Genomic DNA, 51,804 nt, shown 5'->3' with positions numbered 1-51,804 from the left:
CGCGCAACAACATTCGTCATTCATCTCTAGAATTTCTTACATAAGTGCGCTAGCACTTGTGTTCATTAATAATCAACGTAAGAGTCTCGCCAAAACACTTTGTATTTATATGTAATTTTACATTGAAACACTTTAAAAAAATAAGGCACTTTCGTATAATTTAATAAATACCACTAAACTAAATTAACGAGGTGCCTTATGTATAAAGATTATAACATGACTCAACTTACTCTACCAATGGAAACTTCAGTTCTTATCCCCACAAACAAAAATGAAGTTGAAAGTAATTCTATATGCCTACACACAATCTGTGTTTTCAGGGCGTAAGATAGAAAAATTACTTAATGATAGTATCCGAATGATGTGGCTATCACAAAATCAAAAGCCTTCTTATAAAACGATTAATCGATTTAGAGTAAATCCAAAAGTAGATGCTTTATTAGAATCACTATTTATTCAATTTCATAGTCAATGTTTGAAACAAAATCTTATAGATGAACAGACCATTTTTATTGATAATACGAAAGTTGGGGCGAATGCCTATCGCCATGATAAATATGGTTTTAAACGAGACTTTAAATTATATGAATGTGATGATTGTTCAGATTGTTCTCTGAAACACCAATGTATGAACTTCAATTCAAAAACAAACAAAAAAATAATGAAGAATTATAACTGGGAATATTTTAAATCTCAAATTAACAAAAAGCTTTCAGAACCAGAAACAAAAAAACATCTACAGTCAAAGAAAAATTGATGTGGAGCCTGTTTTTGGATTTATGAAGGCTATTTTAGGTTTCACTCGAATGTCTGTTCGAGGACTTAATAAAGTCAAAAGAGAACTTGGTTTTGTATTAATGGCACTTAATATAAGAAAAGTAGTAGCTCAACGAGCTGCAGATAATCAAAAAATTTATAAAAAAGACAATTTTTATATTATTTCAATAGAAATTGTCTTTTATTATTCACTTATCCAAGAACTTTATATCCCGGACTCTTTTTTAATGAGCAATGTATGAAAATAAAATGTATATAATAAAACTACTCTATAGTTAAGATGAAATTATGCAGGTTGATTATTTGTTAATTCAGGATTTGTTAATAAATGATGGTAGATATGATATCGCTTGGCATGACGATATTCTTCTTTGTTAATCACACCTTCAACGAGCATGCGCTTTAACACATAATGTTGACGATCGACACTAATTTTAACCGCTTTATATGGCTTTAATTCACCATTTTCTTCATATGGCGTATAAACATAAGGACTCTGTAATAAACCAATAAGATAAGCAGATTGGGCAATGTTTAAGTCTTTCGGGGGTATACCAAATAAGCTGTATGACGCTGATGCGATACCTGTGATATTATTGCCTTCATAATCTCTACCAAAAGGTACAATATTTAAATATGTATAAATAATCTCATTTTTTGATAATAATTTTTCTAAACGCATTGCCAATATAAGTTCGTTTGCTTTACGACTATATGTTTTTTTACTTGATAATACCTGATTTTTAACTAGTTGTTGAGTTATTGTACTACCACCAGAACTTTGATCAAGATCAAATACATCTTGAATCATCGCACGTACAAGCGCTTTCGGCAAAATACCATTATGTTTGAAGAACATCGTATCTTCTGAGGAGGTTAGTGCTTTGATAACATTTGGATTAATGTGTGTTGGACCGACGATAAGAGAATTTTCGGATTTGTCATATTCCTCTAACACATTAGAATTATTATGATTAATTAAATCATCACCGGCAAAGTGAAGTACTTTTTGTTGTAATTCACTATCACTTATTTGAGATGATTCATGTGTTAAGTGATTAAAGTAGATCACTGTTCCTATAAATCCAATCATACTCACCAATAAACCAACACTAAATAAGCCTACAATGACATGTTTTACTTTTTTGTAGGATTTTTCAAATGTATTAAACTTTGAGTCTCTATTTGTGTTGGTTGACATCCTTTTCATCTTAAACCTCCTAAAATTTAAGTATAGTATATCATATTCGCTTATTTGACTTTTATATTTTTTATACTTATAATTAATTACAATTCAATATCTATTGGATATGAGGACAAGTAATATATTTGTGATTTTCAGAGAGTTAGTGGTTGCTGTGAACTAATAATTACGCTTATATGAATACACCTTATTATGAATTATCCAACGTTTTATTAATGAACGTATCATTGATAAAGTGAATAGCTATTCGCTATTTAAGTATGGTGGTAACGTGCTCAAGCGCCCTTACATGTTGTATGTGTAAGGGTGCTTTTTATTTTACCTTAAATAGAGTATCAATCATCAATGATTAAAAAAACAATATATATAGGAGGAATACATTATGACTAATGCATTAATTGAAGAACTACAATGGAGGGGCTTAATTTATCAACAAACTGATGAAAAAGCGATTGAAGAACTGCTAAATAAAGAACAAATTTCATTATATTGTGGTGCTGATCCAACAGCCGATAGTTTACATATCGGCCATTTATTACCATTTATGACTTTACGTCGTTTCCAAGAACATGGTCATAAACCAATTGTATTAATTGGTGGTGGAACAGGTATGATAGGTGACCCATCTGGGAAATCTGAAGAGCGTGTATTACAAACTGAAGACCAAGTAGAAGCTAATGTTAAAGGTATTAGTGATCAAATGCATAAATTATTTGAATTTGGTTCTGACAAAGGTGCGGTACTCGTTAATAATAAAGATTGGTTAAATCAAATTTCATTAATCGATTTCTTAAGAGATTATGGTAAGCACGTTGGTGTGAACTATATGTTAGGTAAAGATTCAATACAATCTCGTCTTGAAAATGGTATTTCATATACTGAGTTCACATATACAATACTACAAGCAATTGATTTCGGACATTTAAATCGTGAATTAAATTGTAAACTGCAAGTAGGTGGTTCTGACCAATGGGGAAATATCACAAGTGGTATTGAATTAATGCGTCGTATGTATGGTCAAACTGAAGCTTATGGCTTAACTATTCCATTAGTGACGAAATCGGATGGTAAGAAATTTGGTAAGTCAGAATCAGGTGCAGTTTGGTTAGATGCTGATAAAACAAGTCCATACGAATTTTATCAATTTTGGATTAATCAATCAGATGATGATGTCATTAAGTTCCTAAAATACTTTACATTCCTAGATAAAGATGAAATTAATCGTTTAGAACAATCTAAAAATGAACAACCTCATTTAAGAGAAGCACAAAAAGCATTAGCAGAAAGCGTGACAGAATTTATCCACGGTAAAGAAGCGTTAAATGATGCTATTCGTATTTCTCAAGCGTTATTTAGCGGTGATTTAAAATCATTATCAGGTAAAGAATTAAAAGAAGGTTTCAAAGATGTACCACAAGTTGAATTATCAACTGAAACTACAAACATCATTGACGCTTTAATTGAAACAGGAATTGCATCATCTAAACGTCAAGCACGTGAAGATGTTAATAACGGTGCGATTTATATTAATGGTGAGAGACAACAAAACGTGGACTTTGAATTAAGTGATGATGATAAAATTGATAATGAATTCACAATTATTCGTCGTGGTAAGAAAAAATATTTCATGCTTAATTATAAATAAGCATTTTAAGTGAATGGGCAATGTAGCACAGTATTTACAATGATGCTACTTGCCCTTATTTTATGAAATGTTATTCAAATATAGTTATAATGAATATACTATAAGAACATAAAGAAGTGATGAAATGACTAATAATAAAGAAGAAATATTAATGAATAGCTTTAGAGATTTATTTAACAAAATAGGTTGGTTAAATAAAGATAAAATGGAACAAGCGCTTAAAGGATATAAGCCTTCGGAAGTCCATTGTATTGAAGCAATCAAAGAATATCAGAAACCTAATGTAAGGTATTTAGCGCATAAGTTATTTATGACGAGAGGTGCTATTAGTAAATTAACTAAGCGATTGCAACAAAAAGGATTAATTGAAAGTTTTAAAAGTGAAGATAATAAAAAGGAAATTTATTTTAAGTTGACCCATGAAGGTGAGAAAGTCTATCACATTCACGCCGAACTACATGAAACATTCCAAGATAGAGATCAAACGGTTTTTGATAGTATGACTGAAGATGAATTTAAAAATATGATGACGTTTATACAAAGATATAATGAACATTTAGACCAACTTATAGAACAGCAACAACGTACGCTTTAATTGTTAGAGTGGAATAATGAATTCGTAACGAATTTTATTCCGCTCTTTTTTGTGTTTTGTTGACAAGGAAACAAAAGAGGTGTATATTTTGTTGACATGGAAACAATATACAGGAGGATTCTAATGTCGAAAGTTAATGAACGTCAAGTTTCAAGAGAAATAATGATTGCTGCTTGGGCAATTGCATTAGGGGCTATTGCACCTATGTTAGATTCAACAATGATTAATATAGCAATTAAACAGTTAAATCATACATTTGGTACAACGATCGATATCGTACAGTGGGGAATAACAGGTTATGTTCTTGCACTAGCGTTAGTTATTCCAATAGCAGGGTGGTTGGTCAATCAATATAATGGAAAGTACGTATTTATTTCTGCTTCGATACTATTTGGTATGACATCAGTTTTAGCTGGTATCAGTTGGAATGTAGAGAGCTTTATTATATTTAGAATTATTCAAGGTATGTCTGCAGGCGTTATTACAACGTTAATGTTTACATTATTGATTAAGACAACAGGTCAAGATCATATTGGAAAAGTAATGGCAATTGTAAGTACACCTATGATTTTTGGACCTATTTTGGGACCAGTAATCGGTGGTGTTATCATTCATTTTGTGTCTTGGCGTTGGATGTTTTTTATTAATGTTGTCGTAGTCATCGTTGCGATTCTTTTACAAATGAAATATTTACCTAACTTTAAGCCTTTAAATAAAGAGAAGTCTATTGATATAATTGGTGTTATTTTATTAGGATTAATCAGTATTTCTATGATTTATGGTTTGACGAAAGCGAGCGACTATCATAGTTTTTACAATACGACGACAATGGTTCTCTTAGTTATAAGTTGTGTGTTCATTCTGTTGTATTGTGTTTATAACAAAATGAAGAGTGATAATACAATATTACCTATTTCTCTATTCAAAAGAAGAAATTACACTGCATCATTCATAGGTCTCTTTCTTTCTAACATCGGTATCATGGGGCCAATGGTCATTATTCCATTATACTTTCAGACTTTTAAGCAGTTTTCGCCAATTGAAGCTGCGCTAGCACTGATACCACAAGGTCTGGGTATGCTTATTACAAGACCCTATATTGCTAAAGTTATTGATCAATTTGGTGCTAAATGGGTTGTTATTATCAGTGTTATTATATCAATGTTTGGTTCAGTACCTTTATTATTTATAACTGAACATACAAGCATAGTTGTTCTATCATTGATACTCTTCTTAAGAGGTTGTAGTGTTGGTGGTATTAATTTAGGTCTCACTACGGATGCCTATATGGGGATGGATGAGCATAAATTAGCTGAAGCTGGTGTTGGTATTAATATGATTGAAAATGTTGGTTCAAGTTTTGGAACTGCCTTTATAGCAACAGTGCTCTCACTTGTAGTAAATCAATTAGGTTCTTCAATGGCGAATAATATCATTGCTTATCACGCTGGATTTTTAGTATCAGTTATTACTTTAATTCTTCTTGTTATTCCAGCGTTATTTTTAACTCAAAAATCGAAAGCGACGGTATAAATATTGTGATAAAAGAAAATAGGGGTGGAACAATAAATTCGTAAAGAATTTTGTTCCACCCCCGCAAGGATGACTAAAGTTGAGAGCCGTTTATTTTATAGCGTTTGCCCAAAATCAGTCAGTAACTATAGATTTGCTAGATAATCACATTATATGATTATCATTATCTTAGTCTGATTTTATAAATTATGTTACTTCTTACTGTATAAACTGACTATTGCCACTAAATTCTGACTCAGAATTTGATGATTGATTTGATGATGTAGCAGCTGATTGACTTTTAAGTTTTACATTGACGTTTAACGATTTACCGTCACGAATCACCGTAAGTTTTGCTGTTTCGCCAGGCTTCTTATTTTGATATAGATATGTTCTTAAATCTGTGTCTTCTTTAACATTTTTGTCATCTATTTTTGTGATAATATCGCCTGTTTTTAATTCGCTTGAACCACTTACTTTTGCAACATAAATTCCATCATCACGATCTGTATTTAATTCTTTTTTATATGAATCAGGTATATCGCTTAAATTTAGTAAACCGATACCGATAGAAGGACGTTCGATTTTACCATGTTTAACAAGTTGTTCAATTGTAACTTTAACTTCATTACTTGGAATAGCAAAACCAATACCTTCTACTTGTTCGGCAGCTATTTTCATAGAATTGATACCGACTAAGTTACCATTAATATCCACTAGTGCACCACCAGAGTTACCAGGGTTGATTGCAGCATCTGTTTGTAAGACGTTAACTTTCGTACCGCCTGAAGTCGTATTAGATTCAATTGTACGTTCATTGGCTGAAATAATACCTGAAGTTACTGAATTTGCAAATTCAAGACCTAATGGATTACCCATTGCAAAGACGCTATCCCCAGTTTGTACTTTAGAAGAATTTGCAAATTTAATCGATTTAATACCTTTTGTATTATCTATTTTTAAAACTGCAATATCTGAAACGCTATCTTTACCGATTAATTTTGCCTCAACTTGCTTACCACTATGAAGTTGTACTTTTATCTCAGAAGCACCACTTATAACATGCGTATTTGTCACAATATAAGCAGAATCGTTATCAATTTGGTAGATTACACCTGAACCTATACCGGCTTCTTCTGATTTAGATGATGATTTACCTTGTAAAAAATCTTCTAAACCATTGGCTTTCTGCATGTTGATGACACCAACAATCGCAGGAGAAACATCTTTTATCATTGCATTGACGGATTTGTATTTATCACTTTTTCCGTCTAGCACATTGCCACCTTTACTATTACTGGCTTCTTGAACTTGTGCGCCACCGTTATCGATTCCGACTAACCCCATTATTTTACTAGCTCCCAAGACAAGTAAAGCACCAATAATACCAGCAACTAATGCCACAATAATGGTTTTAAACCATGGAAATTTTGGCTTTCCAGGTTGAGGTTGCTGATAGGTGCTATGATTTGATTGATTTTCTTGATTAAATTCAGACATTTTTAACCTCCATTATAATATTAACCCTTTATTTAATTATGAAAGTTTTGATGAAATAATGCCAGTAATCCACCATCAGACTTTAGATGTATCTTTTGAAAAGTTGTTCAGAAATAAGGATAATGATAAAATCAATAAAGTATATATTTCAATAAGCAGGTGACATAATGTATCAATTTATCAGTAAACTATTAGATTTGATATTAGTCAAAATGGCTAAATCTTTGTATGTTATCGGTAAGGAGAATATTCCTAAAGATAATAAATTCGTCGTGACATGTACACACGAAAGTTATAATGAAGTAATCATGTTAGGAATGGCTTTAGTACCGAATGAAATTCATTATATGGCTAAGAAAGAATTATTTAAGAATAAATGGTTTGGCCAATTTTTAACTTCATTAAATGCCTTTCCTGTAGATCGCGAAAATCCAGGGCCAAGTACACTAAAAAGACCAGTCAATTTATTAAAAGACAATAAAACAGTAGGTATTTTCCCGACTGGACATCGTACTTCTGTTGAAGGTGCGCCATTAAAACGAGGTGCTTCAACGATTGCAATGTTAGGTAAAGCACCTATTTTACCAGCTGCATATGTTGGACCTACAAAATTACACGGTTTAATTACAGGGCAGGCACTGATTAAATTTGGTGAACCTATATACCCATCTGATATACCTAAAGATTTAAAGAGAAATGAGAAAATAGACTATCTCACTCATGAAATCGAGAGACGTACAGCACAATTACAAAAAGAATTACATTTAATTCAAGATAGTTTAAGTAAATAGAATGATTTCGTTAGATGAAAGTAGAACGATAATAAAGAGTCTGGGACATAATTCCTAGCAAAAATGCCAGTAATTGAGTTTTTTATAAATTCATTTACTGGCTTCTTTATTTTCAATACTTGATAATGTTGGCTCGCTTGCCCAACGTGCTTTGCTTGTAGAAACTGATTAACTCAGTTTCTCTGTGTTGGGGCCCTTCTTAGGGGACCGTTTCAGCCTGTAGTCCTTTAAAGAAATGCTTAGATGAACATTTACTCAATTTGTTGCGACTCTTTCTTGCGGGAAAGGCTCTAAAATAGTTCTTTGATTTTAATCATTAGAACTACTTATTTAAGTGTTTAAACACTTAAGTTCCTCTAAATAAAACCAAATTAAAATTATCAGAAAGAGAAATATTTTGTTTATTTAATAATAATAAATTTTCATAAAATGATTTAAAATTGACACATCAAAACCGCTTACATTTATGGTAAATTAATAAAGGAACTGTATACATAGTATAGTTATCGATAAAATAATTGAATATCGTACGTATTGGGAGTGAACGGAATGTTTAAGTTTTTTCAAAAATTAGGTAGATCCTTAATGTTGCCTGTTGCTGTATTACCTGCAGGCGCAATTATTGTTGGTATCGGTAATTTGCTTAAAGCATTAAATGTATTACCAACAATATCACTATTCTTCACTACTGTAGGGTCAGCTATATTGGGCCAACTTGGTCTTATCTTCGCAATTGGTGTAGCAATAGGCATGGCTAAGAAAAACGATGGTGCAGTAGCATTAGCAGGTGCATTAGGATATGCACTGGTTGTAAAAGTATTATCTCCAGAGTTCATCGCACCATTATTTAACATCAAAGTAAGTGCTGTCAACGATGGATTTAGTAAGATGGATAATTCAAATGTATTTATAGGTATTATTATAGGATTAATTGCAGCATACTGTTATAACAAATTCAGTGATGTTGAATTACCAACAGCATTATCATTCTTTAGTGGTAAGCGTTTAGTTCCAATTATGACTGTTTTTTATTGTACATTTTTAATTGCGATTTTACTTTTTGCTTGGCCATTTATTTACTCTGCTATTGTAGCTTTTGGTAAATGGCTAATTGGATTTGGACCATTTGGGGCATTTTTATACGGCTTCTTCAACCGACTATTAATTCCTACTGGACTTCACCATGCATTAAATGCAGTGTTCTGGTTTGATACAGCAGGCATTAATGATATCGGCAAATTCCAAACTGGACAAGATGCTATTAAAGGTATCACTGGTCGATATCAAGCAGGATTTTTCCCAATTATGATGTTTGGTATGCCTGCCGCAGCTCTAGCAATGTATCATACTGCTGAATCAAGTCAGAAGAAACAAGTGTATGGTTGGTTTGTAGCAAGTGCTATTTCAGCATTTATGGTCGGCGTAACAGAACCGATTGAATTTGCGTTTATGTTTGTTGCACCAGTATTATTTGTGATTCATGCGTTATTAACAGGTTTATCATTATTTGTCGCAGCATTATTCCACTGGACAGCAGGCTTTTCATTTAGTGCAGGCTTAATAGATTATGCATTATCGTTAATTAATCCTGTAGCTAACCACCCGTTAATGATTCTGGTTCAAGGGATTGTATTTTTCGCACTATATTACTTTATCTTTAGATTTGTTATTAAAATATTTAATCTTAATACAATTGGACGTGGCGATAATTTATTAGCGGATCCTACAGCTAATACAACTGAAAATGAAGATACAAAAGCTTCATCAAGTAAAAGTAAGTATTATCAATCTGCAAGTCAAATTCTTGAGGGGTTAGGTGGTAGTGACAATATTACTACGCTAACAAATTGTGCTACAAGATTAAGAATGGAATTAAAAGATAATTCTATAATTGATGAACAAAAAATTAGAAATGCTGGCGCAGTAGGTGTGACAAAAAGTGGTCAACATTCAGCACAAGTCATCATTGGCACACACGTACAACAAGTTGCGGATGAAATAGAAAAACAACTATAAAATGAATAGAATCATTTTAAAATACGTCGACAGACACAATATGTCTTAGTGATTTGATAAGATATAGGCATATTGATAAATATATGTTGTTCAACTAACTGATGAATTTTAGGAGGCACCTATAATTCATCAGTTTTTTTATAATAGTAATATTGACATTAAGTGTGAAGGCGTTAAGATTATAAGTATCAGAATATTCAAAAATAATGGAGCGAAAAAGCTATGAAATCAATACTATTTGATGTAGATGGTGTATTCTTAAGTGAAGAACGTTGCTTTGATACGTCAGCACTAACAATTGAAGCATTACTTAAAAGTGAACAATTTTTAGGTATGGGCAAATCTTTTAAACTAAATGAATTAAATGATCAGCGTATTACTAAAATACGCAACAATATTTTTAAAAATGATATCATTCTAAATCGATTAAAATCGATGGGGTTAAATTCAAATTGGGATATGTTATTTGTCGTTTTTAGTATTCATTTTATACAACTGTTGAAACAACTTTCATTACAAGAACGAGAAGAGATATTAAGCGAAAGTCATATCTCTGCTACAAACATGCGCGAAATTCAACCATTTATCGACAAAGCGTATCAAATTAATTATGAATTGCCTATTGCGTTTATTAATCAAAGTCAAAGTGGTAAAGATAATATTTATGCAGAACTAGAACGCTATGCGATGGAGCAGTTAAGTGTTAAAGATGCGAGTTTCTTCAAGCTTAAAGGACCATTATGGTATCTTACGAGAGACGTATACCAAGAGTTATACTTAGGATCTAACTTGTTTGAACAAGTTGAACAAAAGCAACCGACGCTAAATGGCATAGACGGCTTTATTTATCACGAAACTGTGCTAAGACCTGTTGAAGAAATTCAATCATTACTTAACATGTTACAAGAGAAAGGCTATCATCTTGCTATTGCCACAGGTAGACCTAGAACTGAAACGTTAGTACCATTTGAATCACTTGGAATTAAATCATTCTTTTCAGATCAACATATTGTGACTGCAAGTGACGTAATGCAAGCTGAAAATGACTATCCTGACTTTGTACCACTTGGCAAGCCCAATCCGTTTTGTTATATTGCCACGTTAAATGGAAATAAAAAGGAAAATTATAAACAGTACATTACGGAACAAAATCACATAGTAAATAAAGAAGATGTAGTGATTGTTGGAGATTCATTGGCAGATTTATTTTGTGCTAAGCAAATAGGTGCCACATTTATTGGTACATTAACTGGGTTGAAAGGGCAAGACGCACGTGAGGAATTAGAACATTATGAAGCGGATTATATCGTCGACCATATAGGTTTAATTAAATATATTTTATGCTAAAGTTAAAATTTTAAGTGTTTAAATTGTAAATTATAAATATTAAAAACCCCTTAATGATATAACGAAATCAATCATTAAGGGGTATAATCATGTGGATTCATAAGATGTTTAATCTTAACTTAAGATAAATTATTTAACTGAAAGCGTAGTACCGTAAATTTTATTAAAACCACCTAAGCGGTATAATGCTTCAATGATTTCCTCTGTGGCGGGTTGGTCAATAGATAATACCATCATGGCTTGGCCACCTTGTTCATTTCTTCCTAATGACATTGATGCAATATTTATATGATGTTCACCTAATAATTGGCCAGTCAATCCAACGATGCCAGGTTTATCACCATGATAAGAAACAAGTTGATAAGCATTAGGTTTAAAGTCAACTGAGTAATTATTAATACGTACAATGCGTGCTCCGAAACCAGCAATGACAGTGGCACCAATTTTAACTTCTTCTGAATCACTAATTAAGTGAACTTGAATATAATTGTTGAAAGTACCTTGTGATGCTCGTTTCTCTACGTTTCGTGTAACACCTTGTTCATTTAATAGTGCGAATGCATTAATGATATTGACACGGTCACCTAAATCTTGTTCTAATATTCGCTTAACAATTGAACGTGTAATTAAATCTGTTTCTTGTTTGGCTACATCACCATTGAATGTGACTTTGATTTCTCTTGGTGCACCATCAAGCAATTGAATGGCTAATTCACCAGATAACTCACCAATATCAATCCATTGTTGTGTTATGTCATCTATATCATTGAAACTAATTTTTGGTGCATTGACTGCATGAGTGACGTTTCCTTTTTCCAAAATATCTATTATTTCTTCTGAAACTGAAACTGCAACTTTTTCTTGAGCTTCTACTGTTGATGCGCCTAAATGCGGTGTCACAATAATTTTCTCGTGATCTATTAGCGGTGAATCGGTAGGTGGTTCATGTTCAAAGACATCTAATGCTGCACGCGCAATTTGGTTGTGATTCAGTGCATGCAATAATGCTTCTTCATCAATAATGCCACCTCGAGCAACATTAATAATTTGTAACGTTGGCTTTGCTTTTGAAAAGAATTCCGCATTAACGATACCTTTTGTTTTAGGTGTTAATGGTGTATGAACAGTTACAAAGTCAGCTTGCTTTGCGATTTCGTCAATAGTAGCAAGTTTAACACCGAGTTGTTGCGCTTTATCTTCAGTAAGGTAGGGGTCATAAGCTAATACGTTCATACCGAAACTTTGAAGGCGTTGTGCTACACCGATACCAATTCGCCCAGCCCCAATGACACCTAATGTTTTTTGATACAGTTCTACCCCTTTGAATGCTTTACGATTCCACGCTTTATTTTTTAAAGATGCGTGCGCTTGAGGGATATTACGAGCCATCGCTAAAATCATCGCTACTGAGTGTTCTGTTGCAGAGATGGTATTTCCATCAGGTGCATTAATTACAAGTATACCTTGTAGTGTTGCTGCATCAATATCAATATTGTCCACACCAACACCAGCTCGTGCAATCACTTTCAAGCTACTAGCGTGTTTAATCACTTGTTGGGTAACTTGAGTTTGGCTTCGAACGATTAAGCCCTCATAATCACCTATAATATTAATTAAAGCTTGTTCATCTAAATCCGTCTTAATATCTACGTTAAAATCAGGATGGTTTAATAAACTTTGTAAACCATCAGTTGAAATAGGATCTGAGACTAGAATGTTATGCTTCACTATGAATCACCTCTGAAAATTTTGTTATACCTTGTCCAATATAATTTGTCTGACGATAATCAGTAAGTATGACTTCTAATGCACTCACGACAGCTAGAATATCGAAAGGAGATACTTTACCCATATGTCCAATGCGTAAAATCTTTCCTTTTAATTTTCCTTGACCGCCAGCGATAGTGATATTGAATTTTGTTTTTAACGTTGACTTGATATGAGTCAGTTCGTCTTTATCTATTGGTATAAACGATGTTACCGTAGGGGAAGCAAAATCATCTTCAACTAAAAGTTCCAAATCTAACGCACGTAATGCCGCTCTTAAACCATCTCTAATAATGTAATGACGTTTAATTGTGTTTTCAAAGCCTTCAGCATTAATTAAGTCAGCATAAGCGTTAACGGCTCTAAATAATCCAACATTTGGTGTGAAAGGGGTTGAGTCCTGCTGCAATGAATCAAAGTATTTATTTAAATTTAAGTAAAAGCGTGGTGTCGTTACTTCTTGGAAACGTTGCAATGCACGGTTAGAATAAGCTACGAAGGCTAGTCCGGGCGGTAGCATGATTGCTTTTTGGCTTCCAGAAACTAAAACATCAATGTAATCACGTTTCAAATCAACATCGACTGCACCAATACAACTAACTCCATCTACTATGAAATAGATAGCTTGATTGAATAGTTTCAACGCCTTACCTAATTCGGCTACAGGATGTAAAACAGCAGTTGAAGTTTCACAGAATTGTGTAAATACAGCTGTAATTGTATGTTCTAAATGACTGAGATATGTCATAAAATCATTTACATCAACGGGCTGTCCCCATTCTACGTTATAAATATGGACATTCGTGTAATACGTTTCTGCAATTTGTTTGAAACGATTACCAAATGCACCTGACACAATAACGACGAAATGATCATCAGGATTGACGATATTCAACATGCTTGATTCTAAGACACTTGTCCCACTTGATGTTAAAATCATAACTTCATTATCAGTACCAAAAATGGTCTTCAAGTTGTTGAAGGCTTTTTTGGCGATAATTTCAAAATCTGGAGAGCGATGACCGACCATTGGCAATCCTAATGCATGATTAATTTCATTTGGTACTGGCGTAGGTCCTGGTGTTAATAATAGTGGTTCATAATAATTCATTAAATTTCCTCCCACGGTATAAGATTTTACCATTTTACCAAATATTCTGATAATTTAAAAGTGCAATCACCACCACATTGTTAGGCTAATGGTGATTGATGTTGTTTATTGTATGGTTGCTTGAATTTGAATTTCTACATTATTACGAATCGCATTTGATATCATGCAGTTATGATCTGCGACTTCTAATAGTTTAGGTAGTCGATTTTCAAGTTTTTCCTTTTCTGATGAAGTGACTACAATTTTTGGATAATGTGAAATCGTCGCCATCTTGAATTTGCCATTTTCAAATAGGGCGGTACCTATCGAATCATTTGTAATTTGAATATTGGTAAATTTGGCTCTTTCTAATGTAGCTGCTAAAGAGATGATATAACAAGAAGATGCGGCAGAAACGAGTAATTCGTCAGGATTAGTACCTGTTCCGTTACCGCCGAGTGGTGCAGGTATGGAAATTTGTTCAGTAATCACATCGCCGCTAACAGTTCCAACTTCTTCGCGACCTCCACGCCATTGGGTTTGTACTTTAAAGTCATGCTTAGCCATTTATGTTTGACCTCCAGTTATATTATGGTAACTTTAGTGTAGTTTAAAGTGTGACATAATTAAAGAAAGGTGACTTCAATGAAAATAAATAGACCGAATCAAGCATTTCAAATCGTTGCGCATCGTGGTTTATCTAATCAATTTCCAGAAAATACACTACTTAGTTTTAAGGCTGCATTAATGCAACATGTTGATATGTTAGAAATTGATGTACATTTTAGTAAAGATCATCAGTTAGTCGTTATACATGACGATACTATCGATCGTACTTCTAATGGTAAAGGTAAAGTCAAAGACTACACATTTGAAGAATTATCAACATTTGATTTTGGGATACAACATAATCCTTCTTTTATAAATACAAAAATTTCTAAATTTGAAGACGTATTATCCTTAAGTAAAAACTATTCAAAAACGTTACTTATTGAAATAAAAGTGCCACATCAGTATCCGGGTATTGAAGAAGCTGTTCTAAAAGCGCTTAAAGCTTATAATGTGCCTGAGCATAAAGCGATTATTCAATCGTTTGATGACACATCTGTGAAGCGGTTAAAGTCATTAGGAAGTGTGTATCCATTAGGGTTACTTGTTAGTAGAAAGAAATATTGGTATAAAGCTCCGGATTTTGAAGCAATATCACACTACGCGGATTTTATTAATCCTAATTATAAATTAGTTACTTCTAAATTTATTAAAAATGCACACCGCCATTCATTGAAAGTTATACCGTACACTGTAAATCACTCGAAAGATGCTAAAAAACTAATACGTCTAGGTGTAGATGGCATCATATCTGATTTACCTGAAGCGCTCTTTAAGTTATAGAATTAAGCGAAAGGTTTATAAAAAAACCACCCATTCCATGTGGAAGGGTGGTTGTTCATTGTTATGAACTTATCTTGAGTAGTACTCAACGATTAATTGTTCATTGATTTCAGCTGGTAATTCGCTACGTTCAGGGAAGCGTACGAAAGTACCTTTTAAGCTATCTGCATCAAAGTCTAAGTATTCTGGTACGAAATTGTTAATTTCAACAGATTCTTTGATGATGTCTAAGTTTTGTGATTTTTCACGTACAGTGATAACTTGACCAGGTTTTAATGAGTAAGATGGGATGTCAACACGACGACCATCTACTTCAACGTGACCGTGACCAACTAATTGACGAGCTTGACGACGTGTACGAGCTAAACCTAATGAATATACAACTGCGTCTAAACGACTAGCTAATAAAATCATGAAGTTTTCACCGTGTACACCGTGTTGTTTACCAGCGATGTCAAATGTGTTACGGAATTGTCTTTCAGTCATGCCATATAAGTAACGTAATTTTTGTTTTTCACGTAATTGTAAACCATATTCTGATAATTTTTTACGTTGGTTTGGACCATGTTGTCCTGGTGCGTAAGGACGTTTTTCTAATTCTTTACCAGTACCGCTTAATGAGATACCTAAACGACGAGATTTTTTCCAGTTTGAACCTCTGAATCGAGCCATATTAAGACTCCTCCTTTTTCTTTTTTGTTGTTATGAATAAACAAAAAAGAGTGTTGCATGCCCAATAGGATATGTTGTTTTATGTGTCTTCACCTTATAGCGTCAGTTACGCGACACGTCCGCATTGGGAACAACATAGAGCTTATTGATATACAACTGCTATTTTCGTTAATTCACACAAAATCCATTGTAACAGTATTTATCAATGTGTCAATACTTTTTAATTAATTCGTTAGTTGTTTTTCGAGAACTTGAACAATATTTTCTAAACCTTGCTGATCTTCTATTGTAAATCGGTCTTTAATTGGTGCATCGATATCTAAAACACCTATAATGTCGTTGTTAACGTGGATAGGAATAACAATTTCTGATTTACTATTTGCATCACAAGCAATATGGCCTGGAAAAGCATGAACATCTTTAACTAATTGTGTTTGATTCTCTGCTACTGCAGTACCACAAACACCTTTACCAATTGCAATATGAACACAGGCTGGATGACCTTGGAAAGGGCCAAGGATAAGCTCGTCATTGTCAATAAGATAAAAACCGACCCAATTGATTTGGTCTAAATTATCGTTTAACAGGGCTGATGTGTTACTTAAAATGGCAATAAGATTTTGTTCATCTTCAATTAAACTTTGAAGCTGCTTCATCAATAGATTGTAATTTGTTTCTTTTATTATTGGCATACACATACCTCATTTGTTATTTTTATTAAAATTATAAATGGAAAAATTTATTCTATCAATTCATTCATTTACTATTTTAATGAAAGCGGTAATTGCGTTATAATGATGATAATATAGGAGGAGAATGAGATGGTTTTATACACAATATTAGCAATAATTGTCATTGTTTTAATCATTGTAGGAATCATGTTTTATTTGCGTTCCAATAAACGAAAAGTTGTTGAAGACGCCGAAGAACGTAAATTAAAAGTTCAAAAATTACCTTTTGAAGAAAATTTAAAACAACTTTCTGCATTCAATTTAAAAGGTGAAACTAGAACGAAATATGATGCCTTTAAGCAAGACACCTTAGATTATACAAACAACTACTTAGCACCTGTGGAAGAGAAAATTCACGATGCTGAAATTCAACTTGATAAGTTTCAATTTTCTGGAGCACAAAGTGACATTGATGACGCACATGAGTTAATGGACAAATATGAGGCTGGCTACCAACAACAAGTTGAAGAAGTAAATGAAATCGTAGCTTTACATAAAGAAAACGATCAAGTTTTTGAAAAATGTAAAACGAATTATCGAGAAATGAAACGTGATGTTTTAGCAAACAGACATCAGTTTGGTGATGCTGCATCACCTCTTGAAAAGAGAATAGAATCATTTGAACCAGAACTTGAACAGTATGAATTACTTAAAGCGGATGGTAATTATGTTCAAGCACACAACCACATTATGGGGCTAAATGAATCGATGGAAGAAATTCAAGAATATATGGAAGAAATTCCGGAATTAATTCGAGAAGCGCAAAAAGAACTTCCAGGTCAGTTCCAAGATTTAAAATATGGTTGTCGTGATTTGAAGATGAATGGCTATGATTTAGATCACGTCAAAATTGATGGTACATTACAAAGTTTAAAAACAGAGTTAAATTTTGTGGAGCCAATGATTAGTCGTCTTGAGTTAGATAATGCAAATGATAAATTAGAACAAATCAATGATAAGCTTGATGAAATGTATGATTTAATTGAACATGAAGTCAAAGCAAAAAATGAAGTTGAAGAAACTAAAGAACAAATCACTGATGAATTATTTAAAGCACGTGAAATGAACTATACTTTACGTACTGAGATCGACTATATTCGTGAAAATTACTTCATTAACGAAAGTGATGTTCATAGTATTAGACAGCATGAGAACGAAATTCAAAACTTAGTCGCTGTTTATGATGACATTCTTAAAGAGATGGCAAAATCTGCAGTCCGTTATAGTGAAGTCAAAGACAACTTAGAATATTTAGACGATCATGTTAAAGTCATTAACGAGGACCAAGAAAAATTACAAAATCATCTCATCCAATTGAGAGAGGACGAAGCTGAAGCGGAAGATAACCTCTTACGTATCCAATCTAAAAAAGAAGAAGTTTATCGTCGACTTTTAGCTTCAAACTTAACGAGTGTGCCTGAACGCTTCATTATTATGAAAAATGAAATTGATCATGAAGTACGTGAGACAAATGATCAATTTAGTGAACGCCCAATCCACGTTAAACAACTTAAAGATAAAGTTGCTAAAATTGTTATTCAAATGAATACATTTGAAGATGAAGCAAACGATGTATTGATAAATGCGGTATATGCAGAGCGCTTAATTCAATACGGAAACCGTTATCGTAAGGATCATAATAATGTAGATAAAAGTTTAAATGAGGCAGAACGCTTATTTAAGAATAATCGTTATAAACGCTCAATCGAAATTTCAGAACAAGCACTAGAAAGTGTAGAGCCTGGAATTACAAAATACATTGAAGATGAGGTAGCGAAAGGCTAGTTAAACTTTTAACGTTGTATATAACTTTATCGCGTTACTTTAAAATGAAACCTGTCTAAATAAAAATATATTTAGGCTACATCGCAATGTTGCAGTAGCGAATTGAATTGAGAATGAAGGTTAATGCAACTGTTCTCAAAGCCAGTTATCCTCGTAAGGGGTGGAACAATGAACTCTAATTGAGTTCTGTTCCACTCCTTTTTATATTTATCACTATGCTTCATACCAAAGTGAATTTGATTATAAATTTATCTATATCGAAATTTAAGTATTGCTTTATAGATGAGTTTATTTAAATTTATGTTTGACGTCTTTTAATTTTATTTAAAAATAGTATAATGCTTTAGTATCTATTTTTGTAAAATATGTATATTAGAGTTCAATTTGACATAAATAAAATTAATAATTAAACGGAGAATGAAAGAGAGTGTTATAAGTGATATATTTTGACAATGCTGCCACTACAAAGCCCCATAGAGACGTGCTCGATTCATTTATTAAAGTTAATGAAGCGGTTTATTTTAATCCTAATAGTCCGCATAAGTGGGGGTTGCAAGCGGAAAAAGTGCTGCTACAGTCTAAGGAACGCATTCAAGCCATGCTACCCATTGGACAGAATACAGATGTTATATTCACAAGTGGAGCCACAGAATCTAACAATATAGCTTTAAAAGGGATAGCTTATAGAAAGAAACAGTTTGCTAATGAAATTATAACTTCTGTTCTAGAACATCCATCAGTTTTAGAAGTAATGAGACATTTAGAAGATGATGGTTTTAAATTAAAATATGTAAATATCACTTCAGATGGTCGTATCGATATCAATCATTTAGCGTCGTTAATGAATGATAGAGTCGGGCTTGTTACTTGTATGTATGTCAATAATATTATGGGACAAATACAACCTATAGATGAAATAGTGACATTATTAAAAGATTATCCTAAAGCCCATCTACATGTAGATGCTGTTCAAGCATTGGGTAAAATTCCATTGCACCTTGAAGGGATTAATAGTGTAAGTTTCAGTGGTCATAAATTTAATGGACTTAAAGGTCAGGGATTACTATTAATTGATAATAAAGATAAATTAGAGCCCATTGTACATGGTGGAGGCCAAGAATATGGTATACGAAGTGGAACGGTTAACTTACCTATGAATGTCTCCTTAGTGAAAGCAATTGCTTTAGCACTAGATGATTTAAATGACCGTAACCATCGTATGCGTCATTTTAATAATGAGCTTCGTCAATTTTTCAAAAAATATAAAGGCGTTTATATTAATTCACCTGAAGATGGTGCACCACAAATATTAAATATTGCGTTCCCAGGGGTAAAAGGTGAAGTGTTAGTTAATGCATTTTCAAAATCTGATATTATGGTCTCAACGACAAGTGCTTGCTCATCTAAAAGAGGGAAATTAAATGAAGTATTAATGGCGATGGGAATTGCTGACAATAAAATAGAAGGTAGTATTAGATTATCATTTGGTGATTTGACTACAGAAGATGATATTAATCATTTTAAAGAAAAATTTGAAATAATATATACAGAAATTAAGGAGTTGTTAAAGTAAATGAAGTTCGATCACTTATTAGTTAGATATGGAGAATTAACTTTAAAAGGAACGAATCGTAAAAAGTTTGTTAATGCATTGAAAGATAATGTGATTAAATCATTACAAACGATTGAGGGTACCCATGTAAAGGGGAAAAGAGATAGAATGTATATCTCATTAACTGAAGAAGCGGATGCGCAAGAAGTCATCGATCGATTAACTAAAATTTTTGGTATTAAATCGGTAAGTCCAGTGCATAAAACATCACAAGAATTAGAAGATATTAAAAAATTATGTGTTGATTTAGCTCAGGATTTCAAAGCGGGAGATACATTTAAGATTGATGTTAAACGTGTAGATAAATCATTCCCATTAGATACGTATGCATTACAACGTGAACTTGGAGGCACAATATTACAAGGCACGGAAGATATATCTGTAGATGTAAAACATCCAGATCATAATGTCAGAGTTGAAGTAAGAATGGATGGAGTTTATGTCTTTACACAAGTATTTGAAGGTGCCGGTGGTTTGCCAGTTGGTACAGGTGGTAAAACGCTCTTAATGTTATCAGGTGGCATAGATTCACCTGTAGCTGGAATGGAAATTATGAAACGTGGTGTAAACATAGAGGCGATTCACTTCCATAGCCCACCTTTTACAAGTGAAAAGGCTAAAGACAAAGTGATTGAACTTACACGTATTTTATCAGAGAGAGTGGGACCAATTAAATTGCATATTGTGCCATTTACAGAACTACAGAAACAAATAAATAAAGTAGTTCACCCTAGATATACGATGACATTAACACGTCGCATGATGTTACGTGTAGCTGATATTGTATTAGAGAACGTTGGTGCACATGCGATTGTTAATGGTGAAAATTTAGGACAAGTTGCAAGTCAAACGCTAAAGAGTATGTATGCGATCAATGATGTCACATCTACTCCAATTTTGAGACCACTTGTTTCGTTAGATAAAGAGGATATTATTAAAAAAGCACGTGAAATAGGTACATTTGATGTGTCCATTCAACCTTATGAAGATTGTTGCACAATCTTCACACCAAAAAATCCTGTGACTGAACCAGATTTTGATAAAGTAGTTAAATATGAAAGTGTATTTGACTTTGATGACATGGTACAACGTGCGGCAGATAATATTGAAACCTTAACAATTAATAAAGATTATAAAAGTGAAAAAGACCAAAACACTGATGCATTAATGGATGAGTTATTTTAAAATAGAATAAACATACATTCAAATAAAGGGGAATTGCATCATGGAGATAACGTTAAATGTCATTTTAATCATTATTGCGTTTGGCTTCTTAGCTGCATTTATTGATGCTGTCGTAGGTGGGGGTGGCCTCATATCAATACCAGCACTATTAGCCATTGGAATGCCACCTTCTCTAGCTTTAGGTACGAATAAACTGGCTAGTTCGTTTGGCTCACTTACAAGCGCAATCAAGTTTATACGGTCGGGTAAAGTAGATTTAAACATTGTACTCAAACTTTTTCCATTTGTGTTTATCTTTGCAGCCGGTGGGGCGAGTTTAGCTACATTGTTGCCTGCACAAGTTTTGAAGCCATTAGTGATTATCATATTAACGCTTGTGCTTATTTATACAATATTCAAAAAAGATTGGGGAAATGTGCGCACCTTTTCAAAGCTGACAATTGGTAAAGCCATAATGTTTACATCTTTACTGTTACTAATTGGATTTTATGATGGTTTTTTAGGTGGGGGTACAGGTTCCTTTATGTTATTTGTGTTACTGATGTTTGGCTTTGATTTTTTGAGTGCAGCAGGTAATGCTAAAGTATTAAATTTTGCGTCCAATCTAGGTGCATTGGTTCTTTTTATTATTTTGGGTCAAGTTGATTTTGTATATGGATTAATTATGGCAGCGAGTATGGTGATAGGTTCCTTTGTAGGTGCACAATTTGCCATAAGCAAAGGTGTAGGATACGTCAAAATACTGTTTATCATTGTTACGGCGCTACTCATTTTGAAAAATACGTATGATTATATAATACAATTGTTACAACATTAACATGTATCAGTTCCAATTGATTGATTTCAGTTTTATGACTGTCGTATGATAACAATATAATGAAAATACTATAGGAGGTCATTTCATCATGACACAAATTACTTTTAAAAATAATCCAATTCATTTAACTGGTTCTGAAGTTTCAGAAGGGCAACAAGCGCCTGACTTTAAAGTACTGGATAATGATTTAAATGAAGTTAGTTTAGAAAATTATAAAGGTCAAAAGAAATTAATCAGCGTAGTACCTTCTATTGATACTGGTGTGTGTGATCAACAAACACGTAAATTTAATGAAGAAGCTGCACAAGAAGATGGCGTTGTTCTAACAATTTCTGCCGATTTACCATTTGCTCAAAAGAGATGGTGTGCATCTAATGGTTTAGATAATGTGATTACGTTAAGTGACCATAAAGATTTATCATTCGGACAACAATACGGTGTTGTTATGGAAGAGTTAAGATTATTAGCGCGTTCAGTCTTCGTATTAGATAGTAATGATAAAGTGGTTTATAAAGAATTAGTAAGTGAAGGTACAGACTTCCCTAATTTTGATGCTGCATTAGAAGCATACCGTAACATTTAATATTCAATTTAGATAATAGATATAACGTAAAAGTGTCCATATTTATTTCAATAATGCTATCTAAAGCTAGCGTTGATTATTTTACAGAAATAAACCTGATGGACACTTTTTTATTGGAGAGGATTAGGTATATGAGTGAAGAACAAACAGTGATGGAGAAGCTTTTCAAAACATTAGATGAAAATGCTAAAGCTTTAAATGAGCAAAATGGTCAAAGTTTCATTGAAAATTTAGGACTTGCAATGGAGGATGTATATCGCAATAAACGTGAATTGTTAGAACAAGCAACGTTGCAAGACCGTAGAAAGGCATTTCAATTTGCTTACTTAAGTTTAATGCAAGAGGAATCAATCCAAGCAAATCATCAGATTACGCCTGATTCGATTGGATTAATTCTTGGCTTTTTAGTTCAGAAATTTACTGAGAATAAAAACGAATTACATGTTGTAGATATGGCTAGTGGAGCTGGTCATTTAAGTGCTTCTGTTAATGAGGTGCTTAAAGACACAACAGTGATGCATCATCTAATTGAAGTAGACCCTGTATTATCAAGAGTGAGTGTCCATCTTGCTAATTTCTTGGAGATCCCTTTTGATGTTTACCCTCAAGATGCAATTATGCCATTACCATTAGAAGAAGCGGATATTGTGATTGGTGATTTACCGATTGGCTATTATCCTTTAGATGAGCGAAGCCATGAATTGCAATTAGGCTTTAAAGAGGGGCATAGCTACTCACATTATTTATTAATTGAACAAGCAGTCACTGCCTTAAAACAAACAGGTTTCACATTTTTAGTCGTTCCAAGTAATTTATTTGAAGATGACAATGTAAAACAGTTAGAAAATTTCATTGCAACAGAGACAGAAATGCAAGCATTTTTAAATCTACCTAAGACGTTATTTAAAAATGAAAATGCGCGTAAATCAATATTGATCTTGCAAAAGAAAAAAGTGAATGAAACTAAGCCAGTTGAAGTATTATTAGCAAATATTCCTGATTTTAAAAATCCAAATCAATTCCAAGGATTTATTAGTGAATTGAATTCTTGGATGGAAGAAAATCATCCCAAAAAATAAACTGTGATATTCTTGAATTATGACTGTATTAATGGTTAAATAAATATGGATATTAATTAATAAATTGGAGGACAATATATATGTCTAGTTTAGTTTTAGCGATTAACGCTGGTAGTTCTTCTTTAAAATTCCAACTCATTAGAATGCCTGAAGAAACTATAGTAACAAAAGGTTTAGTAGAACGTATCGGTATTAAAGACTCAATTTTCACAATTGAAGTGAATGGTGAAAAAATTAAAAACGTTAAAGATATCAAAGACCATGAAGAAGCAATCAACATCATGTTAGATAGCTTCAAAGAACACGGTATCATTGATGATATTAACGACATTGCTGGTACTGGACATCGTGTCGTACACGGTGGTGAGTTATTCCCAACTTCTGCATTAGTTACTGACGAAGTTGAAGAAAAAATTGAGTCACTATGTGAATTAGCACCATTGCATAACCCAGCTAACTTAATGGGAATTCGTGCATTCAGAAAATTATTACCAAATATTCCACATGTCGTAGTGTTTGATACTTCATTCCATCAAACAATGCCAGAACAATCATATTTATATAGCTTACCTTACCAATATTATAAAGATTATGGCATTCGTAAATATGGTTTCCACGGCACAAGCCATAAATACGTGTCACAACGTGCAGCCGAAATCATGGATAAACCAATTGAAGAATTACGTATCATCTCTTGCCATATTGGTAATGGTGCTTCAATCGCGGCCATTGATGGCGGCGAATCAATTGATACTTCAATGGGATTCACACCATTAGCAGGTGTAACAATGGGTACACGTTCAGGTAATATTGACCCTGCATTAATTCCATTCATTATGCACAAAACAGGTCAAAGTGCTGAAGAAGTGCTTAATGTATTAAACAAAGAATCAGGTTTATTAGGTATTTCAGGTACTTCAAGTGATTTACGTGACCTTGAAAGTGATGCTGAAGAAGGTAAAGAGCGTGCGCAATTAGCATTAGACGTATTCGCTTCTAGAATCCACAAATACATCGGCTCTTATGCAACAAGAATGCATGGTGTAGATGTAATTGTCTTCACAGCTGGTGTAGGTGAGAACTCTTCAACAGTGCGTGCGAAAGTATTAGAAGGATTAGAGTTCATGGGCATCTATTGGGATCCTAAGAAAAATGAAGCAATTCATGGCGAAGAAGGATTTATTAATTACCCACATTCTCCAGTTAAAGTTATTGTTATTCCAACAAATGAAGAAGTTATGATTGCTAGAGATACAGTTAAATATGGCGAATTATAATCGTTAGGAAGATAAAATCAAAAAGCACAAAATGATTGTTGTTTTAAACATCATTTTTGTGCTTTTTTTATGATTACAAATTCGAATCATTGTTTAAAATGAGTATGAATATGCTCAAGTAATACCATCGACTTCCTACGGTTTAGCTGTATGATATGACAGTAGTAATATTATTTTAGGACTCCAAGAAAATTTTAAGAGGGACTAATGTTGTATTGGTGATAAATAAAAAATGGGATAGAGCATTAAACTCTATCCCATTTTTGATTACATCGATTGTGCTTTAATCTTATGAATATTGTTGTCTAAATTCAGGTGTTGCAACTTCAGGTTGGAAATCTTCAGGAATTTCTTCTGTACGTACAACTAATACATCACATGGTGCATGACGAACGATAGCCTCAGATACAGAACCTACGATGAATCGTTCTACTGCGTTTAAGCCTGAAGTACCACACATAATTAAATCGGCACCTAATTCACTTGCTAATTTCTTAGGGATGATAGCTTTTGGAGAACCAAATTCTAATCGAGTTTCGACATTAGTTACGCCTGCGCGTGTTGCTACTTCTTGGTAACCTTTCAATAATTCTTCAGAGAAACTTTTAGATTTCTCAGTGAATTGTGCATCATATACTTCATAAGAAGAATATGTTCTTGAATCGATAATGTTCACTATAGTTAATTTAGCGTCATTACGTTTAGCTACGTCTACTGCTTTATTGAAAGCCCACTCAGCTTCGTGTGAACCATCAACTGCGATTAAAATGTTTTTGTATGTTAACATCTTAATAACCCCCTTAGCTTTTCTTACTTATATTTTACCACAAATTTCAGAATATTTATTCTTTATATTTTAACAATAATGTGTACTTTTTCTGATTGCGCTTTCATTGGTTTAGCGTTACGATAGTGATGGAGGTGGATGGAATGAAAATTGGTATTCCAAAAGAGATAAAAAATAACGAAAATAGAGTTGGTTTATCACCAAGTGGTGTACATGCATTAGTAGAACAAGGTCATACTGTACTTGTTGAGAAAGATGCTGGATTAGGTTCATTCTTTGAAGATAAAGACTACAAAGATGCAGGTGCTGAAATTGTATCTGAACAATCATCTGTATGGGATGTAGAAATGGTTATCAAAGTTAAAGAACCATTAGAAGAAGAGTATAAATATTTCAAAGAAGACTTAATCTTATTTACATACTTACATCTTGCTAATGAAGAAAAATTAACTCAAGCGTTAGTTGACAACAAAGTCGTAGGTATTGCCTATGAAACGGTTCAATTACCTGACCGTTCATTACCATTATTAACACCAATGAGTGAAGTTGCAGGACGTATGTCTGCACAAGTTGGATCACAATTCCTACAAAAATTTAACGGTGGAATGGGTATTTTACTTGCCGGTGTACCTGGGGTACCAAAAGGTAAAGTAACTATTATCGGTGGCGGTCAAGCTGGTACAAATGCAGCGAAAATCGCATTAGGTTTAGGTGCCAACGTTACTATTTTAGATGTTAATCCTAAACGTTTAGCTGAATTAGATGATTTATTTGATGGCCGTGTGAACACAATCATGTCTAACCCATTAAATATCGAAAATGCTGTTAAAGAAAGTGATTTAGTTATCGGTGCCGTATTAATTCCTGGTGCCAAAGCACCTAACTTGGTAACTGAAGACATGATCAAACAAATGAAAGATGGTTCAGTTATCGTCGACATTGCTATTGACCAAGGTGGTATTTTTGAAACGACTGACAAAATCACAACACATGATGATCCAACATATGTCAAACATGGTGTTGTTCACTATGCTGTTGCTAATATGCCAGGTGCAGTACCACGTACGTCTACAATTGCATTAAATAATGCAACATTACCATATGCGCAATTATTAGCAAGTAAAGGCTTCCGTGAAGCATTTAAAGCTAACCATGCGTTATCATTAGGTTTAAATACTTACAAAGGACATGTTACACACAAAGGTGTAGCTGAAGCCTTTGGTTTAGAATATACTTCTATCGAAGAAGCACTTAAAGAAGATTAATAAACGATTGTAATAAAAATAATCCAGTTGTTTATAGATTATCATAGTCTATAAGTACAACTGGATTTTTTAAATTTTATTTATCGTAATGTGTCAGAATTTCACAACCATCTTCAGTGACTAATATATCATCCTCAATACGAACGCCTGCAACATTCGGTACGTAAATTCCTGGTTCAATCGTAATAACCATTCCAGCTTCAAGTAAATTCGTATTGCTACTTGAAACATCTTGGTATTCATGTTCTTCTAAGCCAAGACCGTGGCCTAATCGATGTGGGAAATACTCACCATATCCAGCGTTACTGATGATATCTCTAGCAATTTGATCGATATCTTGTAAAGGTACACCTGCTTTAATGGCTTTTATAGCGCTTGTTTCCGCTTCTAAAACAATTTTATAAATGGTTTGTGCTTCTTCAGAAGGGGTACCAAATTTAACTGTGCGTGTCATATCACTGCAATAGTGATTGTATATTACACCTAAATCAAATAATACATATTCATCATTGACTAATTTTCGGTCACCTGGTGTTCCATGAGGTGAAGCAGCGTGATCACCAAATAGTACCATTGTGTCGAAACTCATTTCACTCACACCATATTTTTTGATTTCATTTTCAATGTGATTAACAACTTCTCGTTCTGTTATACCAACTTTTAAGAATGCTGTTCCGATTTCAATACACTTATCGGCTAGTTTTGCAGCTTCACGAATATTTTCGATTTCTGAATCATTTTTAATGTTACGTAAATCTTTGATTGTTTGATCAATATCACCATAGTGTTGTACGCCAAAGTTCTGAGTTAATTCACGTTGACGTTTGACAGTTAAATGTTCGCTTTCAATTAATAATTTATTAAATGAGCGTGGTTCAATTTCAAATGGATTCTCAGTGTCCAAATAACCAATGATTTTTCCATCAAACGAAGAACGTTTCACTTCTTCAACTTCCATCTTAGGACAATATAACGTTTGACTTCCATCTGAAGTAATTAAAAGAGCGAATAATCTCTCATGAGGTTCACTTCTATATCCAGTGAAGTAGAATACATTCAGTGGCGTTGTTATCCATGCCGCATCAGCTTTCGCTTGGTTTAATTGTTCAATTATTGTTTCAATTTTACTCATCTAATCATCTCCATTAAGTATTTAGTTTAATTTTACGTCTAATTGAACGATAATTCAAAATGATTTAATAAAGTAATGGTTTATTTCCAGTTTATGTTATAAGTTTTTATAGCTAGGGTATAATACAATTAATCAAGCTATAGGAGGCTATAATTATGAAACTTTCTTTTCATGGTCAATCAACGATTTATTTTGAAGGTAATGGTAAAAAAGTAATTGTAGATCCATTTATTTCAGGTAATGACAAATGTGATTTAGATGAACAAACCTTAGATGTAGATTATATCATCTTAACGCATGGTCATGCTGATCACTTTGGGGATGTAGTAGAATTAGCAAATCGTAATCACGCAACTGTAATAGGCTCTGCTGAGTTACAAGGGTATTTAAGCACTTATTATGGTGTAGAAGACGTGCATGGCATGAATATTGGTGGGAAAGCAACATTTGATTTTGGTAGTGTAAAATACGTACAAGCTTTCCATAGTTCTAGCTTTACGCATGAAAATGGTATACCGGTATATTTAGGAATGCCTATGGGACTCATTCTAGAAGTAGAAGGTAAAACAATTTATCACATGGGTGATACAGGATTATTTAGTGATATGAAGTTAATCGCTGATAGACACCCAGTTGATGTTTGCTTTGTTCCGATTGGCGATAATTTTACAATGGGTATTGATGATGCGAGCTATGCCATCAATGAATTTGTAAAACCAAACATCTCTGTTCCTGTACATTACAATACATTCCCTTTAATTGAACAAGATCCTCAGCAATTTAAAGATGCAGTTCATGAAGGTGAGGTACAAATATTAGAACCTGGTGAATCAGTCACTTTCTAATTTAATCGTAAATGAACTTATAAATTATTTCATAATGCACACAAAATAGGCTGGGACATAGTCATATGTCTCAGCCTATTTATCATTTTGGCAGTAGGTGGCTGATTTGAAAATAGACTTAAATCAAACTTTTTCAAACTTAGCCCTCTTTAACGGCCATACCCCAGCGAAGAGAACTTCACTAAGAAATTCTACAAACAAAGCCGGATGGGGAGGACAACGAATTTTGTTATTTCTGTCCCGCTCCCTAGTAAATTAATTTTTATTTCAAACAGTTTACTAACTATTTTACAATTAATACAGGGATGGTAGCACGTTTTGCTACTTTGTGGCTTACGCTTCCTAGTACGAATTTTTTCTGTGATTCAGCTTTACGGTTACTTAATACAACAATTTCGTATTTACCGCTATTTGCGTGTTTTACTAATTCATCTTTAGGGTTTCCACGTACAATGATTTGATCGTAATCAATGCCATAATCCTCTAAAGTAGTACGTGTTTTTTCTAATAATCGACTACGTTTCTCAGTCAATTCATTAATATGTGTACCAGCTTTAATTGATGCTTGGGCATCTTGCTCACCAATCGCATTTAAAATAGTTACTACAGTATCTGGACCTGCCAATTTTGATACTTCTTTTAACGCTTTCTCATTTTTTAATTGAGTATCTACACCTAATAAAATATTTTTATACATAGGTCATCCCTCCTCACATTCAATTATATATAAAATATTTTAATTTTACCAATGTATATAATTAAAATAATTAAATATTTAATTTACATAACTTGATTTAATATTTAATAAAAAATCAAACTCATTATGCTTATTTAAGACGGATAAATTTGCATTTTCTAAATCGATTTTTTTGGTTTAAAAAGTTATAATAAATACAACACTGTACATTATAAAGAGGTATTTCAATGACTAAACATGAACAAATCATAGCATACATAGAATCATTAAATGTTGGCCAAAAAATTTCTGTCAGGAAAGTTGCCAAAGTAATGAAGGTATCAGAGGGGACAGCATATAGAGCTATTAAAGATGCAGGTCAACTCGGATTAGTAACTACCATAGATAGAGTTGGTACAGTACGTATTGATAAAAAGAACCGAGAAGAAATTGAAAATTTGACGTTCAAAGAAATATTAAAAATAATTGATGGCGATATCATCGGTGGTAAAAATGGATTATCGAAAAGTGTTTCTAAATTTGCGATTGGCGCTATGGAACTTAAAGATGTCGTTAAGTATTTAAGTCATCATACACTTTTAATTGTTGGGAATAGACCAGATGTTCAATTAGAAGCTTTAAAAAGAGGGAGTGGCGTACTGATAACAGGCGGTTTTAAAACCACTCAAAAGATTATTGATTATGCCAATAAACATGATTTACCAATCCTATCTTCAAATTATGATACATTTCTAGTAGCAAATATTATTAATAGAGCGATGTATAACCAAATGATTCGAAAAGAAATTCTAATCGTAGAAGATATCGTAAAGCCGATTAATGATATGACAGTTGTTTTTGATGAGATGGGAATAAAAGATTATAAATCACGTGCAAAAGTAACTGGACATTCTAGATTTCCTGTTGTAGATAAGGATTGGAGATTAGTTGGTATCGTCACGAGTAAAGAAGTTATACAAATGAATGCCGATGATACGATTGCTAAGGTGATGACTAAACGTCCCATCAATGTGGAATTAAACACAACAGTAGCGAGTTGCGCACATATTATGATTTGGGAAGGTATTGAAATATTACCAGTAACACAAAATAAAAAAGCGATAGGTGTCATTACGAGAGATGATGTTTTGAAAGCAATGCAACTGATTGGCAGACAACCCCAAATCGGTGAGACCATTAATGATCAGATAGCAAAACATATCACAATTGCCCAAAATGCTATTTCAGTGGAAGTATCTCCATTATTGACTAATCAGTACGGTACACTCAGTAAAGCCGTCTTCGTTGCAATTATTGAAGAGACAATTAAACACCAATTACGTAAATATAAAAAAGTCGATGTAATGATTGAAAGTTTAAACATTATTTATATTAAAACAGTGCCTATCGAAGCATCTATAAGCGTAGAATACGATATGCTTGATGTTGGACGTAATTTTGCTAAATTAGAAGTCACGATGTTAAGCGGTAATGATAAAGTAGCGAATGCAATGATTATTTGTCAGATGTTCGAAGATATGCAAAATAATTAATTTTAAAAGAAATATTTTTAGAAGGAGATTTTACAATGGTAGAAATTTTTAATGAGATTATGAACAAAATAAAAGAAGCGAATACAATTATTATTCATAGACACGTAAGACCCGATCCAGATGCTTACGGTTCTCAACTTGGATTAAAGTTGTATCTTGAACGTAAGTTTCCTGAAAAAAATATATACGCAACTGGTGAAGGAGAGCCATCTTTATCATTTATAGGAGAGTTAGATACAGTCGAAGATAATGTATACAACGATGCACTCGTCATTGTCTGTGATACAGCTAATGCGCCTCGTATTGATGATCAAAGATACGCTAACGGACAAGCATTAATTAAAATCGATCATCATCCGGCAATCGATCAATATGGGGAAATCAATTATGTTAATACAGAAGCATCATCAACAAGTGAAATTATATTTGATTTTATTACTCATTTTAATGATCTTAGCATTATCGATGAACATGTCGCACGTGTATTATATCTAGGTATAGTGGGTGATACTGGACGTTTCTTATTCAGTAATACATCGACGCACACGATGGAAGTCGCTAGTCAATTATTAGCATTTCCATTTAATCATAATGCTGAGTTAAATAAGATGTCAGAAAAAGATCCTAAATTAATGCCGTTTCAAGGATATATTTTGCAGCATTTTGAGCTTTCAGATTCCCATGAATATTGTCAAATTCGAATTACAAATGATATATTAAAACAATTTAATATCCAACCCAACGAAGCATCTCAATTTGTAAATACTGTAGCAGATATTAGCGGTTTGAAAATATGGATGTTTGGTGTAGACGAAGGGGATCAAATTAGATGCCGCATTCGCTCAAAAGGGATTACTATTAATGATATCGCTAATCAATTTGGTGGTGGAGGACACCCTAATGCGTCCGGAGTATCTGTATACAGTTGGGACGAATTTGAAGACTTAGCGCAAGCATTACGCCAAAAATTATAAAATTTAGAAAGGAAGTCATCAATGGTTGCACACTTAAATCTTCATACAACCTACGATTTATTGAATTCTAGTTTGAGAATTAATGATGTAGTCAAAAAAGCACAACATAACCACTATGATTCGTTAGCAATTACTGACACTAATGTTTTATATGGCTTCCCTAAATTTTATGATGCTTGTATAAAAGCCAATATTAAACCAATTTTTGGAATGACCGTACACGTAACGGATGGTTTATATACAATAGAAACTGTGATTTTGGCGATGAATAATGATGGCCTAAAGTCACTGTACCAACTCTCTTCTGCAATAAAGATGAAACAAAAAGATGTCATCTCTATTGATTGGTTAAAACGCTATGCAAGCAATTTGGCAATTATTTTTAAACAAGCAGATCAATCACATTATGCCATTATTGAGCAATTCAGTGATCACGACTACGTATATATTAATCATTCAAGTGATATAACTTTTTATAACCAATTAAAAATAGTATGGCTTGAAAATGCGCGTTATTTGAATGAAGAAGATGTAGAAACCATACCTGCGCTTGAGGCGATTAAAAACAACTCTAAATTAGATTTAGTTCATGAAACTGAAAGCATGGGAGAACATTTTCCGAATCAAGATGAGATAGCGTCATTAAATGTATCGACAGAAGTGTGGGATAATACACTCGAATTGGCCAATATGTGTAATGCCAATATAGAATATCATCAAAATTTACTACCTAAATTTGATGCGCCATCAGGTGATTCCTCTAAACAGTATTTATGGTCTCAATTACAATCGCGTTTACAGAAGTTTGGATTACATCAAGATGAACGTTATATACAAAGGTTGAATCATGAATATCAGGTGATTACGGAAATGGGCTTTGAAGACTACTTCTTGATTGTAAGTGATTTAATTCATTATGCTAAAACACATGATGTAATGGTTGGACCTGGACGTGGTTCTTCAGCGGGATCGCTAGTAAGCTATTTGTTAGGTATCACAACCATCGATCCTATTAAATTCAACCTACTATTTGAGCGATTTCTAAATCCAGAACGTGTGACAATGCCAGATATTGATATTGATTTTGAAGATACAAGGAGAGACAAGGTCATCCAATATGTACAAGACAAATATGGACACCATCGTGTCTCAGGCATCGTAACCTTTGGGCATCTATTAGCTAGAGCAGTTGCAAGAGATGTGGGCCGTATTATTGGCTTTGATGATACGACATTAAATGAGATTTCTAAATTAATCCCTCATCAACTTGGAATAACATTAGACAAGGCATATGAAGATGAGCGATTTAAACAGTTTGTACATAGAAATCATAGACATGAGAAATGGTTTGAATTAAGTAAAAAATTAGAAGGATTACCCAGACATACTTCTACGCATGCAGCAGGTATTATTATAAATGATCAACCATTATATGACTATGCACCGTTGACATTAGGAGACACAGGTTTACTAACGCAATGGACGATGACAGAAGCAGAGCGCATTGGTTTACTTAAAATTGACTTTTTAGGATTGAGAAATTTATCTATTATTCATCAAATTGTGACTCAAGTGAAAAAAGATTTAAATATCTCTATTGAGATTGAATCTATACCATTTGATGATGACGATGTGTTTAAACTGTTGTCTAGAGGCGATACAACTGGTATTTTCCAACTTGAATCAGATGGCGTAAGAAAAGTTTTGAAAAGATTACAACCTGAACATTTTGAAGATATCGTTGCAGTTACTTCGCTTTATCGACCAGGGCCTATGGAAGAAATTCCTACATATATTTCACGAAGACATAACGAAAGTGAAATTAACTATTTACATCCTGATTTAGCTCCTATACTTAAAAATACGTATGGCGTTATCATCTATCAAGAACAAATTATGCAAATAGCAAGTAAGTTTGCGAGCTTTAGTTATGGTCAGGCAGATATATTACGCCGTGCAATGAGTAAAAAAAATAGAGCTGTCTTAGAAAGTGAAAGACAACACTTTATCGAAGGTGCGATGAAAAATAATTATGATAAAACAATAAGTAAACAAATCTTTGACTTAATACTCAAATTTGCTGATTATGGGTTCCCTAGAGCACATGCAGTAAGCTATTCTAAAATTGCTTACATTATGGCATATTTAAAAGTACATTATCCTAATTATTTTTATGCAAATATCTTAAGTAATGTAGTTGGAAATGAAGCTAAAACCGCTGCTATCATTGACGAAGCTAAAAATCAACATTTAAAAATTTTACCACCTAATATTAATGAAAGTCATTGGTATTATAAGGCTACTCAATCCAATATTTATCTATCTTTAGGTGCCATTAAAGGTGTTGGTTATCAAAGCGTGAAATCAATTGTAGATGAAAGGTATGAAAATGGTAAATATAAAGATTTCTTTGACTTTGCTAGACGCATACCGAATCGCATTAAAACTAAAAGATTACTTGAATCATTAATACTAGTAGGTGCTTTTGATTCATTTGGAAAGACACGTGCAACATTAGTAGGTGCCATTGATCAAGTGTTAGATGAAGTATCAGATGTAGAACAAAATAATTTATTGTTGGACATGTTAACACCAAAGCAATCTTACACTGACAAAGAAGAATTTAGTGATCAAATGATTAGTAATTATGAAATGGAATATCTAGGTTTTTATATCTCTAATCATCCAGTCGAAAAGCAATTCAAACAAAAGCAATATTTAGGGATCTATACACTAAGTAATGTCCTAAACAACAAACCGATATTAATTCAAGTGGATCAAATTAAACAGATAAGAACAAAAAATGGTCAAAATATGGCGTTTTTAGTTCTAAATGATGGCCGTCATGTTATGGATGCAGTTCTGTTTCCCGATAAATTCAAACGTTATGAAACACAATTAAACGAGAAGGAAATGTATATTGTGTGGGGGAAATTTGAGAAGAGGAACCAACAATTGCAACTCATTATAAATCAAATAGATTCTGTTGAGCATTTTGAATCAACAAAAATTAAAGAAGCCGCACAGATAGTTTTAAGAAACATTCAACACATAGAAGCTATAAAACAGCAACTCAATGCAGAACCTAATGGCCAAATGATTCATGTCAATTTATATAACGAACAGACTGGTGAACTTGATTATTTGGGAAGTTTGACTAAAACACCAGATACGATTACAAACTTTATTAAAGGGTTTGAACCGAGTGATATAAGAATTTTATAACTTTTATGTCTAAAAAAATTATGATATAGTAAACTGATGATTTATAAAATAAAGTCATCAGTTTATTTTATGTTAAAAAATTATAAATAAAGCGTATATAAATTCATTATACTGATTAAATTGTCGGTATATTAGCAAATAAATAGGGGTTGATTTAATGTCTTTAAGAGATGATGCATTACAAATGCACAAAGAAAACCAAGGTAAGTTGGAAATAACACCTAATATTAAAGTTACTAATAAAGAAGAGTTAAGTTTAGCCTACTCACCAGGTGTAGCAGAGCCATGTAAAGAAATCCATGAAGATCCAAGAACGGTATACGATTACACAATTAAAAGAAATACCGTAGCGGTCGTTACTGATGGTACCGCGGTACTAGGTTTAGGTAATATAGGCGCATCAGCGAGTATTCCAGTTATGGAAGGTAAAGCTGTTCTATTTAAAAGCTTTGCCGGAATTAACGGTGTACCTATCGCTTTAGATACGAAAGACCCTGAAGAAATTATTAGAACTGTAAAATTAATTTCACCAAACTACGGCGGTATCAATTTAGAAGATATTTCAGCACCTAGATGTTTTGAAATAGAGGATCGTCTTAAAAAAGAAACAAACATTCCAGTATTTCATGATGATCAACATGGTACAGCAATTGTGACGATGGCAGGTTTAATCAATGCGTTAAGAATTGTAGATAAAGACTTATCCGATATCAAAGTTGTGTTAAATGGCGCAGGTGCAGCAGGCATTGCAATAGTTAAATTGTTAGATTCTTATGGTGTTAGAAACATGATCATGTGCGATTCAAGAGGTGCCATTTTCGAAGGTCGTTCGTATGGTATGAATGATACTAAAGATTATGTTGCTAAATTCACTAACAAAGATAAGATTGAAGGATCATTAAATGATGTAATCAAAGATGCTGATGTATTTATAGGTGTTTCAGTTGCTAACTTACTATCTAAAGACATGGTTAAATCAATGGCTGATGACGCAATTATATTTGCAATGGCCAACCCTGATCCAGAAATTAAACCAAATGATGCAAAAGAAGCGGGTGCTAAAGTTGTAGGTACAGGGCGCTCAGATTTCCCAAATCAGATTAATAATGTATTGGCATTCCCGGGTATTTTTAGAGGCGCCTTAGATACTGAATCAACACATATCAATGAAGATATGAAAAAAGCAGCAGTTGAAGCAATTGCGAACTTAATAGAAGCTGATGAACTCAACCCAGATTATTGTATTCCAGGGCCTTTCGATAAAAGAGTGGCACCTTCAGTTGCACGAGAAGTCGCTAAAGCGGCTATGGAAACAGGTGTAGCAAGAATAGAGGTTGATCCACAAGCGGTTTATGATAAAACAATGCAATTAACAGATTTGAAATAACCTAGAAGGGCAACAATTTTTATATAGAAACATAGACATGTATAATTGAGACATTATGATATAACGTATCCATAATGTCTCGCTCATATTTTATGTTCGATATTATTATTTCAGAATGTAAACAATTAATGTTGTATGGTTAGGTGGAGGTTTAAGAATGTTTAAAGACTTTTTTAATCGCAGTAGTAAAAAGCGAAAATATTTAACAGTCCAAGACTCAAAACAAAATGAAGTACCAGCAGGCATTATGACAAAATGTCCTAAATGTAAAAAAATAATGTATACAAAAGAATTAAATGAAAATCTGAATGTATGCTTTAACTGTGATCATCATATTGCATTGCCTGCATATAAGAGAATTGAAGCAATTACTGATGAGAATAGTTTCGTTGAATTCGATAAAGGTATGACATCAGCTAATCCATTAGACTTCCCTGGTTACCAAGAGAAAATTGAAAAAGATCAACAAAAAACAGATTTAAGTGAGGCAGTTGTGACTGGTACTGCCAAATTAGAGGGTATTGAATTTGCTGTTGCAGTTATGGATGCTAGATTTAGAATGGGAAGTATGGGATCCGTTGTTGGTGAAAAAATATGTCGAATTATAGATTACGCTACAGAACATAGACTACCGTTTATTTTATTTTCTGCAAGTGGTGGTGCAAGAATGCAAGAGGGGATTATTTCGTTAATGCAAATGGGTAAAACGAGTGTTTCCTTAAAACGACATTCAGATGCGGGATTACTTTATATTTCATATCTAACGCATCCAACAACTGGTGGTGTTTCTGCAAGCTTTGCTTCTGTTGGTGACATCAATTTAAGTGAGCCTAAAGCATTAATAGGATTTGCTGGTCGACGTGTCATTGAACAAACTATAAATGAGAAACTTCCAGATGATTTCCAAACTGCAGAGTTTCTACTTGAACATGGACAATTAGATAAAGTTGTTCATCGTAAAGAAATGAAAGATACACTTGCCCAGTTATTAAAAATGCACCAAGAGGTGAAAAAAGATGCTTGATTTTGAAAAACCACTTTTTGAAATAAAAAATAAAATTGAATCACTTAAACAATCTCAAGAAAAAAATGATGTCGATTTACAGGATGAAATTGATTTACTTGAGGCATCACTTGAAAGAGAAACTAAAAAAATATATACCAATCTCAAGCCATGGGATAGAGTACAAATTGCACGTCTTCAAGAAAGACCTACAACATTAGATTATATCCCGTATATTTTTGATTCATTTATTGAATTACATGGTGACCGTAATTTTAGAGACGACCCTGCGATGATAGGTGGGATTGGCTATTTGAATGGAACACCTGTCACAGTAATAGGCCAACAACGAGGTAAAGATACTAAGGATAATATTTATCGTAACTTTGGGATGGCTCATCCTGAAGGATATCGTAAAGCCTTAAGATTAATGAAACAAGCTGAGAAATTTAATAGACCTATCTTCACATTTATAGATACTAAAGGTGCCTATCCAGGTAAAGCTGCTGAAGAGCGAGGGCAAAGTGAATCTATTGCTAGAAATTTAGTAGAGATGGCTTCATTAAAAGTACCTGTTATAGCAATTGTCATCGGTGAAGGTGGTAGTGGTGGCGCACTCGGCATTGGCATTGCAAATAGAATTATGATGCTTGAAAATAGTACCTATTCTGTTATTTCTCCAGAAGGGGCCGCAGCACTATTATGGAAAGATAGTTCATTAGCTAAAATGGCTGCCGAAACGATGAAGATCACTGCAAAAGATTTATATCATTTAAAAGTGATAGACAGCGTTATTGATGAACCATTAGGTGGTGCACATAATAATGTAGAGCAACAAGCGGTTGAAATTAAAAAGGCCTTCATTAATCAATTAGAACAATTGCAATCATTAAGTAGTGATGAACTCGTTGAAAATAGATTTACGAAATTTAGAAATATTGGTTCTTTTATTGAAAATTAATAAAGGAATTAATGACTATAATAACTTTCAAATTTAAATATCAATTTACATCAATTCACTGAGCAATGAAAGAACTTATATAATCTATAATGTTCTTGTCATTCTTAAGCGGGTGGGACGAAAAATTCGTATAGAATTTTGTCCCACCTTTTTTCTGTATCATTATAAATTTTCTTTATAAAACGTTTACATCAATTTTATACACCTATATTGATGGAACACTAAAAAAAATTGTGGTAATTTATTATTAAAGAGAAATCTAGTTAGGAAAGGGAATGTCGTCATGAAGAAAATTGCGGTTTTAACTAGTGGTGGAGATTCACCAGGCATGAATGCTGCTGTAAGAGCAGTTGTACGTAAGGCGATTTATAACAACATTGAAGTTTATGGAATTTATCAAGGTTATCAAGGATTGCTAGATGATAATATTCATAAATTAGAATTGGGTTCAGTAGGGGATACAATTCAACGTGGAGGTACTTTCCTTTACTCTGCAAGATGTCCTCAATTTAAAGAGGCAAGTGTAAGACAAAAAGGTATAGAGAATTTACACAAACGTGGTATTGAAGGACTCGTAGTTGTCGGAGGAGACGGTAGTTACCGAGGTGCCCAACGTATTAGTGAAGAAACTAAAGATATTAAGACAATTGGTATCCCAGGTACAATTGATAATGATATTAATGGTACTGACTTCACTATTGGATTTGACACAGCATTAAATACGATTATTGATAGTGTTGATAAGATCAGAGATACTGCTTCAAGTCATGCAAGAACATTTGTTGTTGAAGTTATGGGTCGTGATTGTGGTGATTTAGCACTTTGGGCTGGATTATCAGTAGGTGCTGAAACAATATTAGTTCCAGAAGCGAATACAGACATTAAAGATATCGCTGAAAAGATAGAAAGTGGTATCAAGCGTGGTAAGAAACACTCAATCGTGATGGTAGCTGAAGGAAGTATGAGTGGTCAAGAATGTGCGGATCAATTGATGAAATATATTAATGTTGATGCACGTGTATCTGTATTAGGTCACATTCAACGTGGCGGTAGCCCATCAGGTGCCGATAGAGTATTAGCATCACGTTTAGGTGGTTATGCTGTTGACCTATTAATGCAAGGTCGTTCTGGACAAGGTGTTGGTATCATGAATAATAAATTGACTGCTACACCATTTGATGAAATCTTCAATGGCAACGACCATAAATTTAATACAGATATTTATGAATTAGCGAAAGAGTTATCTATTTAATTTAGGAGGCTTTTTAAAATGAGAAAGACTAAAATTGTATGTACAATTGGACCTGCATCAGAGTCTGAAGAAATGTTAGAAAAATTAATGAAAGCTGGTATGAACGTAGCGCGTTTGAACTTCTCTCATGGTAGTCATGAAGAACATAAAGCACGTATTGATACGATTCGTAAAGTAGCAGATAGATTAGGTAAAACAATCGGTATCTTATTAGATACAAAAGGACCTGAAATTCGTACTCATGACATGAAAGATGGCTTAATTATGCTTGAAAAAGGCAAAGAAGTAATCGTAAGTATGTCACAAGTTGAAGGTACACCTGAAAAATTCTCAGTAACTTATGAAGACTTAATTAATGATGTACAAGTAGGGTCATACATCTTACTTGATGATGGTTTAGTTGAATTACAAGTTAAAGACATCGATAAAACTAAAGGCGAAGTTAAATGTGATATCTTAAACACTGGTGAATTAAAAAATAAAAAAGGTGTTAACTTACCTGGCGTAAAAGTTAATTTACCTGGTATTACTGATAAAGATGCTGACGATATCTTATTTGGTATCAAAGAAGATGTTGATTATATCGCAGCTAGCTTTGTACGTCGTCCTAGTGATGTTTTAGATATTCGTGAAATTTTAGAAAGAGAAAATAATCATAACATTACTATTTTCCCTAAAATTGAAAACCAAGAAGGTATTGATAATATCGAAGAAATATTAGAAGTATCTGACGGTTTAATGGTAGCTCGTGGTGATATGGGTGTTGAAATACCGCCTGAATCAGTACCAATCGTACAAAAAGATTTAATTAGAAAATGTAATAAATTAGGTAAACCAGTTATTACTGCAACACAAATGTTAGATTCAATGCAACGTAATCCACGTGCAACTAGAGCAGAAGCAAGTGACGTTGCCAACGCGATCTATGATGGTACTGACGCTGTGATGCTTTCAGGTGAAACTGCTGCAGGTTTATATCCTGAAGAAGCTGTTAAAACAATGAGAAATATTGCTGTTTCTGCTGAAGCTGCTCAAGATTACAAAAAATTATTATCAGACCGTACTAAATTAGTAGAAACTTCATTAGTTAACGCTATTGGTGTATCAGTTGCACATACTGCATTAAACTTAAATGTTAAAGCGATTGTTGCGGCAACTGAAAGTGGTTCTACAGCTGTAACAATTTCAAAATATCGTCCTCATTCAGATATTATTGCAGTTACACCAAGTGAACATACTGCGCGTCAATTAGCTTTAGTTTGGGGTGCATATCCTGTCATTAAAAAAGGACGTAAAACTACAGATGACTTATTAAATAATGCAGTTGCAACTGCAGTCGAAACGGGTCGCGTTACAAATGGTGACTTAATCATTATCACTGCTGGTGTACCTACTGGTGAAAAAGGTACAACTAACATGATGAAATTACATTTAGTTGGCGATGAAATTGCTAAAGGGCAAGGTGTAGGTCGTGGATCTGTTGTTGGTAAAACAATAGTTGCAAACAGTGCAAACGATTTAGAAGGTGTAGATTTAAGTGAGTCAATTATTGTAACAAACTCTGTAGATGAAACATTAGTACCTTACATTGAACAAGCGGTTGGCTTAATCACAGAAGAAAATGGTATCACTTCACCAAGTGCAATTATTGGTCTTGAAAAAGGTATTCCAACAATTATTGGTGTTGAAAATGCGACTAAAGAATTAAAAGATGGTATCTTAGTAACCGTCGATGCAGCCCAAGGTAAAATCTTTGAAGGGTATGCAAATGTTCTTTAATCTTTGATGATAAAAGCACAATTGCGTAGTGTATGAGACGCTTAAAGAATCATTATGATTAGTTAAAGTGTACAATATAAAATATATTATTTATGCTACATTGCTAAACCACAGTAGTTGACTAGAATTGGAATATTTTTGCGAAAGATGTTTTTCAACATTTTAGTCTTCGATACGGGAGTGAGACAGTGAACACTGTGCCACTCCCGTTCTGTTTTTGCTTAGAAGTTTAGGAAACTTAGAGAAACTCATTTTGAATAAGTTTATTTTTTATGGTAATATAGCATGGATAAAATTAGAGATATTAATATAAGAAGGTTTAATAATTATGAAAGAAAATTTTTGGAGTGAATTACCACGTCCTTTTTTTATTTTGGCACCAATGGAGGATGTAACTGATATTGTTTTTCGTCACGTTGTAAGTGAAGCTGCAAGGCCTGATGTTTTTTTCACTGAATTCACTAACACTGAAAGTTTTTGTCATCCAGAAGGGATCCATAGTGTACGTGGAAGGTTGACTTTTAGTGAAGATGAACAGCCAATGGTAGCCCATATATGGGGAGATAAACCAGAGCAATTTAGAGAGATGAGCTTTGGTTTAGCGGACATGGGATTTAAAGGTATAGATTTAAATATGGGATGTCCTGTTGCTAATGTGGCTAAGAAAGGAAAGGGGTCTGGTTTAATACTAAGACCAGAAACTGCGGCAGCAATTATTCAAGCAACAAAAGCAGGAGGCTTACCAGTAAGTGTAAAAACACGTCTAGGATATTACGATATCGATGAGTGGAGAGATTGGTTAAAGCATGTCTTTGAACAAGACATTGCAAACTTATCAATCCATCTCAGAACGCGTAAAGAAATGAGTAAAGTAGATGCTCATTGGGAGTTAATTGAAGCGATTAAAGCGTTAAGAGATGAGATTGCCCCAAATACGTTACTAACGATTAATGGTGACATTCCTGATAGACAAACTGGACTAGAACTTGCGACCAAATATGGTGTAGATGGCGTTATGATTGGTAGAGGGATTTTTAATAATCCTTTTGCTTTTGAAAAAGAACCTCGTGAACACTCAAGTAAAGAATTATTGGATTTATTTAGATTACATTTAACATTGTTTGAAAAATATAGTAATGATGAAAGCCAACAATTCAAAAGTTTACGAAGATTTTTCAAGATTTACGTAAAAGGTATTAAAGGTGCTAGCCAATTACGTCATCAATTAATGAGTACAGAGTCTGTTGATGAAGCACGTGCGCTATTGGATGAATTCGAAGCTAATATTAAAGAAACTATAGATTGATCTTCGAGACGACATAGATACTATCTCAACAGTAGTGATAACAATAAAAGGCCAGTAGATGAATTGATAACAATTCATCTACTGGCCTTTTTACGTCGTATTCAATGTTTCAACTATTTAGTACGTTTTGCAACTTGTCTATATCTTAAGTACATTAAACCTAATAGTACAAACCATATAGGAGTTAGGAAGATAGCATTTCTAGTTGTTTCATTTACAAATAATAAACAAAATACTAAGAAGAAGAATACTAAAATCGCATAACCCATGTATTTACCACCAGGAAGTTTATAAGATACAGTTTTATGTAACTCTGGATTTTTTCTGTGATAATTAATATAAGCAATAATAATTAATGCCCATACGATAATAAATAATACAGTCGAAATAGTAGTTACATACGTAAACACTAATGTAGCGTCAGGGAATATATAGTTTAATAACGCTGTAACTAATAATAATGCTGATGAACCAATGATAGCAAAATGAGGAACACCATTTTTATTTGTACTTCTAAAGATTGGTGGTGCTTGGTCTTGTTCAGATAATCCGAATAGCATACGGCTATTTGAGAATATACCACTATTACAAGATGAAGCTGCCGCAGTAAGTACTACAAAGTTGATTAATCCAGCAGCGAAAGGAATACCTATTAATGAGAATAATCTAACAAATGGACTCTCATTAGGATCAACTTTATCCCAAGGGATAATAGACATGATAACTGCTAATGCACCCACATAGAATACTAAAATTCTTAAAGGTACAGCATTAATCGCTTTTGGAATTGTTTTTTCTGGGTCTTTAGTTTCACCGGCAGTAACACCAATCATTTCGATACCTACGAATGAGAATAACGCCATTTGGAATGACATAAAGAAACCAGATGCACCATTAGTAAATATGCCATGTTTATATAAATTTGTGAAACTAGCATGTCCAAATTGTGTTTTATAAGCAATTAAAATCATCACTAAACCTACAACAATTAAAGCAATAATTGTTATGATTTTGATAATAGCGAACCAGAATTCTAATTCGCCAAATAATTTAGCACTTAGTAAATTAAATAGCATTAATATAAGTACACAAAATAGTGCACTGATCCAGTTAGGAATTGCAGGGAACCAGAAACTAACGTACTTAGCAACCGCTGTAACTTCTGCCATACCTGTTATAATCCAACATAACCAATATGTCCAACCAGTAACGAAACCAGCAAACGGTCCTATGTATTCATTTGTCACGTCGGCAAAAGATTTGAAGCGAGTATTTTGAATAATAATCTCACCTAAGCCTCTCATAAACATGAACAACATGAAACCTATAATAATATAAGTTAATAGAATAGATGGACCAGTCATTGCTATGGTTTGACCTGCTCCCAAGAATAACCCAGTACCAATAGCGCCGCCAATAGCAATCAATTGCACATGACGATTACTCAATCCTCTTTGTAATTTTTCTTCAGCCATAAGACAACTCCCTTACATTTAATTAATATTATTATGCACCTATATGTTCAATTCGACAATTATTTTTCTAATATTTTCTAAAAATTCCTTTAAATTTTGATTAAATAATTGTAATCAAGCTTGATAATAAAAATGAAATTTTCAATATTTTCTCATTAATTACATAATTTGAATTGGATTGAATGCTTATATAATGGCGTTTATTGGGTATTTGAGTAAAAATAAGTCTATTAAATTAAAGTTAAATACCATTTATTGAGCGATATATAATCGTTCACAAAAGTTATTTGTTTGGCTATAATGATACTTGAAAGCCATTACATTATGTATAAGAAAAGGGGAATTACTTATGGCAGAATTACAAAAAGGTTTAGAAGGGGTAATTGCAGCTGAAACAAAAATCAGTTCAATTATTGATAGTCAATTAACATATGCGGGATATGATATTGATGATTTAGCAGAAAATGCATTATTTGAAGAAGTCGTGTTCTTATTATGGAACTATAGACTACCAACACAAGATGAATTAGATGCATTGAGAGAAAAATTAAATCATTATATGACTTTAAATCCGAGAGTTTATAAACATTTTGAAGAATATGCGACGGATAATGTGCATCCTATGACGGCATTACGTACATCTGTATCATATATTGCACACTTTGATCCTGATGCTGAAAATGAAACAGAAGAAAATAGAAAAGAAAGAGCCATTCGTATTCAAGCTAAAATTGCTTCTTTAGTTACAGCATTTGCGCGTGTTCGTGAAGGAAAAGAACCTGTTAAACCAAATCCTGATTTAGGGTATGCAGCGAACTTCTTATATATGTTAAGAGGGGAATTACCTACAGATACTGAAGTTGAAGCATTTAATAAAGCTTTAGTATTGCACGCAGACCATGAACTTAATGCTTCTGCATTTACAGCTCGTTGTGCCGTTTCTTCTTTATCTGATATGTATTCAGGCATTGCAGCTGCAGTAGGTTCATTAAAAGGACCATTACATGGTGGTGCGAATGAACAAGTTATGAGCATGCTTTCTGATGTTAAATCAGTAGATGAAGTGGATGCTTACTTAGATGAAAAATTCAAAAACAAAGAAAAAATTATGGGATTCGGTCACAGAGTTTATAAAGACGGAGATCCTAGAGCCAAATATTTACGTGAGATGAGCCGTAAAATTACTTCTGAAACGGGTAGAAGCGAATTATATGATATTTCAATTGCTATTGAAAAACGTATGAAAGAAGAAAAAGGCCTTATTCCTAATGTCGATTTCTTCAGTGCTACGGTATATCATAGTATGGATATCCCACATGATTTATTTACGCCTATATTCGCAGTAAGTCGTACATCAGGTTGGACTGCACATATTCTTGAACAATATCGTGACAATAGAATTATGCGTCCAAGAGCAAATTACATCGGTGAAACAGATCGTAAGTATATACCAATTGAAGAAAGATAAATAATAAAGTCAAATAGATTCACAATATTTGGAGGTAAAATTATGTCAGCTGAAAAAATTACAAGATTAAATGATGGATTAAACGTCCCTAATGAACCAATTATTCCTTTTATAATTGGTGATGGTATTGGACCAGATATTTGGAAAGCAGCAAGCCGTGTTATCGATGCAGCTGTTGAAAAAGCTTATAACGGTGAGAAACGTATTGAATGGAAAGAAGTTCTAGCTGGTCAAAAAGCTTATGACGAAACTGGTGAATGGTTACCTCAAGAAACATTAGATACAATAAAAGAATATTTAATTGCGATTAAAGGACCATTAACTACGCCAATCGGTGGTGGTATTCGTTCATTAAATGTAGCTTTACGTCAAGAGTTAGACTTATTTACGTGCTTACGTCCAGTACGCTGGTTCAAAGGTGTACCTTCACCTGTTAAACGTCCACAAGATGTAGATATGGTAATCTTCCGTGAAAATACTGAAGATATTTATGCTGGTATTGAATTTAAAGAAGGTACTGATGAAGTTAAAAAAATAATTGATTTCCTACAAAATGAAATGGGTGCTACGAATATTCGATTCCCAGAAACTTCAGGTATTGGTGTCAAACCAGTTTCTAAAGAAGGTACTGAGCGATTAGTTAGAGCAGCAATCCAATATGCAATCGATAATGACCGTAAAACGGTAACGCTTGTTCATAAAGGTAATATCATGAAATTTACTGAAGGTGCATTCAAACAATGGGGCTATGATGTAGCACATAATGAATTTGCTGATAAAGTATTTACATGGCAACAATATGACGAAATAGTTGAACAAGATGGTAAAGATGCAGCTAATCAAGCGCAAGAAAAAGCAGAACAAGATGGAAAAATCATTATTAAAGATTCAATTGCTGACATTTTCTTACAACAAATTTTAACTCGTCCAGCCGAACATGATGTTGTTGCTACAATGAATCTTAACGGTGACTATATTTCAGATGCTTTAGCCGCTCAAGTAGGTGGTATTGGTATTGCACCTGGTGCCAACATTAACTATGAATCTGGTCACGCTATTTTTGAAGCAACCCATGGTACAGCACCTAAATATGCTGGTTTAAATAAAGTTAACCCATCTTCTGAATTGTTAAGTTCAGTGTTAATGTTAGAACATTTAGGCTGGCAAGAAGCTGCTGATAAGATTACTGATGCAATTGAAGCGACAATCGCATCTAAAGTTGTAACTTATGATTTTGCACGCTTAATGGATGGCGCTACTGAAGTATCTACTTCAGATTTCGCTGATGAATTAATTAAAAACTTAAAATAAGTCAATCAGTGAACAAGGCTTAGTTGTTTATACAAAATAATCTTAGTTAAATCATGATAAATAGATAGTTAGCGATACATTTGAGTGAGGCTTTATTTAAACCCTTTCTCGAAGTTGCTATCACTCAAAGGAGTGGAACTTGGTATTTAAATAAATCCAGTTCCATTCCTTTTTTATTAAAAATTAGTTGAATAATTTTATATTTTCTTAACAATATTTAAATAATAGTAATACAAATACTCAATAATTAGAAAAAGATAATTTGATTGTTAAGATTATGTAAATTTAATATGTTGTATGTTATTTTTGTTTTAACTTCCGTTATAATGAAATTGAAATGTTATATTTATTCAGGGAGGCACATTATGTCACAAAAAGTATTAGTGGTTGACGATGAGCAATCAATTGTAACTTTATTAAAATATAATCTTGAAACGGCTGGTTACATCGTTGAAGTAGCATACGATGGTGAAGAAGCTTTGGAAAAGGTAAACGAAATTCAACCAGAACTTGTCGTTTTGGATGTAATGTTACCTAAAAAAGATGGTATTGAAGTATGTAAAACAATACGTTCTGATAAAAATTTAGTTCCTATTTTAATGCTAACTGCAAAAGATGATGAGTTTGATCGTGTATTAGGATTAGAATTAGGTGCAGATGACTATATGACAAAACCTTTTTCACCGAGAGAAGTAGTTGCAAGAGTGAAGGCTATCTTGAGAAGATCTAAATTTGCTAGTGAAATTGAAAAAGAAGATGTTGATGATGAGGATATATTAATTGAGAACATTCGAATCAGACCTGAGTTCTTTGAAGTTTATAAAGATGATGAGTTATTAGAACTTACGCCTAAAGAGTTTGAATTACTATTATATCTCATAGAGAGACAAGGGCGAGTAATTACCCGTGAACATATGTTAAATTCAGTTTGGAATTATGAATTCGCAGGCGATTCTCGAATTGTTGACGTTCACATTAGCCATTTACGCGATAAGCTCGAAGAGAATCCAAAACAACCTAAATTAATCAAAACTGTTCGTGGACTTGGTTATAAATTAGAAAGACCTAAGGCTTAATGCTCAAATTTCATCATCGGTTATTATTATTATTAAGTACAATTACCATTATCAGTTTTATTGGTTTAGGTATCATTATTCATCATACAATTTATCAAATATTATCAACAGCGCAAGTCACAGAGCTCAAACATGTTTCCGAAAATTTCCTCAAATTAAACAAACAAAATGACAATAAGGAAATAAAGAACATTTCGGCTAATCAAAATCTAATCGTTAAGATTACTAAAAACGGAGAAGTCATTTATCAATCAGGGAATCAACATAAATTTAATGATAACATTGATAATGAAGCTAATCCGTCTAATATTATTTATAATCGAGAAAATGGACAGGTTAGATATACATTCAAAACGGTTATTAATGATAAAACGGTATACATAAGTGGGATGAATACTGAAATTCTTGAATTACAGAAGAGTATGTGGAAGTATTTATCTTTAATTGGAATTATTGTTCTTTTAGCAATATATTTGGCAGTTAGAAGCATTCATCGTACATATATTAGACCGATTAATGAGGTTACATATGCGACTTCATTAATCGCTGATGGCTATTATCATGTTCGCGTGCCTGAAAGTAATGTCAAGGAGACCAAAGCACTGTTTGTTACAACTAATGATTTGGCTAGACGCTTACAAAAGCTTAACAATAAGCAAAAAATGCAATCCAATCGTTTAAAAACTACATTAGAAAATATTCCGAGTTCCGTTTTAATGATTGATAAACATGGCGAAATTGTAGTTGCAAACCACGCCTATTATGATTTGTTTAGACCAAATGGTAAGGTTGAAAATAAAAAGTATACCTCATATTTAGATACTAAAATTCAACAATTGATTTTAGAAAGTTTTAAAACTGAAAAGCCACTCTATGATCAAATTGAAATTGTATTAAATAACGTTCATCATAAATATTTTGATTTATCTTGTGTTCCGATACTTAGTAAATCTAAAAAGAAATTACAAGGTATGGTTGTTGTTATGCATGACATCACAAATCTTAAAAAATTAGAAAACTTACGACGTGAATTTGTGGCAAACGTTTCTCATGAACTTAAAACGCCTATTACATCTATTAAAGGTTTTGCTGAAACATTAATTGAAGGTGCAAAAAACGATGAACAGTCGCTTGATATGTTTTTAAACATCATTTTAAAAGAATCTAATCGTATTGAGTCTCTTGTTGCGGACCTATTAGATTTATCTCATATCGAACAACAAACTGAGATAGAAACATCGTTTGTGAATCTCTCAGAACTTGCTTATACTACAATTGATAATCTACAAAACCAAGCAAGATATAAAAATATTAGCATTTTGCCTGAAATTGAAAAAGATATCATCATAGAAGCACATGAAAATAAAATGGCACAAGTCATTACTAATTTACTTTCAAATGCGATTAATTATTCACTTGAAAATAGTGACGTTATTGTAAGAGTTTATAGAAAAGGACTTGAAGTTAACTTAGAAATTCAAGATTTTGGCATAGGAATTGAGAAGAGTGACCAAAACCATATTTTCGAAAGATTTTATCGTGTAGATAAAGCGAGAAGTAGAGATTCAGGTGGCACAGGATTAGGGTTGTCTATAACGAAACATATTGTCGAAGCACATCATGGTACAATAAATGTTGAAAGCAATATTGGTGAAGGTTCGTTATTTAGAGTTTCATTCATAGATGAACAAAAATAATATTTCATCCATTAAGGCCTTTCGTTCATATTCAATGATTCAATTGATTAATGAAACGAGAGTGCCTTTTTTTATTTGACAGAAATTTTTAACCAAACAAAGACTTTTGAAGAAACCATACATTCGTTAACGAACTCTGAATATGCTAAAATATAATAAAATCACTCTGGAGGTATACGCATTGAATAAACTAGTTTTAATTGATGGTAATAGTTTAAGTTTTCGAGCATTTTATGCATTACCACTTCTTTCTAACAAAGCAGGAATACATACGAATGCTATATATGGTTTTGCGATGTTACTTGAAAAGATTTTAAGAGAAGAACAACCAAGTCATTTTTTAGTTGCGTTTGATGCAGGCAAAACTACATTTAGACATTCAAAATATAGTGAATATAAAGGCGGTAGACAAAGCACGCCACCGGAATTAAGTGAACAATTCCCGTATATTCGACAACTATTGGATACGTATCATATCAAACATTATGAGTTAGAAAACTACGAAGCTGATGATATCATTGGTACATTAAGCAAAGAAGCAAATGAGCAAGGATTTGAAACAATCATTGTTACAGGTGATAGAGACTTAACTCAACTCGCTACTGATCATGTAACCATCTATTACACTAAAAAAGGTGTTACAGATGTCGATCATTATACTCCAGAATTTATTAATGAAAAATATGATGGGCTTGTGCCTAGTCAAATTATTGATATGAAGGGACTCATGGGTGATACATCTGATAACATCCCAGGTGTTGCTGGTGTGGGTGAGAAGACAGCTATCAAGTTATTGAAACAATTTAATACGGTTGAAGGTGTCTATGAAAATTTAGATGCAGTTTCAGGAAAAAAATTAAAAGAAAAACTTGAGAATAGTCGTGATGATGCATTCATGAGTAAAGATTTAGCAACAATAAATAAAGATAGTCCAATTGAAGTAGCACTTAAAGATACTAAATTAGATAATCAAGATGATAATCAAGATAAAATTGAACTATTTAAAAAGTTAGAATTCAAACAATTATTAGCTGATATCGATAGTAATCCATCAGAAGAATCTCAAGAAGACAAAGTATTTGAAGTACACCATGATTTCAACAAGATTAATTTTAATGATTTAAAAGAAGCGGTCATCCATATTGAAGTGGATGGTACCAATTACTTACAAGATGCTATTCTCAAATTTGGCTTCTACAATGGCGTGGATCACATTGTTATTCCTGCTGATCAACTTAAAGATTATCCAGAACTG

The 51,804-nt window shown here is 33.1% G+C and carries 41 protein-coding genes and 1 pseudogene (1 of these 42 running past the window's edge); 31 read left to right on the top strand and 11 right to left on the bottom strand.

Annotation, left to right across the window (positions count from 1 at the left end):
• The first annotated feature begins 198 nt into the window (after positions 1 to 198).
• Positions 199 to 1,019, top strand: a pseudogene (locus AK212_RS12970) (transposase).
• Positions 1,020 to 1,063: 44 nt separating this feature from the next.
• On the opposite strand, the gene AK212_RS05660 reads toward AK212_RS12970, so the two are convergent.
• Positions 1,064 to 1,978 (bottom strand): transglycosylase domain-containing protein, encoded by a 915-nt coding sequence (locus AK212_RS05660; RefSeq protein WP_053029652.1) that lies wholly within the window; start codon positions 1,976 to 1,978, stop codon positions 1,064 to 1,066.
• 385 nt (positions 1,979 to 2,363) lie between these two features.
• On the opposite strand from AK212_RS05660, the gene tyrS reads away from it, so the two are divergent.
• The 3 genes from tyrS to AK212_RS05645 all read left to right on the top strand — a co-directional run bounded on the left by tyrS (position 2,364) and on the right by AK212_RS05645 (position 5,754).
• Positions 2,364 to 3,626, top strand: coding sequence for a tyrosine--tRNA ligase (tyrS, locus tag AK212_RS05655; protein ID WP_053029642.1), 1,263 nt, complete (start codon positions 2,364 to 2,366; stop codon positions 3,624 to 3,626).
• Between the two features lie 124 nt (positions 3,627 to 3,750).
• Positions 3,751 to 4,221 (top strand): MarR family winged helix-turn-helix transcriptional regulator, encoded by a 471-nt coding sequence (locus AK212_RS05650; protein ID WP_053029641.1) that lies wholly within the window; start codon positions 3,751 to 3,753, stop codon positions 4,219 to 4,221.
• A 123-nt stretch (positions 4,222 to 4,344) separates the two neighbouring features.
• Positions 4,345 to 5,754 carry a DHA2 family efflux MFS transporter permease subunit gene (locus AK212_RS05645; protein ID WP_053029640.1) on the top strand — a complete coding sequence of 470 codons (1,410 nt, stop codon included), beginning with the start codon at positions 4,345 to 4,347 and terminating at the stop codon, positions 5,752 to 5,754.
• Between the two features lie 198 nt (positions 5,755 to 5,952).
• Here AK212_RS05645 and AK212_RS05640 read toward each other — a convergent pair whose 3' ends face one another.
• On the bottom strand, positions 5,953 to 7,233 hold the full coding sequence (locus AK212_RS05640; RefSeq protein WP_053029639.1) for a S1C family serine protease: 1,281 nt from the start codon (positions 7,231 to 7,233) through the stop codon (positions 5,953 to 5,955).
• Positions 7,234 to 7,400: 167 nt separating this feature from the next.
• Between AK212_RS05640 and AK212_RS05635 the strand changes: the two genes are divergently transcribed.
• The 3 genes from AK212_RS05635 (at position 7,401) to AK212_RS05625 (ending at position 11,387) form a co-directional block, all read left to right on the top strand.
• On the top strand, positions 7,401 to 8,024 hold the full coding sequence (locus AK212_RS05635; protein WP_053029638.1) for a lysophospholipid acyltransferase family protein: 624 nt from the start codon (positions 7,401 to 7,403) through the stop codon (positions 8,022 to 8,024).
• Positions 8,025 to 8,573: 549 nt separating this feature from the next.
• Positions 8,574 to 10,040 carry an N-acetylglucosamine-specific PTS transporter subunit IIBC gene (nagE, locus tag AK212_RS05630; RefSeq protein ID WP_053029637.1) on the top strand — a complete coding sequence of 489 codons (1,467 nt, stop codon included), beginning with the start codon at positions 8,574 to 8,576 and terminating at the stop codon, positions 10,038 to 10,040.
• Between the two features lie 222 nt (positions 10,041 to 10,262).
• Positions 10,263 to 11,387 carry an HAD family hydrolase gene (locus AK212_RS05625; protein WP_053029636.1) on the top strand — a complete coding sequence of 375 codons (1,125 nt, stop codon included), beginning with the start codon at positions 10,263 to 10,265 and terminating at the stop codon, positions 11,385 to 11,387.
• A gap of 129 nt (positions 11,388 to 11,516) precedes the next feature.
• Here the strand turns inward: AK212_RS05625 and serA are convergent, their stop codons facing one another.
• The 3 genes from serA to AK212_RS05610 all read right to left on the bottom strand — a co-directional run bounded on the left by serA (position 11,517) and on the right by AK212_RS05610 (position 14,811).
• Entirely contained in the window at positions 11,517 to 13,115 is a 1,599-nt protein-coding gene (gene serA, locus AK212_RS05620; RefSeq protein WP_053029635.1) for a phosphoglycerate dehydrogenase, read from the bottom strand.
• Positions 13,105 to 14,265, bottom strand: coding sequence for a pyridoxal-phosphate-dependent aminotransferase family protein (locus AK212_RS05615; RefSeq protein WP_053029634.1), 1,161 nt, complete (start codon positions 14,263 to 14,265; stop codon positions 13,105 to 13,107). Before AK212_RS05615 ends, serA begins: the two co-directional genes overlap by 11 nt.
• A gap of 105 nt (positions 14,266 to 14,370) precedes the next feature.
• Positions 14,371 to 14,811: an OsmC family protein gene (locus tag AK212_RS05610; protein ID WP_053029633.1), complete on the bottom strand. Its 441-nt coding sequence runs from the start codon at positions 14,809 to 14,811 to the stop codon at positions 14,371 to 14,373.
• A gap of 78 nt (positions 14,812 to 14,889) precedes the next feature.
• Between AK212_RS05610 and AK212_RS05605 the strand changes: the two genes are divergently transcribed.
• Positions 14,890 to 15,636, top strand: coding sequence for a glycerophosphodiester phosphodiesterase (locus AK212_RS05605; RefSeq protein ID WP_053029632.1), 747 nt, complete (start codon positions 14,890 to 14,892; stop codon positions 15,634 to 15,636).
• 69 nt (positions 15,637 to 15,705) lie between these two features.
• Here the strand turns inward: AK212_RS05605 and rpsD are convergent, their stop codons facing one another.
• Together rpsD and AK212_RS05595 are read right to left on the bottom strand one after the other, a co-directional pair.
• Positions 15,706 to 16,308, bottom strand: a complete 603-nt coding sequence (rpsD, locus tag AK212_RS05600) for a 30S ribosomal protein S4 (RefSeq protein ID WP_011275505.1) — start codon at positions 16,306 to 16,308, stop codon at positions 15,706 to 15,708.
• Between the two features lie 224 nt (positions 16,309 to 16,532).
• Positions 16,533 to 17,000 (bottom strand): GAF domain-containing protein, encoded by a 468-nt coding sequence (locus tag AK212_RS05595; RefSeq protein WP_053029631.1) that lies wholly within the window; start codon positions 16,998 to 17,000, stop codon positions 16,533 to 16,535.
• A gap of 129 nt (positions 17,001 to 17,129) precedes the next feature.
• Here AK212_RS05595 and ezrA point away from each other — a divergent pair, with 129 nt between their 5' ends.
• From ezrA to AK212_RS05560, 7 genes are all read left to right on the top strand, one after another.
• Positions 17,130 to 18,824 (top strand): septation ring formation regulator EzrA, encoded by a 1,695-nt coding sequence (gene ezrA / locus AK212_RS05590; protein WP_053029630.1) that lies wholly within the window; start codon positions 17,130 to 17,132, stop codon positions 18,822 to 18,824.
• A gap of 436 nt (positions 18,825 to 19,260) precedes the next feature.
• Entirely contained in the window at positions 19,261 to 20,397 is a 1,137-nt protein-coding gene (locus AK212_RS05585) for a cysteine desulfurase family protein (protein ID WP_053029629.1), read from the top strand.
• Positions 20,398 to 21,621 (top strand): tRNA uracil 4-sulfurtransferase ThiI, encoded by a 1,224-nt coding sequence (gene thiI / locus AK212_RS05580; RefSeq protein WP_053029628.1) that lies wholly within the window; start codon positions 20,398 to 20,400, stop codon positions 21,619 to 21,621. It begins immediately after the preceding gene.
• A 40-nt stretch (positions 21,622 to 21,661) separates the two neighbouring features.
• Positions 21,662 to 22,438 (top strand): sulfite exporter TauE/SafE family protein, encoded by a 777-nt coding sequence (locus AK212_RS05575; RefSeq protein WP_053029627.1) that lies wholly within the window; start codon positions 21,662 to 21,664, stop codon positions 22,436 to 22,438.
• An 88-nt stretch (positions 22,439 to 22,526) separates the two neighbouring features.
• Positions 22,527 to 23,021: a thiol peroxidase gene (gene tpx / locus AK212_RS05570; protein WP_053029626.1), complete on the top strand. Its 495-nt coding sequence runs from the start codon at positions 22,527 to 22,529 to the stop codon at positions 23,019 to 23,021.
• 131 nt (positions 23,022 to 23,152) lie between these two features.
• Positions 23,153 to 24,100: a class I SAM-dependent methyltransferase gene (locus AK212_RS05565; RefSeq protein ID WP_053029625.1), complete on the top strand. Its 948-nt coding sequence runs from the start codon at positions 23,153 to 23,155 to the stop codon at positions 24,098 to 24,100.
• Positions 24,101 to 24,180: 80 nt separating this feature from the next.
• Positions 24,181 to 25,377, top strand: coding sequence for an acetate kinase (locus tag AK212_RS05560; RefSeq protein WP_053029624.1), 1,197 nt, complete (start codon positions 24,181 to 24,183; stop codon positions 25,375 to 25,377).
• Between the two features lie 289 nt (positions 25,378 to 25,666).
• On the opposite strand, the gene AK212_RS05555 is transcribed toward AK212_RS05560, so the two are convergent.
• A complete protein-coding gene (locus AK212_RS05555; RefSeq protein ID WP_053029623.1) occupies positions 25,667 to 26,164 on the bottom strand; it encodes a universal stress protein in 498 nt (165 codons plus the stop codon).
• A 143-nt stretch (positions 26,165 to 26,307) separates the two neighbouring features.
• On the opposite strand from AK212_RS05555, the gene ald reads away from it, so the two are divergent.
• Positions 26,308 to 27,429 carry an alanine dehydrogenase gene (gene ald, locus AK212_RS05550; RefSeq protein WP_053029622.1) on the top strand — a complete coding sequence of 374 codons (1,122 nt, stop codon included), beginning with the start codon at positions 26,308 to 26,310 and terminating at the stop codon, positions 27,427 to 27,429.
• Positions 27,430 to 27,505: 76 nt separating this feature from the next.
• Here the strand turns inward: ald and AK212_RS05545 are convergent, their stop codons facing one another.
• Complete coding sequence (locus AK212_RS05545) at positions 27,506 to 28,561, bottom strand: M24 family metallopeptidase (protein ID WP_053029621.1); 1,056 nt, start codon at positions 28,559 to 28,561, stop codon at positions 27,506 to 27,508.
• Between the two features lie 155 nt (positions 28,562 to 28,716).
• Between AK212_RS05545 and AK212_RS05540 the strand changes: the two genes are divergently transcribed.
• The gene (locus tag AK212_RS05540; protein WP_053029620.1) at positions 28,717 to 29,406 is read left to right on the top strand and encodes a metal-dependent hydrolase; all 690 of its coding nucleotides are present in this window, start codon (positions 28,717 to 28,719) and stop codon (positions 29,404 to 29,406) included.
• Positions 29,407 to 29,689: 283 nt separating this feature from the next.
• Here the strand turns inward: AK212_RS05540 and AK212_RS05535 are convergent, their stop codons facing one another.
• Complete coding sequence (locus AK212_RS05535) at positions 29,690 to 30,103, bottom strand: universal stress protein (protein ID WP_053029619.1); 414 nt, start codon at positions 30,101 to 30,103, stop codon at positions 29,690 to 29,692.
• A gap of 227 nt (positions 30,104 to 30,330) precedes the next feature.
• Between AK212_RS05535 and AK212_RS05530 the strand changes: the two genes are divergently transcribed.
• From AK212_RS05530 to AK212_RS05490, 9 genes are all read left to right on the top strand, one after another.
• Positions 30,331 to 31,635 (top strand): DRTGG domain-containing protein, encoded by a 1,305-nt coding sequence (locus tag AK212_RS05530; RefSeq protein WP_053029618.1) that lies wholly within the window; start codon positions 30,331 to 30,333, stop codon positions 31,633 to 31,635.
• A 35-nt stretch (positions 31,636 to 31,670) separates the two neighbouring features.
• Positions 31,671 to 32,609, top strand: a complete 939-nt coding sequence (locus AK212_RS05525; RefSeq protein ID WP_053029617.1) for a DHH family phosphoesterase — start codon at positions 31,671 to 31,673, stop codon at positions 32,607 to 32,609.
• Between the two features lie 21 nt (positions 32,610 to 32,630).
• A complete protein-coding gene (locus AK212_RS05520) occupies positions 32,631 to 35,834 on the top strand; it encodes a DNA polymerase III subunit alpha (RefSeq protein ID WP_053029616.1) in 3,204 nt (1,067 codons plus the stop codon).
• A 157-nt stretch (positions 35,835 to 35,991) separates the two neighbouring features.
• Positions 35,992 to 37,221, top strand: coding sequence for an NADP-dependent malic enzyme (gene ystJ / locus AK212_RS05515; protein WP_053029615.1), 1,230 nt, complete (start codon positions 35,992 to 35,994; stop codon positions 37,219 to 37,221).
• Between the two features lie 157 nt (positions 37,222 to 37,378).
• Positions 37,379 to 38,245, top strand: coding sequence for an acetyl-CoA carboxylase, carboxyltransferase subunit beta (gene accD / locus AK212_RS05510; RefSeq protein ID WP_053029614.1), 867 nt, complete (start codon positions 37,379 to 37,381; stop codon positions 38,243 to 38,245).
• A complete protein-coding gene (locus AK212_RS05505; RefSeq protein ID WP_053029613.1) occupies positions 38,238 to 39,185 on the top strand; it encodes an acetyl-CoA carboxylase carboxyltransferase subunit alpha in 948 nt (315 codons plus the stop codon). The genes accD and AK212_RS05505 overlap by 8 nt, the downstream gene beginning before the upstream one ends.
• Positions 39,186 to 39,468: 283 nt before the next feature.
• Positions 39,469 to 40,437, top strand: a complete 969-nt coding sequence (gene pfkA / locus AK212_RS05500; protein WP_053029612.1) for a 6-phosphofructokinase — start codon at positions 39,469 to 39,471, stop codon at positions 40,435 to 40,437.
• A gap of 18 nt (positions 40,438 to 40,455) precedes the next feature.
• Positions 40,456 to 42,216: a pyruvate kinase gene (gene pyk, locus AK212_RS05495; protein WP_053029611.1), complete on the top strand. Its 1,761-nt coding sequence runs from the start codon at positions 40,456 to 40,458 to the stop codon at positions 42,214 to 42,216.
• A 328-nt stretch (positions 42,217 to 42,544) separates the two neighbouring features.
• Positions 42,545 to 43,522, top strand: coding sequence for a tRNA dihydrouridine synthase (locus tag AK212_RS05490; protein WP_053029610.1), 978 nt, complete (start codon positions 42,545 to 42,547; stop codon positions 43,520 to 43,522).
• A gap of 113 nt (positions 43,523 to 43,635) precedes the next feature.
• Here the strand turns inward: AK212_RS05490 and AK212_RS05485 are convergent, their stop codons facing one another.
• A complete protein-coding gene (locus AK212_RS05485; protein WP_053029609.1) occupies positions 43,636 to 44,997 on the bottom strand; it encodes an amino acid permease in 1,362 nt (453 codons plus the stop codon).
• A gap of 349 nt (positions 44,998 to 45,346) precedes the next feature.
• Between AK212_RS05485 and AK212_RS05480 the strand changes: the two genes are divergently transcribed.
• The 5 genes from AK212_RS05480 to polA all read left to right on the top strand — a co-directional run.
• Positions 45,347 to 46,465 carry a citrate synthase gene (locus AK212_RS05480; RefSeq protein ID WP_053029608.1) on the top strand — a complete coding sequence of 373 codons (1,119 nt, stop codon included), beginning with the start codon at positions 45,347 to 45,349 and terminating at the stop codon, positions 46,463 to 46,465.
• Positions 46,466 to 46,507: 42 nt separating this feature from the next.
• On the top strand, positions 46,508 to 47,776 hold the full coding sequence (gene icd / locus AK212_RS05475; RefSeq protein ID WP_053029607.1) for an NADP-dependent isocitrate dehydrogenase: 1,269 nt from the start codon (positions 46,508 to 46,510) through the stop codon (positions 47,774 to 47,776).
• Positions 47,777 to 48,141: 365 nt separating this feature from the next.
• Positions 48,142 to 48,852 (top strand): response regulator transcription factor, encoded by a 711-nt coding sequence (locus AK212_RS05470; protein WP_037536805.1) that lies wholly within the window; start codon positions 48,142 to 48,144, stop codon positions 48,850 to 48,852.
• Positions 48,852 to 50,549 (top strand): two-component system histidine kinase PnpS, encoded by a 1,698-nt coding sequence (pnpS, locus tag AK212_RS05465; protein WP_053029606.1) that lies wholly within the window; start codon positions 48,852 to 48,854, stop codon positions 50,547 to 50,549. The genes AK212_RS05470 and pnpS overlap by 1 nt, the downstream gene beginning before the upstream one ends.
• Before the next feature lie 181 nt (positions 50,550 to 50,730).
• Positions 50,731 to 51,804, top strand: partial view of a DNA polymerase I gene (polA, locus tag AK212_RS05460; RefSeq protein ID WP_053029605.1) — the 5' portion only. 1,557 nt of this gene lie beyond the right edge of the window; only the first 1,074 of its 2,631 coding nucleotides appear in the window; the start codon lies at positions 50,731 to 50,733; the stop codon falls past the right edge of the window.

The sequence above is a fragment of the Staphylococcus borealis genome (assembly GCF_001224225.1).
Lineage (GTDB): Bacteria > Bacillota > Bacilli > Staphylococcales > Staphylococcaceae > Staphylococcus > Staphylococcus borealis.
This window is presented reverse-complemented; position numbering and strand designations above follow the sequence as displayed.

Coding starts and splice junctions, on each gene's coding strand:
- nagE (WP_053029637.1), top strand. CDS start 8,574: ATGTTTAAGTTTTTTCAAAAATTAGGTAGATCCTTAATGTTGCCTGTT.
- rpsD (WP_011275505.1), bottom strand. CDS start 16,308: ATGGCTCGATTCAGAGGTTCAAACTGGAAAAAATCTCGTCGTTTAGGT.
- AK212_RS05530 (WP_053029618.1), top strand. CDS start 30,331: ATGACTAAACATGAACAAATCATAGCATACATAGAATCATTAAATGTT.
- AK212_RS05520 (WP_053029616.1), top strand. CDS start 32,631: ATGGTTGCACACTTAAATCTTCATACAACCTACGATTTATTGAATTCT.
- AK212_RS05545 (WP_053029621.1), bottom strand. CDS start 28,561: ATGAGTAAAATTGAAACAATAATTGAACAATTAAACCAAGCGAAAGCT.
- pnpS (WP_053029606.1), top strand. CDS start 48,852: ATGCTCAAATTTCATCATCGGTTATTATTATTATTAAGTACAATTACC.
- pyk (WP_053029611.1), top strand. CDS start 40,456: ATGAGAAAGACTAAAATTGTATGTACAATTGGACCTGCATCAGAGTCT.
- AK212_RS05635 (WP_053029638.1), top strand. CDS start 7,401: ATGTATCAATTTATCAGTAAACTATTAGATTTGATATTAGTCAAAATG.
- AK212_RS05565 (WP_053029625.1), top strand. CDS start 23,153: ATGAGTGAAGAACAAACAGTGATGGAGAAGCTTTTCAAAACATTAGAT.
- AK212_RS05610 (WP_053029633.1), bottom strand. CDS start 14,811: ATGGCTAAGCATGACTTTAAAGTACAAACCCAATGGCGTGGAGGTCGC.
- AK212_RS05505 (WP_053029613.1), top strand. CDS start 38,238: ATGCTTGATTTTGAAAAACCACTTTTTGAAATAAAAAATAAAATTGAA.
- icd (WP_053029607.1), top strand. CDS start 46,508: ATGTCAGCTGAAAAAATTACAAGATTAAATGATGGATTAAACGTCCCT.
- AK212_RS05645 (WP_053029640.1), top strand. CDS start 4,345: ATGTCGAAAGTTAATGAACGTCAAGTTTCAAGAGAAATAATGATTGCT.
- tpx (WP_053029626.1), top strand. CDS start 22,527: ATGACACAAATTACTTTTAAAAATAATCCAATTCATTTAACTGGTTCT.
- ystJ (WP_053029615.1), top strand. CDS start 35,992: ATGTCTTTAAGAGATGATGCATTACAAATGCACAAAGAAAACCAAGGT.
- thiI (WP_053029628.1), top strand. CDS start 20,398: ATGAAGTTCGATCACTTATTAGTTAGATATGGAGAATTAACTTTAAAA.
- tyrS (WP_053029642.1), top strand. CDS start 2,364: ATGACTAATGCATTAATTGAAGAACTACAATGGAGGGGCTTAATTTAT.
- AK212_RS05485 (WP_053029609.1), bottom strand. CDS start 44,997: ATGGCTGAAGAAAAATTACAAAGAGGATTGAGTAATCGTCATGTGCAA.
- ald (WP_053029622.1), top strand. CDS start 26,308: ATGAAAATTGGTATTCCAAAAGAGATAAAAAATAACGAAAATAGAGTT.
- pfkA (WP_053029612.1), top strand. CDS start 39,469: ATGAAGAAAATTGCGGTTTTAACTAGTGGTGGAGATTCACCAGGCATG.
- AK212_RS05575 (WP_053029627.1), top strand. CDS start 21,662: ATGGAGATAACGTTAAATGTCATTTTAATCATTATTGCGTTTGGCTTC.
- AK212_RS05490 (WP_053029610.1), top strand. CDS start 42,545: ATGAAAGAAAATTTTTGGAGTGAATTACCACGTCCTTTTTTTATTTTG.
- AK212_RS05555 (WP_053029623.1), bottom strand. CDS start 26,164: ATGTTAACATACAAAAACATTTTAATCGCAGTTGATGGTTCACACGAA.
- accD (WP_053029614.1), top strand. CDS start 37,379: ATGTTTAAAGACTTTTTTAATCGCAGTAGTAAAAAGCGAAAATATTTA.
- AK212_RS05470 (WP_037536805.1), top strand. CDS start 48,142: ATGTCACAAAAAGTATTAGTGGTTGACGATGAGCAATCAATTGTAACT.
- AK212_RS05650 (WP_053029641.1), top strand. CDS start 3,751: ATGACTAATAATAAAGAAGAAATATTAATGAATAGCTTTAGAGATTTA.
- AK212_RS05640 (WP_053029639.1), bottom strand. CDS start 7,233: ATGTCTGAATTTAATCAAGAAAATCAATCAAATCATAGCACCTATCAG.
- AK212_RS05615 (WP_053029634.1), bottom strand. CDS start 14,265: ATGAATTATTATGAACCACTATTATTAACACCAGGACCTACGCCAGTA.
- AK212_RS05660 (WP_053029652.1), bottom strand. CDS start 1,978: ATGTCAACCAACACAAATAGAGACTCAAAGTTTAATACATTTGAAAAA.
- AK212_RS05605 (WP_053029632.1), top strand. CDS start 14,890: ATGAAAATAAATAGACCGAATCAAGCATTTCAAATCGTTGCGCATCGT.
- AK212_RS05480 (WP_053029608.1), top strand. CDS start 45,347: ATGGCAGAATTACAAAAAGGTTTAGAAGGGGTAATTGCAGCTGAAACA.
- AK212_RS05535 (WP_053029619.1), bottom strand. CDS start 30,103: ATGTATAAAAATATTTTATTAGGTGTAGATACTCAATTAAAAAATGAG.
- AK212_RS05540 (WP_053029620.1), top strand. CDS start 28,717: ATGAAACTTTCTTTTCATGGTCAATCAACGATTTATTTTGAAGGTAAT.
- AK212_RS05525 (WP_053029617.1), top strand. CDS start 31,671: ATGGTAGAAATTTTTAATGAGATTATGAACAAAATAAAAGAAGCGAAT.
- ezrA (WP_053029630.1), top strand. CDS start 17,130: ATGGTTTTATACACAATATTAGCAATAATTGTCATTGTTTTAATCATT.
- AK212_RS05560 (WP_053029624.1), top strand. CDS start 24,181: ATGTCTAGTTTAGTTTTAGCGATTAACGCTGGTAGTTCTTCTTTAAAA.
- AK212_RS05625 (WP_053029636.1), top strand. CDS start 10,263: ATGAAATCAATACTATTTGATGTAGATGGTGTATTCTTAAGTGAAGAA.
- AK212_RS05595 (WP_053029631.1), bottom strand. CDS start 17,000: ATGCCAATAATAAAAGAAACAAATTACAATCTATTGATGAAGCAGCTT.